This window comes from Streptomyces panaciradicis, assembly GCF_023516615.1.
GTDB lineage: Bacteria > Actinomycetota > Actinomycetes > Streptomycetales > Streptomycetaceae > Streptomyces > Streptomyces panaciradicis.
On sequence record NZ_JAMGBF010000051.1, the window covers coordinates 1 to 56,677 of the forward strand.

A 56,677-nucleotide genomic window follows, 5' to 3' on the forward strand; every position below is an offset into this window, starting at 1 on the left:
CCAGCGCCACGCCGGCCGCCACCAGCCACACCCCGGGCCGGCCGGCGGCCGGCACGTCCGGGTGCAGGCCGATCCGGGCCAGCGCGCCCTGTCCGGCCATCAGCCGGGTGAGCGGCCCCGACAGCAGCGGCGCGCACACCACTGCGGGCACGGCGAGGAACAGCGCCTCCAGCGCGGCGAACGCGGCGATCCGGGCGCGGGAGGCGCCGCGGGCCCGCAGTACCCGGGTCTCGCCGCTGCGTTCGGCGCTCAGCAGCCGGGCCACCAGCAGCAGGGCGCAGCCGGCGAGGAGGCCCAGTTGCAGGGCGACGATCAGCAGGGTGGAACGGGAGACGAGCAGGGAGCGTTCGACGCGGTCGAGGACGTCGGGCAGGCCGGTGGTCACGGCCGTGGAGCCGCCGAGCGCGGGTTGCCGGCGCAGCGCCGCGCCGCCCGCGCGGGCCGCGGCGCGCAGCTCGCCGATGCGGTCGGTGGTGAGCGTGGAGAAGTCGGCCGCCACCAGCCAGGAGGACTGCCCGGCGCTGACCTTGCCGCCGCTCAGGACGCCGGGGGCGGCGAGCAGGGGCCCGTACGTCGTGAAGTCGACGGTCGTGACGCCGCGGCCGCCGAGGTCGTCGAGCCGCCAGTAGGGCGCGTCGGCCGCCACCGGCCGGTACAGGCCGGTCAGCGTGACCCGTACCTTCGGGCCGCCGAGCCGGTCGGTGAGGGTGAGCCGGGCGCCGGGCCTCAGCCCCAGGCGGCGGGCCGCGGTCTGCGGCAGGGCCGCCTCGACACCGGCGGCCTGCCGGGGCATGCGGCCCTCGACGATCCGCACCTGTGTGGCGTCCAGCGCGGCGACGTAGGTGAGGTCGGGGTCGCCGGACCGCTCGGCGGGCGGCTGCAGCGAGCGGGGCAGCGCGTACGGGCCGGAGCGCACCAGCGTCCGCACGGTCACCGGCAGTCCGTCGAAGGTGCGGCGCGCGGCCTGCCGTACGGCGGTGTCGGCGGCGGCCCGCCGGTCCGCGGGCACCTCGGACCTGACGATCAGGGCGCTGTCGGCGGCCGTGCGCGGGTCGCGCAGGGAGTGGCGCAGGGCCGCGTCGCCGATCGCGCCCGCGTAGGCGGTGAGGGTGGCGAGGACCGCCGTGGTCAGCAGGACGGTGAGCAGGGCGGCGGCCAGCAGCAGGCGGTGGGCGCGGGCACGCAGCACGACGAACCGCGCGAGCGCACCGAACCCCGTCACCCCGACCCCCCGTGGCCGTCCGGACGACGTCCGGACCTTCCGGCGATGCTGTCAGAGGGGCGGGGTCCCGGGTAAGCGCTTGTAGATCGAACTTGACCGGATCGTGACCGGTTTCAGTCCGGAGTGTTGATCATCGAGGCGGCCGCGTAGGTCAGATACCGCCACAGCTCCTGCTCGTGCTCCTCGGACAGGCCGAGGTCGTCGACGGCGGTCCGCATGTGCCGCAGCCAGGCGTCGTGCGCCTCGCGGTTCACCACGAACGGCGCGTGCCGCATGCGCAGCCGCGGGTGGCCGCGGTGGTCGCTGTACGTCGTCGGGCCGCCCCAGTACTGGATCAGGAACAGCGTCAGGCGCTCCTCGGCCGGCCCGAGGTCCTCCTCGGGATACATGGGCCGCAGGACGGGGTCGTCCGCCACACCCTCGTAGAAGCGGTGGACGAGGCGGCGGAAGGTCTCCTCCCCGCCGACCTGCTCGTAGAAGGTCTGCGTCTCAAGCGTGCCGCGCCGGATCTCTTTCACGTGCTCCATGCTCTCAGACGCCGGGAACCAGGACTTGAGGCTTAGGTCCCCAGGCATCCGGGTGCACAGTGGACGTATGGGCGCGCACACCCTCGACGAGGAACTGGCGGACCTCGCCGTCACCGCGCGGGCGGCGCTGGTACGGGAGATCGAGCGCAGCGGGGCCTGGGAGGGCGACCCGGTGTGGCGGGAGGCGTTCCAGGCGGTTCCGCGCCATCTGTTCGTGCCGTACTACTACGTCGGCGTCCGGGGCGGGTACGAGCGGCGGTGGGGCGAGAGCCCGGACCGGGCCGCGCGGGAGAAGTGGATGCGCGGCGCCTACGCCGACGCCCCGCTGGCCACCCGGCTGCGCGACGGCGACCTGGTCTCCTCCAGCAGCCAGCCCTCGCTCATGGCGAGGATGCTGGCCGAACTGCGTGTGCGGGACGGCGACCGGGTCCTGGAGGTCGGCACCGGCACCGGCTACAACGCGGCCCTGCTCGCCCACCGGCTCGGCGACGACGACCTGGTCACCACGGTCGACCTCTACCCCGAGATCACGGAGACGGCCCGGCGGCACCTGGCCGCGGCCGGCCACCGCCCCGTCGTCGTCACCGGCGACGGCGCCCGCGGAGTCCCCGAACGCGCGCCCTTCGACCGGATCATGGCGACCTGCACGCTGTCCTCGGTGCCGCTCGCCTGGCTCGCCCAGTGCGCCCCGGGCGCCCGCGTGCTGACCCCGCTCGCCACCGGGCTGATCGCCCTGACCGTCGAGGACGCCGGCCACGCCGAGGGGCGCTTCCTGCACACCCCGGCCTACTTCGTGCCGCTGCGCGGCGAGAGCCGCCCCGAGCCGGAGCCGGCCCACCTCGGCAACGTCCCGGCCCCCGCCCGCGGCGACGACAACTTCCGCTTCCTGTCCGCCCTCACGCGCGGCACCCTCGACCCGCAGGAGGCGTACGTCCTGTGGGAGCGCGAGGGCAGGCCGCGGCGCGAGCGGTACGGCGTCACGGTCGACGGCGGCGGCGAGTGGGCCTGGCTGGACGACCCGGAGGGGCCGTACGCCTGGCCCCTGCCGGCCCGCTGACCGCTCAGCCCCGGCGGACGGTGATCGTCGTCCAGGCGCCCACGTGCACCCGGTCGCCGTCCTGCAGCGGTACCGGCACGAAGGGCTGGATCGGCTCCTCGGAGCCGTTGACCGTCGTGCCGTTCGTGGAGTTCTGGTCGACGACCGCCCAGCTGCCGTCCGGCTGCTGCACCAGCACCGCGTGCTGGTGCGAGACGCCCGGGTCCTCCGGCGGCACCGACAGGTCGATGTCCGGGGTGTCGCCGGTGGAGTGGCGGCGGCGGCCGATGGTGATCTGGTTGCCGGAGAGCGTGCGCTGCTGCTCGGGCGAGTACGCGGGCAGGTTCAGACCCGCGGCCTCCGGACCCGAGCGCTGCATCATCGCCATGAAGTACTCGCGGTCCGGCCCGATCGTCGCCGTCCAGGTCGCCGGGCCGGCCTGCGGCGGCGCCTGCTGGAAGCCCTGACCGGGCGGCGGGGCCTGGGTGGTGCCGGGCTGCGGGTAGCCGTAGCCGCCGCCGGGACCGCCCGGGGCGCCGGGGCCGGACGACGGCGGGGAGATCACCCAGTCGTCCTCGTTGCCGCCGAAGGACGGGCCGCCCTGCGGCGGGCGCTGCGTCTCGCGCGGGAACGCAGGCGGAGCGGGCGGGCCGGACGGGCCGGGCTGCTGGAACGCCTGCGGGATGCCGCCACCGGCACCGCCGGGACCGCCCGCGGTCGGCGCCGGGCCGGGCGGGACGGGGCGGGAGGTGTCGGGGCCGAAGTTCGAGGGACCGCCCGGCCGGGGGTCGTTGCCGTAGCCTGCGGGACCGCCGGGGCGGGGGTCGTTGCCGTAGCCGGAGGGGCCGCCCGGGCGCGGGTCGTTGCCGAAGCCCTGCGGGGGGCCGGGCCGGGAGTCGTTGCCGAAGGGGGTGGGGCCGGAGGGTTCGCCGCCGAACGGCGGGATCGGCTCGGCGGGCCGGTTCACCTGCGACGGGCGCGAGCCCTGGTACTCGTACGCGTCACCGCCGCCGTAGGACGGGCCGGGCGGCTGCTGGTAGCGCGCGTTCGGGCCGGGGGCCGGTGGGCGCGGGGCGGCCGGGGTGTACGAGGTCGCCGTGTTGGTGAGGAAGTTCCACCGGCACTCCTCGCAGAACGGCGCACCGCCCTCGCGGGGCGTGCGGCACTGCGGGCACAGCTCGGGCTCCGGGTCCGGCACGGCGGACAGATGCGGGGGGCGGCCGCCGGGCTGGGCGCCCTGCGGCGGCGGGAAGCCGTAGCCACCGCCCGCGGGGGGCGGCGGGGGCGGGGGCGGAGGTACGGCACCGGCCATGCGGTGACCGCAGACCTCGCACCAGTCGTCGGAACCCGACTGGTGTCCGTTCGGGCAGGTCGGCATGTCGGCGCGTCCCTCCTTCGTTCGTTTCAGGTCACTTCGCGTGGAGTCTTGACGGTCACTTCTTTACACGAACAGTCTTTGTCGACCGTGTCTCGAGAGTCATCTCGTCGGCCTCCGCGACCTTCGCCTTCAGTCGCACAGTACCTGTCGCCGCGTCGACGACGTCCACCACCTTCGCAAGCAGTTTCGCAGTATCCGCGTTCCCCGAGACGCTCGCGAGCTGAACGGCCCTGCCCAGTTTGGCCGTTGCTCCATCGAAATCTCCCGCTTTGCGCAGATCGAGCCCCTGCTGGATGGCCCGGGCCAGCTCGGCCTGGCCCGTGTAGTGGGCGACCTGCGGGTTGATCGACGTCGACGCCGTCATGTCGTCGGTCCACACGGCCCGGACGAGGCCCTGGGCGCCCAGGTTCTCCGCGGTGCCGTCGGGCCGCGGGACGACCAGGGAGACGCGGGCGGCGAGCATCTCCCGGCCGACGGCGGCCGGGGGCACCTCCACGCAGACGTGGTAGTCACGGGACTCGTCCCCCCAGGAGCCGGTGGGGTAGTCCCCGGCGCGCGGGCCGGCCTCGCTGCGGCGGTCGGTGAGCTCCTCCACGGTGGGGGCGACCTGCTTGACGAACTTGATGGTCGTGCCCACCGGCGTCCACAGCCTGAGGGCGACGTCGCCGACCTCCTTGCCCATCGCCGTCTCCATCATCCGCGTGAAGTCGGCGGCGAGGCCGGCCGGGTCGGCGACGATGTCGGCGGTGCCGAGCAAGGCCGAGGCGATGCCTGTGACCTCTTTCACTTCCCAGTCGGTGCCCACGCCGCGTGCGTCACAGGTGAACCGTCCGGCGCAGGAGTCCAGGGCGGCCCTGAGGTCCTCGGGCGACTCGTGCTCGTTGCGGCCGTCGGTGAGCAGGATGCCGTGCCGGATGGTGACGTCGGCGGAGGACAGCAGGCGGTCGGCCAGCCGCAGCCAGGTGCCGATCGCCGTGCCGCCGCCCGCGCTGAGCTTGCGCAGCGCCTGCTTGGCCTGCTCCCGGGTGGTGGCGTCGGCCACCGCGACGCGCCCGCCGCCGGGGTAGACCTCCTTGGCGACGTGTGTGCCGCCGATCACCGCGAAGTGCACCCCGTCGCGCAGGGTGTCGATCGCGGCCGCCGTCGCGTCGCGGGCGTTGCGCATCTTGGTCGGCGGGTAGTCCATCGAGCCGGAGCAGTCGACCATGAGCGCCACGGCCGCGGACGGGCCCTGGCCGGGCGAGTACAGCTGAGGCGCCGTGACCGCGCCGCCGACGGTGCCGCCGCCGGTGGCGGTCACCGTGACGATCGCGTTGACCTCGCGGCCGCCCTCGGGCAGGTACTCGTTCTGGTACACGTCCATCGAGAACTGCGGCACGTTCGACTTCGAGAAATTGGCCATGCCTGATCGAATCCCCCTCGCGCACCTCACAGCCGTGAGGCGATGACTGGAAGCGGACCGGTCCCCTCCGGTCCGCCGGGCCTCCCCGTGTGCGGCCTCAGGCCGATCCTGCCCCCTGGGACACGGCCGGGAACGGCACGACGGCCACTGTTACGTTGTCGTGGCCCCCGCCGTCCAGGGCGTGACCCACCAGCACCCGGGCGCTGTGCAGGGGGTGCCGGTCGGCGTCCGCGGGGACGGCCTCGGCCATCTCCTGCGCCGCCTCCGCGTAGTTCCACAGTCCGTCGGTGCACACCACCACCACGCCCGGCCGGTCCGGCTTGAAGGAGGCGGTGTGCGGGTCCAGTTCGTAGGCGTCCGCGCCGAGCCAGCCGGTGATCGCGTGGGCGCGCTCGTCGGCGTAGGCCTCGGCCTCGTTCATCAGGCCCGCGGCGACCATCTGCGCGGCCCAGGAGTCGTCCTCGGTGAGCCGGGCCGGGGGCGAGGAGCGGTCCACCGGGACCCAGTAGGCGCGGCTGTCGCCGACCCAGCCGACGACCAGCAGGCCGGAGGTGACGACGGCGCCGACGATCGTGCAGGCGGGCGCGTTCTGGTGCGGGGCGTGCTCGCGGGCCGTGGCGGGCTCGTCGGCCAGGGCGTTGACCGCGTGCGAGGCGGCGACGATCGCGTCGTGCAGGGCCTGCTGGGGGTGCGTGCCCCGGGGCAGGGCGGCGAGCACCGACTCGCTCGCGGCCCGGGCGGCGGCGAGGGAGGCGTCGTCGGGGCGGGTCGCGGAGGAGACGCCGTCGCACACGATCGCCACCGAGGCCGGGGTGCCGTCGGGCAGGGCGGTGTGGCCGATGCCGAAGGCGTCCTCGTTGCGGTGGTGGCGCAGCCCGCGGTCGCTGACCGCGGCCAGCGGGCCGCACTCCTGCTCCATGTGGTCGCGCTCTCGGGGCTGGGCGTGCCCGCAGTTCTCGCAGTAGCCGTCGCCGTCCACGCGGCCCGCCCGGCAGGCCACACACAGCTTGGGCTCCCCGCCGGGCGCGGAGAGGTCGGCGACGCGCGGGTCGGGCGCCTGCAACGGGTACTCCTCGGGCTCCGGCGGCCGGTCGAAGCGCACACCGGAGGCCGGGGAGACCGGCGAACCGGTCGGCGGCGCCTGCGGCGGCAGCGGGACACCGCCCGCCTCCGGGGCCGGCGGCCCGGCCGGTTCCGGCGCGACGGGCCGGTCCGTACCCTCGTGGGCCGCCACCGGGCTGTTCAGCGCGACCGTCGGGTGGTCGTCCGGCCGTGGCGGCAGTGCGGACAGGTCGTATCCGCACGCACCGCAGAAACGGTCACCCGACTCGAGCGGCCATTCGCAGCTCGGGCAGGCGGACAACTGGGGCATCTGCGACATCAACTACACCCACGTCCGGGGGCGGTAACGGTTGGCTCGTTCCACCAGGTCGATCCTCTCCTCGCCGCCCCGCGCCAGCCGGGCGAGCGTGCGGTACGAACGCTCCAGGCCGAAGCGGAGTCCCCGCTCGTCCAGCTCGCTGCCGAGCAGCGTCCGCCGCCCTTCGGGCGCGGAACCCCGGCCCCCGGAGAGTATCCAGTCCAGGGCGCACCCGAGGACCTCGGCCGACAACTGCTCCCGGCGCGCCGGGTCCAGGCCGTACGCGTCCAGCGCCTCGACCTGCCCGGCGGCGGCCGTCAGGTCCTCCAGGAACGGTACGTCCCCGGGCACCGCCGTGCGCCCGCGCAGCCGCGCCCGTACGGCGGCTACGCGCGCGGCCGTGTAGTGGATGGACGACTCCGGCACCGACTCCAGCGTGCCCACGGCACTTCGCCGGTCCCCGGCGGCGAGCTGGACGCGGGCCAGCCCGAAGGCGGCGCTCACATAGCTCGGGTCGGTCGACCACACCAGCCGGTAGTACTCGGCGGCGTTGTCCAGCTGGCCGAGCATCTCCGCGCACAGGCCCAGCGCCAGCTTCGGCGCCATCTCGCCGGGGAAGGCGTCGTAGATCGCGTCGAAGGCGAGCGCCGCGCCCTCCTGGTCGCCGGTGACCAGCGCGGCCACGCCGCGGTACCAGACCACCCGCCAGTCGTCCGGTTCCTCGTCCTCGAGGGTGGCCAGCGAGGTCAGGGCGGCCTCGGAGTCGCCGTTCTCCAGCCAGGCCCGGATCTGCCGCAGCCGGGTCTCGACGGACTGGGCGGGCGCCGCCGAGAGCGCCCCGAGCAGTTCGGCCGGCGCGGTCGTCATCAGGCCCGCCAGGAAACCGGCGTTGGGATCGGCGGGATCGACCCGCGGGATCGGCAGCGCGAGGGCGGCGGCGGGGGAGTCGACCGGCTTGACGATCCCCGGGGAAGGGTCGCCGGACCCGGGGAGCCGGGCCGGCGCCTTCCGCGGCAGCACCGCCCGCGCCCCGAGCCGGGACACCTCGCCGTGCAGCTTCGGGAACAACTCCGGGTCCGTGACCCGCAGTTCGGGTCCGAACAGGGTAGACAGCGCCGGCCGCGCCCGCCCCGTCTGCAGCGACACGACCTCCCGCAGCACCCCGGTCAGCTGCTCGCCCATCTCCTGCGCGGAGGCGAAGCGGCGGGCCGGGTCGGGGTCGGTGGCGCGGACCAGCAGGCGGTAGAAGGACTCGTACTCGCGGAAGACCTCGATGTTGTCCGGGTCCGGCAGGGAGTCCACGAAGACGTTCGTGTAGCCCTGGAAGTCGAAGGTCAGCACGGCCAGGGTGCGGGCGACCGTGTACAGGTCGCTCGCCACCGACGGGCCGACCTCCGCGACCTCCGGCGCCTGGTAGCCCACCGTGCCGTAGATGGCCGACTCGTCGTCGTCCATGCGGCGCACCGCGCCCATGTCGATGAGCTTGAGCTGGTCCTCGGTCTGGATGGCGTTGTCGACCTTGAAGTCGCAGTACAGCAGGTTGCGGCTGTGCAGATGGCCGAGCGCCTCCAGCGCCTCGATGCCGTAGGCGCACGCCTGCTCCACCGGCAGCGGGTCCCGCTTGCCGTCCGGGGTGCGGCGGTCGTTGGCGATCTCCTTCAGCGACTTGCCGCCGACGTACTCCATGACGATGTAGCCGTCCATGGAGCCGGTGCGCTGGTCGAGGTGCTCCACGAAGTTGTAGATCCGCACGATGTTGGCGTGCTCGATCTCGGCGAGGAAGCGCCGCTCGGAGATCGCCGCCGCCATCGCGTCCTGGTCACCGGTGTCCAGCAGGCCCTTGAGGACCACCCACCGGTCGGACACCGCCTTGTCCACCGCCAGGTAGACCCAGCCGAGCCCGCCGTGCGCCAGGCAGCCCGCGACCTCGTACTGACCGTGCACCACGTCGCCGGCCTTCAGCTTCGGCACGAACGAGTACGGGTGGCCGCACTTGGTGCAGAAGCCCTCCGTGCGGCCCGGCCGCTCCTCCCGCGAACGGCCCACCGGGGCACCGCAGTCCGAGCGCGAGCAGAACCGCTTGCGCTCGGGCACCTCGGGGTTCTCCAGGACCATCGCGCGCGGGTCGGGCCGCGGCACGTCCGGCACCTGCACCAGACCCGCGCCGAGCCGGCCGCGGCCACTGGTGCCGGAGCTGGAACCGGAGCTGCGCACCGACACCGAACGCGCCGAGGTAGCGCCCGACAGGGAGCGCGAGAGCCGCCCCGACACCGAGCGCCGGGACTTCGACGACTGCGACGACGTACGCGAGCTGCCCCGGCCGGTCGGGCGTGAACCGCCGCTGCCCGAGCCGTCGTTGTCGCCGGCCGAGCCCGTGGCGCCGCTCGCGGAGGACGGGCTGCCCGGCGCGACGACCGGCGCGAGACCGCAGGTGTCGCAGTACAGCTCGCCGCCGCCGACGTCCTCGTACGATCCCTCGCAGTCCGGCCGCTGGCAGGTCTGCTGTGCCTGGCTCATGACTCCCCCCTACGGTCTTCGGGACCTCCCTGCTCCGGCACCCGCGGGGCGCCGAGCAGTTCGGCGGCCGCCCGCTGGTAGCGCAGCACGGCCTGTTCGGCGACGCGCAGGTCGCAGGGCGCGCTCCACAGCATGCGGCGGGCCGCGTCGTACCGCTCGATCAGGAACGGGTCCTCGGCGAGCCCGTGCCGGGCGACCTTCGCCTTGTAGGCGTCGAGACGGCCGCGCAGCTCCGCGCGGACCGCCAGCGGCGCGGTGACCGCGGTCAGCGACTCGCGGGCGCGCAGCAGTTCGTCCTCCGCCTTCTGCTCCAGCGACTCCAGCAGCGGGGACAGGCGGTGCCACTGGGCGTGCCTGCGGTACTCGGCGGCCGTCGCCAGCTGCTCCTGCAGCGCGGTCGGCGGGCCGCTGACCACCGGCACCTCGGTCGCGGCGATCTTCGCGAGGACCTCGCCGCGCGCCGTGCGCGCCTCGGCGAGCGTGCGGTCGGCGCGGCTGAGCACGTCCCGCAGCCGGATCAGCCGCTGCTCGGCGTCCTGCCGGACGGTGAGCACGGCGTCGATCTCCCGGCGCACGTCCTCCAGGGCGCGCGCCTGACGGTCGTACACCGTCAGGTCCGGACGGCCGCCGCCGGGCGCCGAACTGCCCTGCGCCGGGACCCAGTAGGCGAGCGGGTCGGACACCACCTGCTCGCGCAGGGACGTCAGCGTGCGGGTGATGCGCTCCAGGTCGTCGCCGGCCGGGTGCTCGCCGGGGCGCACGCCGACGGAGTGGGCGAGCTTGCGGGTGCGCTGGAGTTCCGCGGCGAGTAAATCGATCCGGGCGGGCAGCGCCGACCACACCGCGTCGGCGGCGACGACCATGTCCAGGCTCGTCGCGTACAGGTCGTTCATCCGGTCCACCAGCGCCGACAGCGAGAACTGCTCGCTCAGCCGCCCCGAACCGCCCTGCAGGGTCGGCGCGTTGGCCACGGCGGTCGTGGAACCGGCCAGCGTGACGGACTCGCCGCGCAGCAGTTCCGTCAGCTCCACCAGGTCCTCGCGGCTGGACCAGCGGCGGCGGGCACGGATCTCCCGGGCGGAGCGCAACGCGTCGGAGTAGGCGTCGAAGTACGCCCACAGCAGCGTGATCGACGCCTCCGCGGACGCCCAGCGCTCCTTGGTGACACCGGTCAGCTCGGCACCTTCGAGGAGTCTGCGGCCCGCGTGGTCCTGCAGGGCCAGGAGCGAGGTCTCGATCGCCTCGTGCTCCGCGCCGAGCCGCGCCAGCGCACGGTCCACCTCGTCCCGGTCCATCACCGGCCCGGCGGGGTCCGTGACGCCCATCGATCACCTCTCGCTGCTGTCGTCATCCGTCAGTCGTCCGTCAGTCGATGATCGGTCACCGGTAGGTGGCTTCGGGAGGGGTCGCCGACGGCGACTTCTTGTTGTCCTGGTCTATCGTGGGGTGCAGCCACGTCTTGTACGAGTCGGCCCAGCCGCCGTCCTTGATGTAGTTCGCCAGGGTCCGGTTGACCTGGCGTACCAGATCCTCCGAGCCCTTCTTCATCGCCACGCCGTAGTACTCGTCGGTGAACAGGCCGCCCTTGAGCTCCACCGTCGGGTCCTGCGCGGCCTGGCTGGCGGCGAGCGCGCCGTCGGTGACGACCGCGTCGACCTCGCCGAGCTGCAACTTCACCAGGCAGTCGAGCTGGTTGGGCACGACCGTGCCGATGTCGGTGGACGCGGGGATCTTGTGGCCCTTGTCCGCCTTGAGGTTGTCGAGGGCCGTGGAGGTCGCCGCGGAGCACACCTTCTTGCCGGCGAGGGTCGCGTTGTATCCGGTGATCGTGGAGTTCTTGGGCGCGAGGACCTGCTGGCCCGTCTTGAAGTAGGGCGCCGAGAAGTCGACCTGGTCCAGGCGGTCGCAGGTGATCGTCATGGTGCGCACCACCATGTCGACCTCGCCGTCGTCGATGGCGTCTATCCGGCGGCTGGTGGGGATGGCCTTGAACGCGACCTTGTCCGCGTCGCCGAGCAGGTCGCGGGCGATCCGGTGGGCGAGGTCGATGTCGAAGCCCTCCAGCGCGCCGTTGGCGTTGTTGGGGTTGAGGTAGCCCCAGCGGTAGCTGTTGGTGTCCACGCCGACGACCAGACGCCCCCGGGTCTTGATGGCGTCGACGTTCTCCTGGGTGGCGCTGGTGCCGGACGGCGACAGGCTGTGGTCCTGCGGGGGCCTGCCGTCGGTGCACTTCTCGTCCGCCTTGGCCTGCACGCCGTGGGCGAGCCCCTGGCCCGCGTCGGCCGCGGCGGCGCCGCCCGGCTGGGTCCGGGGCAGCAGCAGGACGAAGGCCAGCGCCAGGGCGCACACGACCGCCATGGCACTCACTCCGCCCCAGCCGCGCAGGCCGGCCCGCAGACGCCGGGTCAGACTCCGTGCGTTCATCGTCACGCCCCCTCTCACCGGTACTCCGACAGCCTGCGGCCGATGCCCAGGACCGCGCCGGCCGCCCCCAGGACCGCCAGCACGGCGGCGCCGTACGGCAGTCCGTCCAGCGCGTCCCGGCCGCCGCTCGCGGCCTGCCGGAACTCGCGGTTCTCGTGGCCGAGCGCCGTCTGCAGCGCCGCGTCGACGTTGTCGAAGCACACGCTCGTGGGGTCCTTGCCGACGCCGATGACCTTGTCGCGAGCCTGCCGGTAGTCGCCCTGGTCGTTCTGCTTCTGGGCGACGGCGTGCCGGTCCTTCCACGCCCGCATGAAGCTGTCGGCGTCCTTCACCGGCTTCCTGCCCGCCGCGTCGTCGGCGAGGGAGCCGGCCTTGGTGAGGGAGCCGGCCAGCTTCGCGATCTGGGTGTCGTACCCGACGGCGTAGGTGTCCTTGGGCTTGTCGTCGACCAGGGTGGTGTCGGCGCCGCGGCGGATCAGGCTGAGGTTCTCGTCGCTGCGGGCCGTCAGCGACGCGATGCGGGCGTCGTGCAGGACGTTCAGCGAGCGGACGCCGTGGTCGTAGGAGTCGTTCAGGCCGGCGCGGGCGACGGTGTGGCCGACGACCAGCCAGAGCAGCACCACCACGGAGGCGGCCGAGGCCGTGACCAGGCCGTGGTTGAGGACCCGGTTGGTGCGCAGGTAGTTGCGCCGCTGGGACCAGCCCAGCGCGGCCAGGGCGGCGACACCGAGGCAGACCGCGGCCCACGGGAACGCCTTGGCGTCCGCGTAGTCGGAGTTCAGCCGCTGGTTCTCCCGCTGGTACAGCGCCTCGGCCTTCGGCAGCATCTGGTGCTGCATCGTCTCGTTCGCGGCGCGCAGATAGGCGCCGCCCACCGGGTAGCCCTGCCGGTTGTTGGCGCGGGCCGTCTCCACCAGGCCCTGGTACGCCGGAAGCAGCTTGTTGAGCTCGGCGATGGTCCGCGCAGACCGCGAACCGGCCTTGGAACTGGCGGCGGCCGTGACCAGCTTGGCCGCCGCGGTGTCGATGTCGCGCTGGTAGCGCTGCCGTACGGAGGGCTTCTCCTGCGGACCGGCGAGATAGCCGCTGGCCGCGGCCGTGTTGGCGTCGGCGAGGGAGGCGTAGATCTCGGCCGCGTCGGAGCTGAGCGGCTGGCTGCTGTTGAGGACGTCGTCCGCGGCGCTCGCCCGGTCCGTCATCTGCCAGGCGGCGACCGCGCCGAAGGCGACGACGAGGAGGGCGAGCAGCGCGCCGATGACGCGCAGCCGCCCCGGCTCTGTCGTGGCGGCCGCGCGCAGCCGGTCGGCGCCCTCGGCGAAGGCCGTGCGGCGCGCGGGGACGGGCTCCGGCGCGGGGGCCGGGCCGGGCGGCGCGGGGGACGCGGGCTGCGGTGGTACGGCGGGCAGGGTGGGCACGCCGGAACCCGGTGGCGCCGTACTGCTCTTCGGCGGTGTTGTCACTGTTGACCTCCCCCATGGTCATCCGTCGCCGCCAGTATCGCCGCCGGGACCGACATGCGCACCGGTCTTCACTGGATCTTGATCGGATCGCAGTGCTGTTGCCCCGGGGGCCCGGGGGCCGCCCCCCGGAGGACACGGCACCGGCGCGCGACTCGGAGTCCCGCACCACCCCCTGCCCATGAATACGCCGCCGGAATCAGTTCGGTTCCCACCAGGTCAGCGCTCGAAGTGGGCCCGTACCCGCTCGTGCGCCTCGGCTGTCGCTCCGGCCTTGTCCAGCCCCAGCAGTGCCGCCCCCAGCACCGGACTCGCCGTCACCACCCGGGGCACCGCCTTCGGGGCGCGCACGGCGAGCAGGTCGCGGATGCCGTCGTTCAACTGCGGGTGCCGGGCGGCCAGTACGCCGCCGCCCAGCAGGACCGGCGTCTCCTCCTCCAGCAGGTCGAGGCGGGTGAGGGCGACCGTCGCCATGGTGACGACCTCGTCCGCGAGCCGGTCGACGATCGCGCGGGCGACCGGATCGCCGTCGGCGGCGGTGGCGAAGAGGACCGGCGTCAGTTCGTGCCGGCGGGCGGGCGCCACCGTCTCCAGGTGCAGGGCCTCGATGAGGGCGAGCATGGAGGTGAGGCCGAAGTGGCCGGGCAGGGTGCGCGCGAGAGCCGTCGGCTCGCCCCGCCCGTCCTCGGCGCGCGCCGCGTGCCACAGCGCCTCCTCCGCCAGTCCCCAGCCGCCGCCCCAGTCGCCGGAGATGCGGCCGAGCGCCGGGAAGCGGGCGGTGCGGCCGTCGGGGCGCATGCCGACGCAGTTGATGCCGGCGCCGCAGACGACGGCGACCCCGCGCGGCTCGGTGACGCCGGCCCTGAGGATCGCGAAGGTGTCGTTGCGGACCTCCACCGACGCGCCCCAGCCGCGCGCGTGCAGCGCGGCCGCCAACTGCTCCTCCTCCACGGGGAAGTCGGCGTTGGCGAGGCAGGCGGAGACATGCTCGACGGACGCCACCCCGCAGGCGGTGAAGGCTCGGTCCACCGCCGCGGCGACGGCGTCCACGGCCGCGTCCACGCCGGTCACCGGCGGCCGGAACCCGCCGCCGCGAGCCGTGGCGAGGACGGTGCCGTCGGCCGCCACCACGGCGACGTCGGTCTTGCTGTTGCCCGCGTCGACGGCGAGGACACGTGCGGTCATGCCCACGCGAGATGCTCCCGGTTGTGTGCGATGAGTCGGTCGGTGAGGGCGTCGGCGTAGGCGTACTGGCCGACGAGCGGGTGGGCGAGCAGGGCCCGGAACACCCGGTCCCGGCCGCCCCGCAGGGCCGCCTCCAGCGCCAGGTCCTCGTAGGCCGTGACGTTCGCCGCGAGCCCCGCGAACAGCGGGTCGACGGCGGGGACGGGCAGCGGGGTGGGCCCCTTGGGGCCGACCGCCGCCTGCACCTCGATCACCGCGTCGTCGGGCAGGAAGGGCAGCGTGCCGCGGTTGAGGGTGTTCACCACCTGGTACGGCGACCCTCCTGCGCCGAGCAGTCCGGCCGCGAGGTCCACGGCCGCCTCCGAGTAGTAGGCGCCGCCCCGCTTGGCCAGCAGCGCCGGCTTCTCGGCCAGCTCCGGGTCGCCGTACATCGTCAGCAACTGCCGCTCCATCTCCGCCACTTCGGCGGCGCGGGAGGGTTTGGTGCGCAGTTCCTCCACGACCTCGTCGTGCGCGTAGTAGTAGCGCAGGTAGTAGGAGGGGACCACGCCGAGGCGGTCCAGGAGCGCGCGCGGCAGGTGCAGGTCGGCGGCGATGGCGTCGCCGTGCTCGGCCAGCAGCTTCGGCAGCGCGTTCTCGCCCTCGGGGCCGCCGAGCCGTACGCCGGTCTCCCAGGTGAGGTGGTTGAGGCCGACGTGCTCCAGGTGGATGTCGGCGGGCGTCACGCCGAGCAGGTTCGCGAACTTGCGCTGGAAGCCGATCGCCACGTTGCACAGGCCGACCGCCTTGTGGCCGGCCTGCAGCAGGGCGCGGGTGACGATGCCGACGGGGTTGGTGAAGTCGATGATCCAGGCGTCCGGGTTGGTGCGGCGGACCCGTTCGGCGATGTCGAGGACGACCGGGACCGTGCGCAGTGCCTTCGCCAGGCCGCCGGCGCCGGTGGTCTCCTGGCCCACGCAGCCGCACTCCAGCGGCCAGGTCTCGTCCTGCTGACGTGCCGCCTGTCCGCCGACCCGCAGCTGCAGCAGGACCGCGTCCGCGCCCTCGACGCCCGCGTCCAGGTCGGAGGTGGTGACGATGCGGCCGTCGTGCCCCTGCCGGGCGAAGATCCGGCGGGCGAGGCCGCCGACGAGTTCCAGGCGCTCGGCGGCCGGGTCGACCAGGACCAGTTCCTCGATGGGCAGGGTGTCGCGCAGGCGGGCGAACCCGTCGATGAGTTCGGGGGTGTAGGTCGACCCTCCGCCGACCACGGTGAGTTTCATGCGGTGTCTAACCCTTCACTCCGGTGAGCGTGACGCCCTCGACGAACGCCTTCTGGGCGAAGAAGAACACGAGGATCACGGGGGCCATGACCAGCACGGTCGCGGCCATGGTGAGGTTCCAGTCGGTGTGGTGCGCGCCCTTGAACGACTCCAGGCCGTAGGACAGGGTCCAGGCGCCGGGATTCTCCGACGCGTAGATCTGCGGGCCGAAGTAGTCGTTCCAGGCGTAGAAGAACTGGAAGAGGCCGACGGCCGCGATCCCCGGCTTGGCCATCGGGACGACGACCTTCAGCAGGGTGCGCAGATCGCCGCAGCCGTCCACCTTCGCGGCGTCGATGTACTCGTTCGGGATGGTCATCAGGAACTGGCGCAGCAGGAAGATGGAGAACGCGTCGCCGAACGCCATCGGGATGATCAGCGGCCACAGCGTGCCGGAGAGGTCCAGCTGCTTCGCCCAGAACAGGTACATCGGGATGATGATCACCTGGGGCGGCAGCATCATCATCGAGATGACCAGCATCAGCGACAGATTGCGGCCCCGGAAGCGGAACTTGGCGAGCGCGTACGCCACCGGGATCGAGGACACGACGGTGAGGACCGTGCCCAGGCCCGCGTAGACCAGCGTGTTCCGCCACCAGGTCAAAAAGCCCGGGGTGTCGAAGACCTTCCGGTAGTTGCCCCATTCCCAGGTGTGCGGGATCAGGTCCCGGCTCAGGGCCTGGGTGTCGCTCATCAGGGAGGTCAGGAACACGAACACGAAGGGCAGGACGAAGAACAGCGCGGCCGCGACGCCGAGGGAGTGCACGGCGATCCACTGCAGCAGCGACCTGCGGCGGGCGGTGCGTTCGGCGGGGGAGACCGGCGCCTTCAACCGCACCGGCCGCTCCAGGACTTGGGTCATGGTCAGTCACCTGCCAGGTTGAGACCGCCCCGGCGCCGCATCAGGAACGCGGTGAACACCATGGACAGGGCGAACAGGACGAGGGCGACGACACACGCGGAGCCGTAGTCGAAGCGCTGGAAGCCGAGGTTGTAGACGAGCTGGGGCAGGGTCAGGGTCGACTTGTCCGGGTAGCCGGGCTCGAACTGGGTGCCGGCGCCCTGGATCACGCCCGAGGCGACCTTTCCCGCGATCAGCGGCTGCGTGTAGTACTGCATGGTCTGGATCACGCCGGTGACGACGGCGAACATCACGATCGGCGCGATGTTGGGCAGGGTGACGAACCGGAACCGCTGCCAGGCGGAGGCCCCGTCCAGCTCGGCCGCCTCGTACTGCTCCTGCGGTACGTCGAGCAGCGCGGCCATGAAGATGACCATCAGGTCGCCGATGCCCCACAGGGCGAGCAGGGTGAGGGCCGGCTTGGACCAGGAGGGGTCGTTGAACCAGCCGGGGGCCGGGATGCCCGCCTTCTCCAGGATCGAGTTCACCGGGCCCGTACCGGGGTTGAGCAGGAAGGCGAACGCCATCGTCGCGGCCACCGGCGGGGCGAGGTAGGGCAGGTAGAACAGGGTGCGGAACACCCCGGTGCCCGTCTTGATCTTGGTGATGAGCATGCCGACGCCGAGGCCGAAGACGACCCGCAGGGTCACCATGACCAGCACCAGCCACAGGGTGTTGCGCAGGGCCGGCCAGAAGAAGGGGTAGTGCTCGAAGACGTAGGTCCAGTTCTTCGAGCCGCTCCACGTCGGCGGTCTGAAGCCGTCGTAGTGCATGAAGGAGAAGTAGACCGTGGAGATCAGCGGGTACGCGAAGAAGACCGCGAAGCCGATCAGCCAGGGCGACATGAAGGCGAGGGTGCGCAGCGCCGACCTGCGGCGCTTGGACGCCAGGGTGATCGCGGACATCTACTTGGCCTGCGCGATGTCCGTGTCGATCTGCGCGGCCGTCTTCTTCAGCGCCGCCTTGAGGTCGGTGACCTTGCCGCTCTCGTAGTCGTAGCCGAGCTGCTGGATCGTGGTGAGGTAGACGCCGCCGTTGATGGAGGCGGGGGAGGTGGTGGAGTTCGGGTTCGCGGCGATGTCCAGGAACGTCTTGAAGCGCGGGTCGTACTTCAGCTTCGGCGACTTCAGGGCCGCGAGCGTCGAGGGGACGTTGTGGATGCCGTTGGAGAAGCCCACCACCGCGTCGGTGTCCGTGGTGATGTACTTGACGAACTCCCAGGCCGCGTTCTGCTTGTGGCTGGTGGCGGCGATGCCGGCGATGGTGCCGGTGATGTAGCCCTTGCCGTACTGGGCGGCCTGGTCGTCCGGGACGGGCAGCGGGGCCACGCCGATGTCGAAGTTCGGCTTGGCGTCCAGGGCCATGCCCAGGCGCCATTCGCCGTCCAGCTGCATGGCGACCTGACCGGTGTGGAAGGGGTGCTTGGGGCCCCACTCGTCGCCGAGCTTGGAGCGGAAGGTCTCCAGCTTCTTGAAGCCGCCGAGCTCGTCCACCAGCTTCTTCTGCAGCCTGAAGCCGGCCTCGAAGGCGGGGTCGGTGGCGAGGTTCGACTTCCCGGCCTTGTTGAAGTAGGTCGGCGAGAACTGCCCGAAGTAGTGCTCGGTCGTCGTCTCCCAGCCGTGGTAGTCCGGCATGAACCCGAGCTGCTTGTAGCTGTCGCCCTGGGCGATCGTCAGCTTCTTGGCGTCGGCCTCGAACTCGGACCAGGTCTTCGGCGGGGTCTTGATGCCGGCCTTCGCGAACGCCGTCTTGTTGTAGTAGAGGCCGTAGGCGTCGCCCAGCAGCGGCGCCGTGCAGCGGTCGCCGTCGAACCGGGTGTACTCGTTCATCGCCTTCGGGAACGTCGTCTCGGGGTCGATGCCCGACTTCTCGAAGAACGGGTTCAGGTCGACCAGGGCGCCCGAGGAGCAGAACTTGCCGACGTTGTTGGTGGTGAAGGAGGAGATGACGTCCGGGGCCTTGTCGCCGCCCGTGCGCAGCGCCTGGTTGATCTTGTCGTCGGTCATGTTGCCGACGACGTTGACGTGGATGTTGGGGTGGGCCTTCTCGAAGCCGGCGACCAGCGACTTCACGGCCTTCACCTCGTTCGGCGCGCTCCAGGCGTGCCAGAAGTTGATGGTCGTGTCCTTGGAGGCGTCGTCGCTCGCACCCGAACCCGACTGGCCGGTGCAGGCGGTGGCGAGGAGGGCGAGGGAGGCGGAGGCGGCCAGCGCGACGGCCGCCTTCCGGGACACATCGGGTATGACTTTCCAGGACTTTTCGGGCATGGCGAGGTCTCCCAGAGGCGCAAGGGGCTAGGGCGAGGGGTGTGGGGTCGAGAGGTCAGCGCGAGGTGTCGAAGACCTCGTCGCGGGTGGTCGCGAGCGCGCTCTCCAGCGCGCCGCGCAGTACGGGGTGTTCGCGGACGTCGCCGACCACGAGCCGGGGCCGGGCGGCGGCCAGCTCCTCCAGTTCGGCCTGGACGAGGGCGCGCAGCACCTCGCCGCCGGCCGTCAGCGAGGCGCCGCTGAGGACGACGAGTTCGGGGTCGAGGACGGAGACGAGCGAGGCGAGACCGGTGGCCAGCCGGGTCGCGTACGTCTGGAGGAGCAGCCGGTGCGGGCCGGTGTCCTCGGCCGCCGCCCGCTCGACGAGCGCCGCCGCGGCCTCGGCGTACGGACCGGAGGGGATGTTCTCGATGCCGAGTTCGCGGGCGAGCTTCGGGACGGCCTGGGAGCCGGCCAGCTCCTGGTAGCCGCCGCTGTTGGCCCGGGTCACCTGCCGGACGAGCGGGACGCCGGGGACGGGGAGGAAGCCCACCTCGCCCGCGCCGCCGGTCCAGCCGCGGTGCAGCCGTCCGCCGAGGACGAGCGCGGCGCCGAGGCCCCCCTCGTTCCACAGCAGGACGAAGTCCTCGTGCCCGCGGGCCGCGCCGAGCCGCTGTTCGGCGACGGCGGCGAGGTTGACGTCGTTCTCGTACTCCACCGGCATCGGCAGCGCGGCGGCGAGTTCGTCGAGCAGGGCCGGGGTGTGCCAGCCCGGAAGGTGCGAGGCGTAGCGCAGCCGGCCGGTGTTGGGGTCGAAGGCGCCGGGGGTGCCGATGACGATCCGGTGGACGTCGCCCCGGGCGAGCCCCGCCGCCTTCACGGCGCCGTCGAGGGCGTCGGTGACCTGCCGGACGACGGGCTGGGCCGGACGGCGGCCGGGGGTGGGCAGTTCGTACGACCCGACGGTGCGGCCGGTGACGTCCGCGACGGCGGCCAGGATGCGCTCGGGGGTGACGTCGAGCCCGGCGGCGTACGCGGCGGCCGGGTTGACCTCGTACAGCTGGGCGTTGGGGCCGGGCCGGCCCTCGGTGGTGCCGGTGGCGAGCACGAGCCCGGCCGCCTCCAGGCGGGCCAGGAGCTGGGAGGCGGTCGGCTTGGACAGGCCGGTGAGCTTGCCGATCCGGGTGCGGGACAGCGGGCCGTGCTCCAGGAGGAGGTCCAGCGCGGCGCGGTCGTTCATGGCGCGCAGGACGCGCGGGGTGCCCGGCGTACCGGCGGTTCCTGCCATGGGGTCGACACCTGCCTCTCGACTGCTCAGCTTCTCAGTGACCTGGGACGCGCGTCCATCGGTGGATCATCAGGTGATCACTGTTAGGAAAGTTTCCTATTGGCTGGAAAGGAACGTAAGCCCGGGGCGAAGGGGGCGTCAAGAGAAACCGCCCCCGAGGCAACAGAGTCGTTACCTCGGGGGCGGTGGGGTTCCGTGGGGCTCGGCCGTGGCCGTCGCCCCGGCTGCTCGGGCGCTACTTGGGCGCCGACCGCTGCGCCCCTATCGGCGAGGCCGCCGCCGACTGGGCCGAGTCCGGGTTGGACAGGGCCGACGGGGCCGCGACCGCCGCCGTCGGGTCGGCGGCCTCCGCCTCGTCCTCGGCGGCCGTCGCGCCGCCCACGATGCGGATGTTCGCCGCGTCGAAGGCCCGCTTGATCCGCCAGCGCAGCTCCCGCTCGACCGCGAGGGACTTGCCGGGCATGGTCTTGGCGGAGACGCGCACGACCATCGAGTCCAGCAGGACGCTGTCCAGGCCGAGGACCTCGATCGGGCTCCACAGGAGCTCGTTCCAGGGCTCCTCCGCGCTCATCTTCTCGGCGACCTCGTCCAGGGTGGCCTTGAGCCGGTCCAGGTCCTCGTCCGCCTTCACGGTGACGTCGACGCCGGCCGTCGCCCAGCCCTGGGAGAGGTTGCCGATGCGCTTGACCTCGCCGTTGCGGACGTACCAGATCTCACCGCTCGCGCCGCGCAGCTTGGTCACCCGCAGACCGACCTCTATGACCTCGCCCGAGGCCACGCCCGCGTCGATCGTGTCGCCGACGCCGTACTGGTCCTCCAGGATCATGAAGACGCCGGAGAGGAAGTCGGTGACCAGGTTGCGGGCGCCGAAACCGATCGCGACACCCGCGACACCGGCGGAGGCCAGCAGCGGGGCCAGGTTGATCTGGAAGGCGCCCAGGACCATCAGCGCCGCGGTGCCCAGGATCACGAAGGACGCGACCGACCGCAGGACCGAGCCGATCGCCTGCGAACGCTGGCGGCGCCGTTCGTTGTTGACGAGCAGACCGCCCAGCGAGGTGCCGTCGACCGCCTCGGCGGTGCGGGTCATCCGGTCTATCAGCTTGGTGATCGCCCGCTGCACGGCCGCTCTGAGCACCGCCGCTATCACCAGGATGAGCAGGACCCGCAGGCCGATCGCGAGCCACGTCGACCAGTTCTGCTCGACCCAGCTGGCGGCGTTGGTCGCACTCTCCTGGGCGTCCTGGAGCGTGGGGACCGTCACGGCGGTCGACCCCGAGGGAGACGGGGACGGCGACGGCGACGAACCGGCGGCCATTAGGACGGCGGGCAAGGACACGGCGGGTACCTCCAGGTGCAGCGGTCCGCCGTCCGGCACGCGACGCGGTCAAGGTCACGAAAAGGTCACCGGACGGGCAGGCCCACCACACTATCGGGGCACCGTGTGCGAATCCTCGCCGTCTTCCGAGGAGACTCCGTGCGCCCCCCGTGTTGAGCAGGTGGGATAAACCGATCCCGGTCCGGGGGAAGAATGAGATGTGGTCGAAAACACTCCCAGCCCGTTACCGGGACATGGTGGCGCTTCCACCAGGCATGAGGGGACACTGACCACAGATCGTCCCGGCGCGAGCCACGCGCCGCCGACGCCCAAGGAGGCATCCGTGCCGCATGTCCTGGTCCTCAACGCGTCGTACGAGCCACTCGGCGTCGTACCGCTCCGCCGCGCGCTCATCCTCGTCCTGGAGAACAAGGCCGTCTCCCTCGAGGAATCCGGCGCCTTCATGCACAGCGCAACCGTCACAGTCCCCGCACCCAGCGTGGTCCGGCTCAAGCGATTCGTCCGGGTTCCCTATCGAGGGCCCGTTCCGCTCACCCGCCGTGCGCTCTTCGCGCGCGACGGAGGCCGGTGCATGTACTGCGGTGGCGTCGCAACCAGCGTCGACCACGTCATCCCGCGCAGCCGCGGGGGCAAGCACGTCTGGGACAACGTGGTGGCCTCGTGCCGCCGCTGCAACCACGTCAAGGCCGACCGGCATCTGTTCGAGATCGGGTGGCGGCTGCGCCACAAACCCGCCCCGCCCACCGGTCTGGCCTGGCGCATCATCGGGACCGGTCATAGGGACCCGCGCTGGCTGCCGTACCTTCAGCCGTTCGGCGCGGATGACGCCCTGGCCCGGATCGACGGCATCTCCGCCTGACGTCCGGGCCTTCGCACACCCCTGGTCGCACCGACCGCGGCAGCTGCGGCGTCCGGCCCGGGAGCCCCCCGTGCTCCCGGGCCGCGCCGTCACGCGCTCACGCGTAGCGCAACTCTGCGGGGCGGACGGAGCGGCGCAGCAGGGGCAGTGACGTGGCCGCGGCCAGCAGGCAGCACCCGTACACCGCGAGCGGCACCAGCAGCGCCGGGTACGGCACGACGGTGCGGTCCGCGGCGAGCGAGGCGTACCAGACGCCGATCATCATGCCGCCGGCGCCCGCCACCGCCACCCCCGGCAACAGCGGCAGCGCGGTCTCCAGCAGCAGCGCCCGGCCCAGCACCGCGCGCGGCACCCCCGCGGCGGTCTGTGCCGCCAGGCCCCGGCGCCGGGTGGCGAGTGACTCGGCGGTGCCGACGGCGAGGGCGGCCAGGACGATCAGGAAGCTGACCAGGACGGCGGCGCCCGCCAGGTCGGCCCCCGTCCTGTAGTACGACACGTCCATGGCCGAGTGGTGGGCGTGGACGGCGTTCACCTCCGCGATCAGGGCCTGCCGCACCCCCACGAAGCCTGTGCCGACGACCGTCACCAACAGCACCGCCGCATGGGTGCGGGCCGCCGCCCACGGGTCGTCGGACAACCGTTCCGCCGCGATCAGCACCGCCGGGTTCCGGGTCCGGGCGGCGAGCGCCGTACCCAGACGCCGGGAGGACCAGCCCGCCAGCGACACCGCCGTGGCCCCGACCAGCAGGCACAGGCCGAAGACGGTGAGCGGGCCGAGGGCGAAGCCGGCCAGGGGCAATCCGAAGGGGTCCCCGTTGACCGTGCTCACCGCGAGCAGCACCGCCGGCACCGCCAGCAGGCCGGTCGCCACCCGGAACACCCGGCCCGGACCGCGCGTCGGCCGCGTCCGGCGAATCCATCCCAGCGGCGACGCCACGACCCGGCGCAGCGACAGGGCGCTCACCACGGCTCCCGCCACCGGCACCAGCACGGCCACCTGGGCCATGCCGGCCCAGGCGAGGGCGTCGGGGTGGTGCCACACCCGGAGCAGGAACAGCACCGCGAACACGGTTGTCACCGCCGAACCGGCCAGACAGGCCAGTCCCGACTCCAGCGCGGCGATCCGCCGCACCTGGGCGGGGGTGGCACCGGCCAGCCGCAGCGCCGCAAGTCGCCGGTCGCGGTGCACCGCGCCGACGCGCGCGCACTGCCCGAGGAATCCCAGTACGGGCAGGAGCAGCAGCATCAACGCGATGATCACGCCGTCGCGCGTGCCGGGTTCGTCGAGCAGCCCGGGGCCGATCAGCACCTGGTTCGCCCCGTGCGTCTCCGCGATGGAGAGGCGGTACTGCCCGTCCATCGGCACCAGGACGGCGATCACCAGCCCGATGCCCGTCGCCAGGGCCGCGCCGAGCGCCGTGAGCGCGGCCCGCCACCACTCCCGGCGGTCCGAGCCGCGCGTGAGCAGCCACGCCAGCCGCAGATCCGCCCTCACGCCGTCACCCCCGCGACCGCCACGGCGCCGTCGGCCAGCCGGACCTCGCGGTCCGCGTACGCCGCCACCTGGTCGTCGTGCGTGACCAGCAGGACGGCCGTGCCCGCCTCGCGGGCGGTGTGCGCCAGGGCCGTCATGACCTGTTCGGTCGCCAGGGAGTCCAGGGCCCCCGTCGGCTCGTCCGCGAAGACCACCCGCGGGCCGGTGACCAGGGCGCGCGCCAGCGCCGTGCGCTGCGCCTGGCCACCGCTCATCTCGCCCGGGCGCAGCTCTCCCTGGCCGCGTACGCCGAACCGCTCCAGCCATGCGCCGGCCCGTGCGCGGGCGTCCCCGCGGGGGGTACCCGCCAGCATCAGCGGCAGCGCCACGTTGTCCAGCGCCGTCAGCTCCGGTATCAGCTGCCCGAACTGGAACACCACCCCGAAGTCCGACCGCCGCAGTTCGCTCAGCCGCTTCTCCGGCAGCTGGTCCAGACGCTGTCCGGCATACGTCACCACGCCCGCGTCCGGCCGGACGATCCCGGCGAGGCAGTGCAGCAGCGTGGACTTCCCGCTGCCGCTGGTACCGGTCACGGCGAGGATCTCGCCGGCGCCCAGCTCCACCGAGGCGCCGCGCAGCGCCCGGGTCATGCCGTGCGTCTTGGTCAGGTCGCGGGCCGCCAGAAGCGGCACCGCGCTGTCCCCGTTGCTCATGCTGCGTCGACCTCCGCGGTCAAAGTGGTGAGCCGGGCCGCCGTCGTGGTCATCCAGCGGAGGTCGGCATCGAGGTGGTTGAGGGCGTAGTCCGCCGAGAGCACGGTCGCCAGATCGGCGCCCTTGGCGGTCTTGACCGCCGTGAGCTCCCGCATCCGCTCCATGTGCGCGGCGCGCTGGGCCCGCAGATAGGCCTCCGCGTCGCCGCCCGACAGGATCGACACGACGACCTTCGCGAAGATCTCGTTGGTCACGAAGGGGGCGGGCGGGGCGATCTCCCCGGCCCAGTGCGCCAGTTCCCGCGCCCCGTCCTCCGTCGAGCGGTACGTCGTCCGCTCCGGCCCGCCGTCGGCGCCGGTGCCCTCCACCTCAGCGAGGCCGTCGCGGACCAGACGTTGCAGGGTCGTGTAGACCTGCCCGTAGGCCAGCGGACGGGCCTGTGGGAAACGTTCGTCGTGCCGTCGCTTCAGGTCGTAGCCATGGCTCGGCCCCGAGGCGAGCAGCCCCAGCAGGATGTGGCGGGTGCTCATGCCGATCATTATGCACTCGATACATGTACTGAGTGAATAGTGATCGCCAAGTCGGCTGAAGCGCTCGGGGCCGGCCGGGGTGATCGACGGGCAGTCGCCCGTGCCGAAGTGGCGCAGAATGTGACAAGAGGCACCTGGTTCCTTCCCGTACGTCTGCCATCGCGTCCACTGGGTAGGGCTGCGGTAATCCGATACGTCGTCGTACCCGACAAGGAGGCCCCTCGTGGCCGCACCGGCACACCCCCTCTCCAAACCCGTGGCGCACCTGCCCTCCCCGGCCCACGAACCGCGCTTCTGCGTGTTCAGCGCCGAGGGCGCCCGCGCCGACACCCCGCTCACCAGTGAGCCGCCGCTGCCCGACGCCGAGCCCCTCACCAGCGAACCCCCGCTCGCCGACGCGCCGCCCCTGACCAGTGAGTCGGCGGCCCTCGAACTGGAAGCCGTGAGGCCCTAGATGACGACGCAGGGGCCGGCCGAACCGCCCTCCCACGAGCTGTCCCGCCTCGCCGAGCTGCACGGCGTCGCCACCTCCTACAGCCCGTCCCCCGACCGCACGGTCGCCGCCTCTGCCACCGCCGTCACCCTCGCCCTCGCCGCGCTCGGCGTCGACGCGAGCACCGAGGAGGCGACCCGCACCGCACTCGCCGCCCGCGAACGCGAACTGGCCGCACGGCTGCTGCCGCCGACCGTGGTGCGCTGGGCCGACACCGAGTCACCCGCCCTCGCCGTCCTCCCGGCCGGCACCCGGCTGCACATCGAGACCGAGCAGGGCGAGACACGCTCGTCCGCCGACCGGCTCCCGCCCGGCGTCCACCGCCTGACGGCCACCGCGCCCGACGGCCGCACCGCCGAAGCCCACCTGGTCGTCGCCCCGCCCCGGCTGCCCACGCCCACGGCCCGCTCGTACGGCCTGCTCGTCCAGCTCTACTCCCTGCTCTCCCGGCGCTCCTGGGGCATGGGCGACCTCGGTGACCTCGCCGAGCTCACCGCCTGGGCCGGCCGCGCGCTCGACGCCGGCTTCGTCCAGGTCAACCCGCTGCACGCGGCCGTGCCCGGCGCCCCCACCGACCCCTCCCCCTACCGCCCCTCCTCCCGCCGCTTCCCCGACCCCGTGCACCTGCGCGTCGAGAACGTCCCCGAGTTCGCCCACGTCCAGGACCCCGAGCGGGTGCGGGGGCTGCTGGAGCGTGCCGGGCGGCTGCGGGAAGCGGTCCTGGACAAGGACGCGCTGATCGACCGGGACGCCGTCTGGGAACTCAAGCGCGAGGCACTGGAACTCGTTCACGCGGTGCCGCTCGGACCGGGGCGGCGCGCGGCCTACGCCGACTTCCTCGCCCGGGAGGGCCAGGCCCTGGAGGACCACGCCACCTGGTACGCCCTGGCCGAGGTCCACGGACCGGACTGGAGCAACTGGCCCGAGGGCCTGCGCGACCCGCGCTCGCCCGAGACCGCCCGCGCCCGCACCGAACTGATGGACCGGGTCGACTTCCACTGCCGTCTCGCCTGGCTCACCGACAGCCAGCTCACCGCCGCCCAGCGCACCGCCCGCGAGGCCGGGATGCCGATCGGAATCGTGCACGACCTGGCGGTCGGCGTGCACCCCGGCGGCGCCGACGCCTGGGCCCAGCAGGACCACTTCGCCGCCGGGATGTCGGTCGGCGCACCGCCCGACGCCTTCAACGCACGCGGCCAGGACTGGGGCCTGCCGCCCTGGCGCCCCGACCGCCTGGCCGAGTCCGGCTACCAGCCCTACCGGCGCCTGCTCCAGGCGCTCTTCCGCTACGCCGGCGCCCTGCGCATCGACCACGTCATGGGCCTGTTCCGCCTCTGGTGGGTGCCCCAGGGGCACCCGCCCACCGAGGGCACCTACGTCCGCTACGACGCCGAGGCCATGCTCGCCGTCCTGGTCCTCGAGGCCTCCCGCGCGGGCTCGGTCGTCATCGGCGAGGACCTGGGCACGGTCGAGCCCGGCGTGCGCGACCGGCTGCGCGAACGGGGCGTGCTCGGCACGTCCGTGCTGTGGTTCGAGCGCGACTGGGAGGGCGACGGCCGCCCCCTGCCGCCCGAGGCCTGGCGTGCCGACTGCCTCGCCACCGCCACCACCCACGACCTGCCGCCCACCGCCTCCCGCCTCACCGGCGACCACGTCGAACTCCGCGACCGCCTGGGGCTGTTGACCCGGCCCGTGGCGGAGGAGCGGGCCGAGGCCGCGGCCGACGCGGGGGAGTGGCTGGCCTACCTCGCCCGGCTCGGCCTGCTCGACGGCACGGGAGGCGCCCACGGCGCCTCGGAGGAGGAGGCCCGCATCCAGGCCGTCCACCGCTTCCTGCTGCGCACGCCCGCCCGGATGGTGGGCGTCTGGCTGCCGGACTGCGTCGGGGACCGCCGGCCGCAGAACCTGCCGGGCACCTGGGACCAGTACCCGAACTGGCGGCTGCCGATCGCGGACGCCGACGGCAGGCCGGTGACGCTGGAGGAGCTGGCGGCCAGCGGGCGCCTGCACGCCCTGCTGGAGGTGGTGCGGGACGCGGGTTCCGGCGGCCGCGGCCGGCAGGCGCCCGCCTGACCGGGCGGCCGCCCCGCCGCGTCCCCGCAGCGCCCTCGTACGGCACCCCGGACGCGCGGTCCCGAACGGCGTTGGATACTTTGGGCCCGTGGACAAGAAGAACGCCCTGCGCGCCGGCGCCCTGGCCTCCGGCACGACGCTGATGATGCTGCTCATGTCGTCCCCCGCGCTCGCGCTCACCCGCGACGACGGCGACGACCCCGGCAACGGCCTGAGCGTCATCGAGACGCTGGGCCTCTACGTGGCCCTCCCGATCGCCCTGTTCGCGATCATCGCGGGCCTGGTCATGGTGCTGGACCGGTCCCACGACCGGCAGGACCGGACCAGCTCCAACGTCGACGTCAAGGCCTGACCCGACGCCTTTCCCCGACGGCCTTCCTTCGAGGGCCTTCCCGGCGGCTTTTCCCGAGGGCGCCGACCTCGCCGTACGCACGCGCATCCGCTCCGCGTACGGCGAGGTCGGCGCCCTCGTGCGTTCAGGGGCTCGGCGCGGTCAGATACCGCTGCAGCGTCGGCGCCAGCCACGCCTCGATCTCCGTGCCGTGCAGCGCCACGGCCGGCGGGATCCGCAGGACGTAGCGGGTCAGCGCCAGCCCGAGCAGCTGCGTCGCGCACAGCGCGGCCCGCGTCGGCACCTGCTCCGGGTCCGGGCACACCTGGCGGGTGACCGGCAGCAGCTGGTCCCGGAAGATGCCCTGCATGCGGTCGGCCCCGGCCCGGCTGGCCGCCGCCACCCTCAGCAGGGCCGTGAGCTCCTCGTTCTCCTCCCACATGCGCAGAAAGTGCCGCGTCAGGACCCGGCCGACGTCGTGCCGGGGCAGTGAGGTGAGGTCCGGCAGCTCCAGGTCCACCGCGACGGCCGCCGCGAACAGGCCCTCCTTGGAGCCGTAGTACCGCATCACCATCGAGGGGTCGATCTTGGCGTCCCTGGCGATGGCGCGGATGGTCGCCCGGTCGTAGCCGTCGGAGGCGAAGCGCTCGCGGGCCGCGGCGAGGATCGCGCCACGGGTGGCGTCGGAGCGGCGCTGGGCGGCGTGGCCGGGCTCGGTGCCGGCTGCGGTGCCTGCTTCGGTGCCTGGCTCGGTGCTGCTGTCGCTGTCGCTGTCGCTGTCGCTGTCATGCATGCCAACGAGCGTAGGCCAACATGCGTAGGCCAACAAGTGTTGACTTGGTCGGGCGGGTGCTTCTACTGTCGTCAACAAGCGTTGGCAAACAGACGTTGGCAAACAAGGGTTGGCATCAGGAGGTTCCCATGAACGGCACCGCGTCCCACCGCTCCGTGCTCGTCGTCGGCGCCGGCCCCGCGGGGCTCCTGCTCGCCGGGGACCTCGCCGAGGCCGGTGTCCCCGTCACCCTCGTCGAGAAGCGCCCCCACAGGATCAGCAACCTCTCCCGGGCCTTCGTCCTGCACGCCCGCACCCTGGAGCAGCTCGACACCCGTGGCCTCGCCGACGAGCTGGAGCGGGCCGGGCGCCCCCTCGACCGCCTCCGCCTCTTCGGCCGCCTCACGGTGGAGCTCGACACCCTCCCCTCCCGCTTCAACCACCTCCTCGTCATCCCGCAGTACGAGGTGGAGAAGGCGCTGTACCGCCGGGCCGTCGAAGCGGGCGTCGACTTCCGCCACGAGACCGAGCTGACCGGGCTCGCCCAGGACGCGGACGGCGTGACGGCCGAGGTCCGCGGCCCCGGCGGCGCGACGGAGTCCCTGCGCGCGGCGTACGTCGTCGGCACCGACGGCATGCGCAGCGCCGTACGGGACGCGATCGGGCTGCCCTTCCCGGGCCGCTCGGTGATCCGGTCCGTCGTCCTCGCGGACGTGCGGCTGGCCGAGGAGCCCGAGACCCTGCTCACCGTCGACGCCGTCGGTGACGCCTTCGCCTTCCTCGCGCCCTTCGGCGACGGCTACTACCGCGTCATCGCCTGGAACCGCGCCCGAGATGTCGCCGACGGCGAACCCCTCGGCCTCGACGAGGTCAAGGAGGTCACCAGGCTCGCCCTCGGCCGCGACTACGGCATGCACGACGCCCGCTGGATGTCCCGCTTCCACAGCGACGAACGCCAGGCGCCCGCCTACCGCGTGGGCCGCGTCTTCCTCGCCGGGGACGCCGCGCACGTCCACACCCCGGCCGGCGGCCAGGGCATGAACACCGGCCTTCAGGACGCGGCCAACCTGAGCTGGAAGCTGGCCCAGGTGGTGGGCGGCCACGCGGACCCGGCGCTTCTCGACAGCTACCAGGCCGAGCGGCACCCCGTCGGCACGGCCGTCCTGCGCAGCAGCGGCGGCATCGTGCGCCTGGCGATGGCCAAGGGGCCGTGGGAGCTGGGGCTGCGCGCGGCACTGACCGCGTTCCTGAACGCCGTCGCCCCGGCCCGCCGCAGGGCGGCCCGCCAGATCACCGGGATCGGCTACCGGTACCCGGCGCCGCGGGGCGCCCACCGCCTCACCGGCGCCCGGGTCCCGGACGTGGCCCTGGAGAGCGGCCGCCTCTACGAGGCCCTGCGCGGCGGCCGGTTCGCCCTGATCACCCCCGAGCCCCACGCCGGCCTGAGCACCGACAGGGACCGGCTGACTGTGGAACGCTGGGCGAGCGGGCGCGGTACGACGCTGCTGGTGCGGCCCGACGGATACGTGGCCTGGGCGGCGGAGTCGGCGGACGCGGCGGCGATCGAGGACGCGCTCGCCCGGCACGTCGGCTGACGCCGAGCGGCGGCCCTCGGGGTCCTAGTGCTCCGTCTCCTGTGTCCCCGCCAGCAACTCTCGCAACAGGTCGGCCAGTTGGCCGGCCTGTTCGTCGTCCATCGGGGACAGTGCCGCCGTCTGGACGGCCAGGCCCGCGCCGACCGCCTGGTCGATGACCTCCAACCCCTTGTCGGTGAGCGTCACTTGGAGGGCCCGGCGGTCGTGTGGGTCGGGGGAGCGGCGCAGGAGTCCGGCGCGCTCCAGCTTGTCCAGGCGGCCGGTCATGCCGCCCGTGGTGAGCATCAGGGTCGCCGAGAGCTGGCGCGGCGAGAGGGTGTACGGCTCCCCGGAGCGGCGCAGGGTCGCCAGGACGTCGAACTCGCCGCGTGAGATGCCGTACGGGGCGTAGGCCTTCTCCATGCGGTCGCCCATGGTGCGCGAGAGCCGGTAGATCCGGCCGAAGACCTCCATCGCCCTGGTGTCGAGGTCGGGCCGCGCCCGCGCCCACTGCTCGATGATCGCGTCGACGGCGTCCTTGCGCTCTGCACTCATGTCCCGAGTATCCGCACCGGTCCGGTCGGCCGCAAGAAAGTAGCTTGACGGAAAGTTGCTTAGCGCTAAGCTAATGACAGCCAAGCTAATCGTGGAGGGGCCGACCGTGGAGAAACCCGAGCGCATACCCGGCCAGTGGGCGCTGCCCGTCGCCGCCGCCGTCAACGGCGTCGGCACCGGCATGTACGTACCGTTCACGCTGGTCTTCTTCCATCACGTCACCGGCCTGTCCTTCACCGTCGTCGGCCTGGTGCTCACCGTGACCGGGCTCGCCGGGATGGCCGCGCTGCCGCCGGCCGGGGCGGCCGTCGACCGGTTCGGCGCGCGGCGCGTGCAGCTGGCGCTGTACGGGGTGCGGGCCGTCGGCTTCGCCCTGTACCCCTTCGCCGGCTCTCTTCCCGCCTTCGCCGCGGTCGCCCTGGTCACCGCCGCGGCCGACCGCGCCTTCCCCGCCGTACAGTCCTCGCTGCTGGGCGAGGTGGCGCGGGGTGCCGGCCGGGACCGGCTGCAGGCGGCCAACCGGGCGATGCAGAACGGCGGCTACGGCGCCGGCGCCCTGCTCGCCACGCTCGTCATCGCACTCGCCGGCACCACCGGCTACACCTACGCGGCCTGGGGCAACGCGCTGTCCTTCGCCCTCGCCGCGCTGCTGCTGCGCCCCCTGCGGCCGCTGCCCGCGACCGGCCGCGCGGCGGAGCCCAGGGCCGGGGCCGGATACCGGCTGGTGCTCGCCGACCGGCCCTTCCTGGTGGTCACCGGCGCCAACTTCCTGAACGCGCTCAGCTATTCGGCGCTGTCGGTGCTCTTCCCGCTGTTCGTCGTGGAATGGCTGCACGGGCCCGCGGTGCTCACCGGCGCCGCGTTCACGCTCAACACCGTGCTGTGCGCGGTGGCCGGGGTGTTCGTCGGCGGGCGGGTGCGCCGGACCGGGGCACGGCGCACCCGGGCGGCGGCGCTGGGCGGCGCCCTGTTCGCGGCCGCGTTCCTCGCGCAGATCGCGCTGGGCACCCTGCGGCCGGGCTCCACGGCGGTGCTGGGCGGGGGCCTGGTCGCCGTGGTCCTCGTCTACACCCTCGGTGAGCTGATCCACAGCCCCGCCGCCGAGGTCCTCGCCGTGGCGGCGGCCCCCGAGGCCGTGCGCGGCCGGTACCTGGCGGCCTACCAGATGTCCTGGTCGCTGGCGAAGGCGGTCGCGCCGTCGCTGTTCACGGCACTGCTCGCGGTGGACGGCCGGGCGCCCTGGGCGCTCCTCGTCCTCACCTCGGCCGCCGCCGCGGCCCTCCTGATCCGCACGGAACGGCACCTGCCGGCCGACGCGGTACGCCCCACGACGACCACGATCGTCCACACGGCCACCGCGCCCACCACGACCGGAACCACGCGGCTCGCCTCCCGCACGGCGGGAGTCGGCACCGCGCCGAGCGCCTCCCGCCAGCCGGAAGCGGCCCCGCCGAGCCCCTCCCTCACAGCGGCAGCCAAGAGAGCGCCGCTCGCCTCCCGCCCCGCCGCAGCCGGGCCCACCCCGCTCACCTCCCGCCCCGCCGAAGGAAGCCGGTCATGAAGCGTTCCGCAATCGTTCTGGGTACCGCGCTCGCTCCCGTGTCCTGGGGGACCACCTATGCCGTCACCACGGAGTTCCTGCCGGCCGACCGGCCTTTGTTCACCGCGCTCGCCCGTGCCCTTCCCGCGGGGCTGGTGCTGCTGGCCGTCGGGCGGGTGCTGCCGCGGGGGGCCTGGTGGTGGCGGTCGGCCGTGCTCGGCGCGCTGAACATCGGCGCGTTCTTCCCGCTGCTGTTCCTGTCGGCGTACCGCCTGCCCGGCGGCATGGCGGCCGTCGTGGGCTCGGCCGGGCCGCTGTTCGTGGTCGGGCTGTCGGCGCTGCTGCTGGGTCAGCGGCCGACGGGGCGGGCCCTGCTCGCCGGGTTCGTGGCGGCGTTCGGCGTCAGTCTCGTCGTCCTGAGGGCGGCCGGGGCGCTCGACCCCGTCGGCGTCCTGGCCGCCGTCGGCTCGACCGCGTCGATGTCCACCGGCACGGTGCTCACCAAGAAGTGGGGGCGTCCCGACGGGGTGGGCCCGCTCGCCCTGACCGGCTGGCAGCTGACGGCCGGAGGGCTGCTCATCGCCCCGCTCGCCCTCCTCGTCGAGGGCGCCCCGCCCGCCCTGGACGCCCGCGCGATCGGCGGCTACATCTACCTCGCCCTGGCCAACACGGCCGTCGCCTACTGGCTGTGGTTCCGCGGCATCGGCCGCCTGACCGCCACCCAGGTCACCTTCCTCGGCCCGCTCTCCCCGCTCACCGCCGCGATCGTCGGCTGGGCGGCCCTCGGCCAGACCCTCACGCCGGTCCAGCTGGCCGGCATGGCCCTGGCGTTCGGGGCGACGGTGGCGGGGCAGCTCGGGGCCGGCCGGCGGGCGTCCCGCGTCGCCGCGGGAGACACCGTGACGGAGGCACCCAGCCCCGCGCCCGCGCCCTCGCCTACGCGCTGAAGTAGTGCCCCTCCTCCAGGTCCTCCAGCAGGCCCGGGCCCGTCGGCTCCCAGGACAGCCACTTCCGGGTCAGCGTGTTCGACGCCGGTACGTCGAGGGGGACGATGTGACCGAGCCAGCCGAAGTGGGCCTCCGCCTCCTCGGCGGCGACGGAGCGCACCGGCAGGTCCAGGTGGCGGCCGATGGCGTCGGCGATCTCGCGGAACGGGACACCCTCCTCGCCCACGGCGTGCAGGCGGCTGCCCGCCGGCGCCGACTCCAGGGCGAGCCGGACCAGACGGCCGGCGTCCGAACGGTGCACGGCGGGCCAGAGGTTGGCGCCGTCACCGACGTGCCCGGAGAAGCCCTTCTCCCGGGCGAGGGCCACCAGCATCGCGATGAAGCCGTGGTCGCCCCGGCCGTGCACGGTCGGCGGGAACCGTACGGCGGCGGACCGCACCCCGCGGTCCGCCAGCGCCACGGCCGCGTCCTCGCTCCGCGCCCGGACCGCTCCGAACGACTCCGGCGGGGCGGTGTCCTCCTCGGTGTTGACCCGGCCCGGCGGCAGCAGCGCGGTGCCCGAGGCCATCACGAAGGGCCGGTCCGAGCCCTCCAGCGCCGCCCCGATCGCCTCGACGGCCCGCAGGTCGGCCGCGCACGCGGCGGCGAAGTCGAAGGTGCCGGAGAAGTCGTGGATGAAGGCGAGATGGGCGACGCCGTCGGCGGCGGCCGCCCCCGCGGCGAGGGAGGCCGGGTCGGCGAGGTCCCCGCGGTGCACGCCGGCCCCGGCCGCCCGCAGCGCCTCGGCCGAGGCGTCGGAGCGGGCGAGACCGGTGACCTCGTGACCGGCGTCGAGGAGTTCGCGGACCACGGCGGAACCGATGAAACCGGTGGCGCCCGTGACGAATACGCGCATGACGGAGTGCCCTTCGAAAGGGGTGGGTGGGTGTGCCTCCATCCTCGGGAGGAGCCGCGGGCCGCGTCCAAAGCCTGTTTCGCATGGCGCAATACGGCTGAGGCATCACCGCAGGTGAGTAGGCTGAACGCATGGCCGACCTCGACCTCCGTCTGGTCCGTTACTTCACCGCCGTCGCCGAGCACCGCCACTTCGGGCGGGCCGCGGCGGCCCTGCACATCACCCAGCCCTCCCTGAGCCGGCAGATCGTCGGCCTGGAGGCGCAGGTCGGCGCCCGGCTGCTGGACCGCACCCCGCGCGGCACCCGGCTCACCGAGGCCGGAGAGGCGTTCCTGCCCCGCGCGAGGGCGCTGCTGCGCTCCGCCGAGCAGGCCGCGGCCGAGGCCCGCGCCGCCGCCGAGCCGAGCAGATTCACCGTCGGTTTCACCAGCGGCCTCATGGTCACCGCGGCCGTGCGCGAGATGCGGCGCCGGCATCCGGAGGCGGATGTGCGCAGCCGGCACCTGGGCTGGGACGAGGGGCGGGCGGCGCTGCTCGGGCACCGGGTGGACGTCGTGGTGACCCGGCTGCCCTTCGCCACCGACCAGCTGGAGGTGACGGTCCTCTACGACGAGCCGAGGGCCGTGGTCGTCCCCGTCGGTCACCGGCTGGCCGGCAAGGAGTCCGTGACCGTCGACGACATCGCGGACGAGCCGATGCCCCGGATCACCGGCGCCGACCCCGCCTGGGCTGCCTTCTGGCGGCTGGAGCCGCGACCGGACGGCCGCCCGGTGCCCGAAGGCCCCGAGATCCAGGACCTGGAGGACAAGTTCGAGGTCGTCGCCGCCGGGGAGGCCCTGGTCGTCACGGCGTACCCGACCGGCATCCGGCTGCGCCCCGACCTGACCGCCGTCCCGCTGCACGGCGTGGAGCCCAGCCAGGTCGCCCTCGCCACCCGGGCCGGCGACCGCGGCCGTCTGGTGACCGCGTTCCGCAAGGTCGCCCGCACCCACCTCACGGGGCCGGCCGAACCGGCGTGACCGAGGGGTCCCCGCGGCCCCGTACCGCGATAGCGTCACTCCGTCCCCACGTGACGCAACGCGCCCAGCCCGGAGGTGCCCGTGGTCGCCGACGTCTGTGCCAGCTGCGGCAAGCCGCTGCCCGCTCGGGCGGGCCGTACCGGCCGCAGTTCCGTGTACTGCTCGGCCGCGTGCCGGCAGAAGGCCTACCGGGAGCGGCGGCAGAACGCGGCCGACGCCGGGGCCGGTGTGCAGGGCCTGATCGACGACATCGGGCGCCGGGTGACGGACCTGGTGCCGCAGCCGGCGTCCGTCCTGTACTCCGGGGTGACCGAGCTGTCGGCGTCCGTCGCCCGGCTCCGCCGCGTCGCCCGGGTCGCCCGCGACACCGCGAACGATTCCGTCACGCAGGCGACCGTGACGCAACAAGGCACGGGAAACGTCACGCCGACCGCCCCCGGGGAAAACGTCACGCCGGAACCCGTGACGCAACCCTCCGCCGCCCGCTCCGCCCTCACCGAGGCCGACTTCGCCGCCCTCACCGAGTCCCACCGCCGCGAGATCCACGTCCACTGCTACCGCATGACCGGCTCCTACGACGACGCCGAGGACCTCGTGCAGGAGACGTTCCTGCGGGCCTGGCGGGCCCGGGACGCCTTCGAGGGGCGGGCCGGCGCCCGCACCTGGCTGTACCGCATCGCCACCAACGCCTGCCTGGACTTCCAGCGCCGCACCGCCCGCCGCCCCCAGCGCTACGAGCCGATCCCCGGCATGAACCACGGCACCGGCGAACCCCCCGCCCGCCTCACCTGGCTCCAGCCCTACCCCGACGACGAACTGCCCTCCGCCGAGGAACAGCCCGAGGCCGCCGCCGTCTCCCGGGAGACCCTGGAACTGGTCTTCCTCGCCGCGATCCAGCACCTGCCGCCCCGCCAGCGCGCCGTGCTGATCCTGCGGGACGTGCTCGGCCTGTCCGCCGCCGAGACCGCCGACGCCCTCGGCCTGACCGTCGCCTCCGCCAACAGCGCCCTGCAGCGCGCCCGCCCCACCCTCCGCGACCACCTGCCCGGCCGGCGCGCCGACTGGCGCACCGCGGAGCCCACGGACGCCCAGCGCACCGTCCTGCACCGGTACATGAGCGCCGCCCAGACCCTCGACTTCACCGCGATGACCGACCTGCTCAGCAAGGACGTCACGCTGACGATGCCGCCCAACCCGTTCTGGTTCACCGGCCGGGACGCGCTCGTGGAGTTCCTGCGGCCCACCCTCGACCCCGCGTCCCCCCTGTTCTTCGGCCACTGGCGGCACCTGCCCGCCCGCGCCAACGGCCAGCTCGCGGCGGGCGGTTACGTCCGCAGGCCCGGCACGAACGTCTACCGCGCCCAGGTCCTCGACGTCCTGCGCTTCGACGCCGACGACCGGATCGTGGAGATCACCTCCTTCGAACCGCACCTGTTCCCGGCCTTCGGCCTGCCGCTGCGCCTGTGACCCGGCCCCACCGATGAGCGGGCGAGGTCCCGTGCGTCTGTATGTCCGACCGACACGGAACGCACTTCCTCAGGAGATCACCATGCTGCTCACCGACAAGACCGCGATCATCTACGGCGCCGGCGGCTCGATCGGCGGTGCGGTCGCCCGCGCCTTCGCGGCCGAGGGCGCCCGCCTGCACCTGGTGGGCCGTACCCGCGAGACGCTGGAGGCGGTGGCCGCCGACCTCGAGGACGCCGAGGTCGCCGTGGTGGACGCGCTCGACGAGCAGGCCGTCGAGGAGCACCTCGCGCGCGTCGGTGACGTCGACGTCTCCTTCAACCTCGTCACCCGCGGCGACGTGCAGGGCGCCCCACTCACCGAGATGCCCGTGGACGACTTCCTGCGGCCGGTGACCGACGGCCTGCGCGCCAACTTCCTCACCGCCCGCGCCGCCGGCCGCCGCATGGCCGAGCGCGGCTCCGGCGTGATCCTCACCCTGAACAGCGGCTCCGCGCACGGCAGTCCGATGATGGGCGGGACCGGGCCCGCCGACGCCGCGATCGACACGCTCGTACGCAACCTGGCGATCGAGCTGGGGCCGCGCGGGGTGCGGGCCGTGGGCATGTGGGCGGCCGGGGTGCCGGAGACGTTCACCGTCGAGAAGCTGTCCGCGGTCAACCCCGCCATCGACGCCGCCGCCGTCCAGGGCATCGTCGAGGGCCTCGCCCAGATGCGCATGACCCGCCGCAACCCCACCCTCGCCGAGGTCGCCGCCACCGCCGTCTTCCTCGCCTCCGACCACGCGGCCGGCCTCACCGGCACCTTCGTCAACGTCACCGGCGGCATGGTGGCCCGCTGAGGGCACGGACGCGAAAGGGCGCCCGGCGGATCGCCGGGCGCCCTTCGTCGTCGTAGCGCTTCGCCTCGTAGCGCTTCGCGTCGTACCCGCGGACTAGACGGCCGCGTCCGCCGCCTGCGCCTTCAGCGCGCGTTCCACGCCCGAGCGGGACTCCGAGACCAGGCGGCGCAGGGCCGCGTTCGGCTCCGCGTCGGCCATCCAGGCGTCCGTGCGGTCCAGGATCTCCTGCGAGACCTGGAACGCCGGGTACAGGCCCACGGCGATCTGCTGGGCCATCTCGTGCGAACGCGACCCCCAGATGTCCTTGACCACCTCGAAGTACTTCTCCGTGTACGGCGCCAGCAGCTCGCGCTGGTCGGCCTGCACGAAGCCGCCGATGACCGCCTCCTGCACGGCGTTCGGCAGCTTGTCGGACTCCACGACCGACGCCCAGGCCTCCGCCTTCGCCTCGGCCGTCGGACGGGCGGCGCGGGCGCTGGCCGCGTGCCGCTCACCGGCGGCCGTCCGGTCCCGCTCGTACTCGGCGGCGATCTCCGCCTCGTCGAACCGGCCGACCGCCGCGAGCCGCTGCACGAACGCCCAGCGCAGGTCGGTGTCGACGGTCAGCCCCTCGACCGTCTGCGAACCGTCGAGCAGCGCCTCCAGCAGGTCCAGCTGCTCCGGCGTGCGGGCCGTGGCCGCGAACGCGCGCGCCCAGGCCAGCTGGTGGTCGCTGCCCGGCTCCGCGGAGCGCAGATGCGCGAGCGTGGCGTCGGTCCAGCGGGTCAGCAGGGCCTCACGGGCGGTCGGGTCGGCGTACATCTCGATCGCCAGCTTCACCTGGCGGTGCAGCGACTGCACGACACCGATGTCGGACTCCTTGCCGATGCCCGACAGGACGAGGGACAGGTAGTCGCGGGTGGCGAGTTCGGCGTCCCGGGTCATGTCCCAGGCCGACGCCCAGCACAGGGCGCGCGGCAGCGAGGACTCGAAGTCGCCGAGGTGCTCGGTGACGAACGCCAGCGAGTGCTCGTCGAGACGGACCTTGGCGTACGACAGGTCGTCGTCGTTGAGCAGCACCACGGCCGGACGGCGCTTGCCGGCCAGCTGCGGTACGGCGGTCAGCTCGCCGTCGACGTCCAGCTCGATCCGCTCCTCGCGGACCAGCTTGCCGCTCGCCTCGTCGAGCTCGTACAGGCCGACGGCGATGCGGTGCGGCCGCAGCGTCGGCTCGCCCTTGGCGCCCGCCGGGAGCGCCGGGGCCTCCTGGCGGATGGCGAAGGAGGTGACGACGCCGTCGGGGCCGGTCTCGATCTCCGGGCGCAGGACGTTGATGCCGGCCGTCTGCAGCCACTTCTCCGACCAGGTGCCCAGGTCACGGCCGGAGGTCTCCTCCAGCGCGCCGAGCAGGTCGGACAGGCGCGTGTTGCCGAACGCGTGCCGCTTGAAGTACGCCTGCACACCGCGGAAGAACTCGTCCATGCCGACGTAGGCGACCAGCTGCTTGAGGACGCTGGCGCCCTTGGCGTACGTGATGCCGTCGAAGTTGACGAGCACGTCGTCGAGGTCGCGGATCTCGGCCATGATCGGGTGGGTGGAGGGCAGCTGGTCCTGCCGGTAGGCCCACGTCTTCATGGAGTTGGCGAACGTCGTCCACGAGTGCGGCCAGCGCGAGGCGGGGTGGTGCGCCTGGCAGGCGATGGAGGTGTAGGTGGCGAACGACTCGTTCAGCCACAGGTCGTTCCACCACTCCATGGTGACGAGGTCGCCGAACCACATGTGCGCCAGCTCGTGCAGGATCGTCTCCGCGCGCACCTCGTAGGCGGCGTCGGTCACCTTGGACCGGAAGACGTACTGGTCGCGGATGGTCACCGCGCCCGCGTTCTCCATCGCGCCCGCGTTGAACTCCGGCACGAACAGCTGGTCGTACTTCTTGAACGGGTAGGCGTAGTCGAACTTCTCCTGGAACCACTCGAAGCCCTGCCGCGTGACCTCGAAGATCGCGTCGGAGTCCAGGAACTCGGCGAGCGAGGGCCGGCAGTAGATGCCCAGCGGCACCGACTGGCCGTCCCTCTCGTACACGCTGTGCACGGAGTGGTACGGGCCGACGATCAGTGCCGTGATGTACGTCGAGATCCGCGGCGTCGGCTCGAACACCCAGACGTCGTCCTTGGGCTCGGGCGTCGGCGAGTTGGAGATGACGGTCCAGCCGGCCGGCGCCTTCACCGTGAACTGGAAGGTGGCCTTGAGGTCCGGCTGCTCGAAGGAGGCGAACACCCGGCGCGCGTCGGGCACCTCGAACTGGGTGTAGAGGTACGCCTGTTCGTCGACGGGGTCGACGAAGCGGTGCAGGCCCTCGCCGGTGTTGGTGTACGCGCAGTCGGCGACCACGCGCAGGATGTTGCGGCCCTCCAGCAGGCCGGGCAGGGCGATGCGGGAGTCCGCGAACACCTCGGCCGGGTCGAGCGCGTCGCCGTTCAGGGTGACCTCGTGGACCGTCGGGGCCACCAGGTCGATGAAGGACTCCGCCCCGTTCTCTGCGACGTCGAAGCGCACCGTCGTCACGGACCGGTACGTACCGCCCTCTTGCGCGCCGGAGAGGTCGAGGTCGATCTCGTACGACTCGACGGTGAGCAGCTTCGCCCGCTGCTGAGCCTCTTCGCGAGTCAGGTTTGTGCCAGGCACGCGGTCATCTCCTCGGTATGTGTCGGTTCGGCGGTCCGGCCATCCTTCCACGCCGGTGGAGGGAAGGCGATGTCCAATAACCGCCGGTGAGCGCGGCGGCCGCGCGCGACCGTGAACACATGACGACCTACACCGCACGACCCGTCGAACCGTCCGTCCTCAAGGAGCTGCGCACCGCCGACGACGCGGGCCGCCCGATGACCGCGTTCACCGACGACGAGGGCGGCGCGCCCCTGCGCTGCTGTCTGCGCCGCAGCGCGCCCGGGGAGCGGATCGCCCTGGTGTCGTACGCGCCGCTGCGCCGCTGGGCGGCCGCGACGGGCGCCGCCCCCGGGGCCTACGACGAGCAGGGGCCCGTCTTCGTCCACGCCGAGGAGTGCCCGGGCCCCGACCTCGACGGCCACCCCTTCGCGAACGCGCACCGCGTCCTGCGCCGCTACTCCGCCGAGGGCCGCATCCTGGGCGGGGAACTGGTCGACGCCCCGGACGACGACGCCTTCCGGACAGCATTCGACGACCCGGCCGTGGCGCTCGTCCACGTCCGGGCCGTCGAGTACGGCTGCTTCCTCTACGAGGTCAGGAGGCCCTAGCTCTTGAGCTCGGCCGCCACCAGTTCCGCGATCTGCACCGCGTTCAGGGCCGCGCCCTTGCGGAGGTTGTCGTTGGAGATGAACAGGGCGAGGCCGTTGTCGACGGTCTCGTCCGCGCGGATGCGGCCGACGAAGGACGGGTCCTGGCCGGCGGCCTGCAGCGGGGTGGGGATGTCGGAGAGCGCGACGCCCGGGGCGCCGGCGAGCAGCTCGGTGGCGCGCTCGGGGCTGATCGGGCGGGCGAAGCGGGCGTTGACCTGCAGGGAGTGGCCCGAGAAGACGGGGACGCGGACGCAGGTGCCGGAGACCTTCAGCTCGGGGATCTCCAGGATCTTGCGGGACTCGTTGCGGAGCTTCTGCTCCTCGTCGGTCTCGTTCAGGCCGTCGTCGACGAGGTTGCCGGCGAAGGGCAGGACGTTGAAGGCGATGGGCCGCTTGTAGACGCCCGGCTCGGGGAAGTCGACCGCTCCGCCGTCGTGGGTGAGCTTGTCGGCGTCGGCCACGACCTTCTGCGTCTGGCCGTGCAGCTCGGCCACGCCCGCGAGGCCCGAGCCGGACACCGCCTGGTAGGTGGCGACGACCAGCGCCTCCAGGCCCGCCTCGGCGTGCAGCGGCTTCAGGACCGGCATCGCGGCCATCGTCGTGCAGTTCGGGTTGGCGATGATGCCCTTGGGGCGGTCGGCGATCGCGTGCGGGTTCACCTCGGAGACGACCAGCGGGACCTCGGGGTCCTTGCGCCAGGCGGAGGAGTTGTCGATCACGACCGCGCCCTGCGAGGCGACCTTTTCGGCCAGCGCCTTCGAGGTCGCGCCGCCCGCGGAGAACAGCACGATGTCCAGGCCGGTGTAGTCCGCGGCCGCCGCGTCCTCCACCGTGACGCCGTCCAGGACCGTCCCCGCCGAACGGGCCGAGGCGAACAGGCGCAGCTCGGTGACCGGGAAGTTCCGTTCCGTGAGGATCCTGCGCATGACCGTGCCGACCTGACCGGTGGCTCCGACGATTCCGACCCTCACGGTGACTCCTTCTGGATGTTCTCGGTGTCTGCGGCTTTTCCATCATGCGGCCGACCCGGTGCCACCTGTCCAATTCTTTGCACGCCATGCCCGAGGAGCGGGACGGCACGGACCGGTCTGCGGCTGCCAAACTCCCGCCACGCCCCTTCTGAGCTGCAGAAGTTCGCCCTACGATCGCCCTTCGCCGCAAGCCGTGCAGCTCCGGGCGCGGGTGTGACGTACGCCTCTACACGTGGCGCCAACCTCCGGCGAACGTTTCCGGGCCGTCCCGCGTCGTAGAGGAAACGCGGTGAGGGGGTGGCTTGTGCTGCGCAGGAAGGCCCGCCGGGTCCAGGAGGACGATCACGGTGATCCCCTGGACGCGGCTCAGGAACGCCGGGTGCGGGCGGTGCTCGCGCTGGGCGGGGTGCCGCAGGCGGACCTGCCGGACGGGGTACAGCAGGTACGCCTGCGGCTGCTGGAGCGGGCGGCGAAGGGCTACGAGGCGCCGCGCGACGTCTCCGCGTGGGCGGCGGTCGTCGCCTCCAACCTCGCCATGGACTGGCACCGGGCCAAGAAGCGCCAGGAGCGGCTGGGGGAGCGGCTGTCCTCCCTGCGCCAGCACGAGCAGCCCTCCGGCGAGGACACCAGCGTGCTGTCCCTGGCCGTCGCCCAGGGGCTGGACGAACTGCCCGACGCCCAGCGTCAGGTCCTCGTCCTGCGCTTCTACGCCGACCTGCCCGTCCGCTCGATCGCCCAGGAGCTCGGCGTCCCGGAGGGCACGGTCAAGAGCCGGCTGCACACGGCGGTCCGGGCCCTGCGCGCCCGCCTGCACGAGGACGAGGTGGTGTGAGATGACCGCCGAACACGAGACCCACGGACCCGGCGACGGCACGGACGCGCTGATGGCCGCGATCACCGGCGAGCGGCCCCCGGACGGCGCCGACGCCGCCTTCCTCGCCGAGCACCGGCGGGCCGAGGCCGATGTGGCCCTGCTGCGCGAGCAGCTCGGGCTGATCGGGGACGCGCTGGCGGCGCGGCCGCGGCCGGACCGGCAGCCTTCGGCGGTACGGGCGCCCCGCGCCCGGCGCCCGGTGCGCAGGTTCGCCTTCGCGGGCCTCGCCGTCGCCGCCGTCACGGGCGTGCTCTCGGGCATGGTCTGGCTGCTCGGACAGGCCGGCGGCGGCATGGGCGCCGACTCGAAGAGCGCGTCCGGCGCCAAGGCCGCCGACTCGGCCGCGCCCCGCTCGCCGTTCTCCAGCCCCGGCTACCTGGCCTGCGCGGGCCTGGTCGCCGAGGGCGAGGTGACCCGGGTGGAACAGGCGCCGGGCGAGGCCGGGCACGAGCGGATCACCCTGCACGTGACCCGGTCGTACAAGCCCGCGAAGGGGAAGGGGGAGGTGAGCCTGCTGGTCGACGGGGAGACCGTCCCCAAGGACCTGCACAAGGGCGACCGCGTCCTGGTCGGCGTGCCGCCGCAGGCCACCACCCCGGACTACGTCCTCGTCGGGGAGAAGGACATCGCCCGGGAGCGCCCCGGGCTGCTCGGGGCCCTGCCGGAGTCGGCCGGCCTCACCTGCTGACGGGCGGGGACGGCGAGGGGCGGGCGCCCGTACGGACGCCCGCCCCCACCTGTGCCGTTCCGGTTACTGCGTGACCTTCTCGATCTTCACGCTGCCGGTGCCCGCGACCGTGCCGCGGGCGTTGACCAGCTGCACCTGGCCGAAGAACGCACGGCCCTCCGGGGCGGCGGCCGCCGCGCTGACCGTGCCCGAGACGGTCGCCGAGGCGCCCGTGCCGAGCTTCACCGGCGCCGACTCGTCGACGGTGACGGTGCCCAGGGATGGGGAGAAGAAGACGTCCTGGTAGTCGTAGGCGGTGGAGCCGGCCGGGACGGAGTAGCCCGCGACCTCGACGGTGTACGTGCCGGCGGCCGGCGAGGCGATGGAGACCGCCTCCTCCGAGTCGCCGTCGGCGGACTGGCCGACGACCGTGCCCGCGGCGTTCCTCACCGTCAGGTCGAGGTCGGCGGAGGCGTCGGAGACCTTGCCGATGGCCACGTCGAGGGACTTGGCGCCCGCCGGTACCTCGACCGTCGTGGTCTGCGTCTCGCCCTGCTTGATGGTCGGGCGTGCCGACTTGGCGGAGCCCAGCGGACCGCCGGCCAGGTGGCCGTCGATCGCGGCGAGCGTGTTCGTCACCTTCCAGGAGACGGGGGCCGGCGTGCCGACCTTCGCCTCGGGCACGGTCACCGTCGCCGGGTCGAAGGCGGCGCCGTAGACGGCGACGTCCAGCTTGTACGGGTTGTCGAGCAGCGGCGAGGTGCGGCGCGACTCGACCTCGATCTCCCAGACGCCGGCCTGCGGGTCCGCGTACGCGCGCACGTCGGGCTTGCAGCCGTTGCCGTCCAGGTAGTTGTTGTAGCAGTACGGCGTGCTGGTGTTGTCGACCGGGACGCCGTAGGGGTGGATCGCGATGAACCGGGTCTGGCTCTTGTCCTTCAGCCCGCCGATCGCGACCTCCAGCGACTTGGCGCCCTCGGGCACGGTCACGAAGTACGACTGGGTGCTGTTGCGCTGCACGGTGTTCGCGGCGGAGAAGGTGTACTTCACCGGCGTCGAGACCACGACGGTGGCCAGGATCTGCTTGTCGACGCCCTCGGTCCGCGGGTCGTCGACCTCCAGGATCGCGCTCTTGAGACCGGCGGAGCGCGGCTTGGCCTGCACCTTGACGGTCACCGGCTGGTTCAGCGGCAGCCGCACCTCGTCGTCGCCGACGATCCGGAAGGTGTCACCGGCGTTGTTGGCGAGGTGCAGCTCGTGGCGGATCGCCTTGTCCGGGCCGGAGGTCCGGGTGACGGTGATGTCGTACGTCTTCTTCTCGCCGGCCTTCAGGCCGCCCTCGCGGTCGTAGAGGCCGGTGCCGAAGCCGGGCGTCTTCAGGGCGTAGTCGATCGCGGTGTCGACCGGCGCCTTGACGGTGTAGTCGTGGGCGGTGGCGCCGTGCCGGATGGCGTCCCAGGCGTCGACGATGTCGATGCGGCCCGCGCCTTCCTCGTACGCCTGAACGCCCTTGATGTGACCGGCCGTCGAGGTCAGCGCCGTGCGCAGGTCGGCGGGGGTCAGGGCGAGGCCCTTCTGCTTGGCGGCGCTCAGCAGCAGCGCGGTGGCGCCGGTGGCCTGCGGGGACGCCATCGAGGTGCCCTGCAGCATGGAGTAGCCGGCCGGCAGCGTGTAGCCCGCCTCGGCGACCGGGGAGCCCGGCAGCCAGGTCTGGGTGGTGTTGATGGCGGCGCCGGGGGCGACCAGGGTGGGCGTGAAGCCGCCGTCCTCGCGCGGGCCGCGGGAGGAGAAGGGCATCATCGCGTACTTCTTCTCCACGGCCGAGCCGTAGTTGGCGGCCCAGGTCTCCTTGGAGATGGCGGCGCCGACGGAGATCACCTTGTCGGCCAGGCCCGGGTCGCCGATGGTGTTGGCGCCGGGGCCGGAGTTGCCGGCCGAGATCACCAGCTGCACGCCGTAGGTGTCGATGAGCCGCGTGTACAGCTCGGAGCGGGCGTTGTTGCCGTCGTTGAGCGCCGGCAGGCCGCCGATCGACATGTTGACGATGTCGACGCCGCGGTTGACGACGAGGTCGATCATGCCCTCGGTGAGCGCGACGTTGGTGCAGCCGCCGCTCCAGGTGCAGGCACGGGAGGAGACGATCTTCGCGCCGGGGGCGGCGCCGTTCATCCGGCCGCCGAACAGGCCGTTGGCGGCGGTGATGCCGGCGACGTGGGTGCCGTGCTCGGACTCGATGACGCCGATGTTGACGTAGTCGGCCTTGGAGCCGGAGGAGTTGTAGACGACGTCCTTGCGGATCTCCACGACGAACGGGATGCGCTCGACGACGTCCGTGGACGGGTCGTCGGTGCCGAAGTAGCCGATCTGGAAGCCGTCCTTGTACGGCTTCATCGGCACGTCGTCGGTGAAGTCCAGGTTGTCGTTCGTATCGACCCGCACGGTGCCGGAGGCCGCGTCGTAGAGCACGCCCCACGCGTCGGTCGTGTCGCCGTCGCGGTTCAGGTCGCCCTTCATGTCGCCACCGGTCGTGGCGGACTCGTACATGTAGTTGAACTTGTACGAGCCCTCGGGCGCCTTGAAGGTCTTGCCGCCCAAGGTGAACACCGGGCCGGAGACCGCGGCGGTCATCCGCCGCCAGGTGCCGTCGCCGTCGGTCACCGGGTCCGTCGCCGTCACCCAGTCGACGATCTTCCGTTCGCCGGTGGTGGTCTTCTGCAGCGCCGGGTGGCCGAGGTCGACGCCCGAGTCGAGGATGCCGATGGTGACGCCGCGGCCGTCCGCCTTCGGGTGGTCCTTCACGAAGTCGACGGCACCCGTCTCGAAGGACGGGTTGTACGGGTTGCGGGCCGGGGTCTTCTTGCCCGGGGCCGGGTAAGTCGTGTCGTGCGAGGCGGACTTGGCGCCGCCGGTCACGGCGGGGTCGTCCAGCGGTATCTCGTTGCGCAGGTCGATGCCGTGCACGGAGGGGAGCTTCGCGGCGGCGGCGATGGCCGAGTCGGCCTTGCCGGTCGGGACGGTGGCGCGGACGTAGCCGAGCTTGTCGTACGTCCTTCCGACCGTGCCGCCCTCGACCGCGTCGAGCTCCTTGGCGACCTGCTCGGTCTGCCCGGGCGCGGTGGCGATCATCATCGTGACGTTCTTGGCGCCGTCGGCCTTGGCGTCGGCGAGCAGGTCCGCGTCGTCGGAACCGAGCTTCTTCTGCGCGGACTTGACGGTGCCGTCCGCGGGCGCGGTGGCGGCGGGCGGGCCGTCGGCGGAGAAGGCCAGGGGTATGGGCCCGGCCGCGGAGAGCGCGGCGGCGAGACCGGCGACCACGGCTGTGCGGGCCACGCGTCTCTGGGGGGTGAGGGTCATCGGCATCCCTTGTACGGAAAGGAACGTGCGAACGACCGCAAAGCTTTACGCAAGGGACAGTTGTTTGGCAGATGTTGACCGAAACGAGATGGATGTATGGGGAAAACCCCCGATGCCCTTTACTGGCATAGGCGATCAAATCGGTTGAACCGCCCGGACCTTCACGCTTCCTTCGAGCGCGCGTAATGCCGGGACGCCTTGGCCCGGTTGCCGCAGGCCGCCATCGAGCACCAGCGTCGCGTGCCGTTGCGCGAGGTGTCGAAGAAGTGCAGGACGCACGCGTCGTGCGCGCAACCGCGGATCCGGTCGGGTGCGGTGGCCAGCAGCTCCAGGTAGTTCCGGGCGGCGAGCCAGGCGGGCCCCCAGGCCGGGTCGGCGAACTCGGCCAGCTCGCCCGGGCCTTCGGGGGTGAGTGTGGCCCGGATCCTGCCGTGCGCGAGGACCGCGTCCACGGCCTGCGCGCCCTCCTCCAGTGACCCGTCGACGGCCTTCTTCAGTGCGTCGCGGGCCCGCAGCAGGTGCCGCAGGGTCGTGGCGTCGGCGGTGAAGCGGTCGTCCAGGGCGTTGGCCGCGAGCCACACCGCGAGCCCGTCGGTGCCGGTGAGCAGGTCCTGAAGCACGCCCTCCCGGTTCCACCGCGTGTTGAGCAGGTCGAGCGCGAGGGGCTCGCCGGTGAGAGGGCGCGGGTCGCGGGCGGGGGGCATGGGGGCTCCTTCCTGGCTAACCGCTCAAGGGTACGTGACCGGTTGCACTCTCGTCCTATAACCCCTAACCTCATGTACGAGGGTTAGATCCGAGAAGGTCCGTCACAAGGAGAGACATGACGACGCTGCGCACCGGCCACATCGGCCTGAACGTCACCGACCTCGACCGTTCGCTCGCCTTCTACCGCGACGTGCTGGGCTTCGTCCTCGTCGCCGAGGGCAAGGAGGACGGCAGGCGGTACGCCTTCCTCGGCGACGGCGAGAACCTGCTCCTCACGCTCTGGCAGCAGGCGGACCAGGCGTACGACGGCGCCCGTGCCGGCCTGCACCACCTCGCGTTCCAGGCGGACTCGGTCGAGCGGGTCAGGGAGTACGAGGCGGCGCTGAAGGCGTACGGCGCCGACTTCGCGTACGAGGGCGTGGTGGCCCACCGCGAGGGCGCCGCGTCGGGCGGCATCTTCTTCCACGACCCCGACGGCACCCGGCTGGAGATCTCGGTGCCCAGCGGGGCCGAGGGCGCGCCCGTGCCGGTCGAATCGGCTCCGACCTGCGGTTTCTTCTAGGCGACGGGGGTGCTCATGGACGTGTATCACGAGGGTGCGCGGGCGCTGCAGGAGCGGCTCGGCGTGCGCGACACCGCCGACCACGTGGGCCGGATGGTGGGGGAGGGCGTCAAGCCGGTGGCGGCGGCCTTCCTGGAGTCGCAGCCGCTGCTGGTCCTGGGCGCGGCGGACCCGGCCACGGGCCGCGTCTGGGCCTCCGCGCTGACGGGCGCCCCCGGGTTCGTCCGGGCGACGGACCCGCACCGGATGTCGGTGACCGGCGCGGTGCGGGAGGGCGACCCGCTGGCGCGGGCGTCCGCGACCGCGGGCACGCCCGTGGGCACCATCGCCCTGGACCCGCGCACCCGCCGCCGCATGCGCCTCAACGGCCGGCTGCGACCGACGGCGCGGGGGTTCGCGGTCACGGCGGAGAAGGTCTTCGCCAACTGCCCCAAGTACATCCAGCGCCGGCAGTCGTACGAGGTGGTGGACGGACGCACGCCGGACAGTCCCCGCGTCGGCACGGAACTGACCGACGGCCAGCGGGAGTTCGTCGCGGCGGCGGACACCTTCTTCCTGGCCACGGCCGGCCCGGGAGGCGTGGAGGTCAGCCATCGCGGCGGCAACCCCGGGTTCGTGCGGCCGGTCTCCCCGCGTGAACTGACCTGGCGGGACTACCCGGGCAACAACATGTTCCTCACCCTCGGCAACATCGAGGCCGACCCCCGTGCCGGACTGCTCCTCCTCGACTGGACGACGGGCACCACCCTGCAACTGACGGGCGAGGCGCGGACGGTGTTCGGGCCCGACGGGGAACGCGCGGTGCGCTTCACCGTGAGTGAGGCCGTCGAGACGCGGTCCGCGCTCCCCCTGCGCTGGTCCGCGCCGGAATACTCACCTGCCAATCCGCCGCTGCCGGGCTAACTTCCCGGTGTGCGACAGAAATTGAGGGTGGCGGCCTACGCCGTGTGCGTCCGCGACGACCGACTCCTGCTGGCCCGCGGCACCGGCTTCGACGGCCGGCCCGAGTGGACCCTGCCGGGCGGCGGCATGGAGCACGGGGAGGACCCCTACGACACCGTCCTGCGGGAGGTCGAAGAGGAGACCGGCTACCTGATCGAGGTCACCGGCCTCCTCGGCGTCCACACCAACCGCTTCCGCGTCCCCCGCCGCCTCGGCCGCACCGTCGACCGCCAGGGCCTGCGCCTGGTCTACGAGGGCCGCGTCACCGGCGGCGACCTGCGCCACGAGATCGGCGGCTCCACCGACATGGCGGCCTGGCATCCGATGACCGACGTGAGCGGGCTGAACCGGGTCCGGCTGGTGGACGTCGCACTGACGCTGTGGCGGGAGCGGCCGGTCACCGGACACGTGACGCCGGGCACTCCCTGAAGGCCGCGGAACACCTCCCCTACCCCGGAAGATGAACACGGAGCGACCGGTCCCCGGCCGGGCGACGAGCACCCGTGAACGCGCGGGGTGCCCGTAGATCCACGTACGGTGATCGGCGTTGCGCGTTGCGGTCTCGTTCACGCGCAGGTCATCCCCGGTGCCAAGCATCCAGAGCGAGCGGGTCGTTCGCGCGAGCGAAAACCCGCGACCACTGCCGACGCGTCCGCACTCGGGGAGATCGCGCCATGTCGCGCACACGCTCTGTCGCCACCAGCACGCCGGCGGTCAACCGCCGTACCGTCCTCGCCGCCACCGGCGCGGCAGCCGTCTCCGCGGGCGTCGGGTTCGCCCTGCGGCCGACCGACAGCCAGGCCGCCGCCGCCACCGAGCCCCACCAGGCGGTCGTGGCGCAGTCCCGCCGGGCCGCGGCCGCCCCCCTCGCGCCCTACACCAAGGGCACCACCCTCGCGACCGTCGCCGCCCCGCGCACCAGCACGCCGTACCGCCGCCTCGGCGACGGGCCCGGCTGGAGCCGCGTGGTGCGCGGCGAGCTCGCCGCCGCCAAGTCCGGCCGCGCCGGCCGCCGTACCGCGCTCGCCGCCTTCGTGCAGCTCACCGACCTGCACCTGATCGATGCCCAGCACCCGATGCGGCTGGAGTACCTGCGCTCCACCGACCCGCACGCCTGGCGCCCGCACGAGGCGCTGACCGTGCAGGGCGCCGTCTCCCTCGTGGAGCGGATCAACGCGCTGCGCGGCGCCCCGGTCACCGGCTCGCCGCTGCACTTCGCCATGACCACCGGCGACAACACCGACAACAACTCCCAGACCGAACTGGAGTGGTTCCTCACCATCATGAGCGGCGGCCGGATCACCCCCAACTCGGGTGACCCGCGCCACTACGAGGGCGTCCAGAACAGCGGTCTGAAGCTGTACTGGCAGCCCGACTCCACGGTCCGCGACGGCGACAAGCAGCTCGGCTTCCCGCACCTCGCCGGCTTCCTCGCCGCCGCCACCCGCGAGGTGCGGAGCCCCGGCCTGAACCTGCCGTGGTACTCCACCGTCGGCAACCACGACGCCATGCCGCTGGGCTGCTACGGCCACGGCGACTCCTGGCTTGCCGAGTACGCCGTCGGCGGCAAGAAGCTCATGTCGCTGTCCGCGTCCGAGGCGAAGAAGCTCCAGGACCACATCAAGAGCGGCAACGACCCCCAGGGCCACGCCTTCCGGGACCTGCTGAAGGCGCACGCCCGCGACATGCGTTCGGTCACGGCGGACGACCGGCGCGCCCCCTACACCCCGGCCGACTACCTCAAGGCCCACCTCGACCCCGCCCACCGCGGCCTGGGACCGGTCGGCCACGGCTACTCCTCCGCCAACCTCGCGGCCGGCACCCAGTACTACACCTTCCGCATCGCCGACGACGTCATCGGCATCAGCATCGACACCACCGACCCCGGCGGCCACTACGAAGGGTCCATCGGGACGGCCCAGTTGAACTGGCTGGACAGGCAACTGCGGGACAACAAGGACTCGTACGCGATCGTCTTCAGCCACCACACCAGCAAGACGATGACCAACACCGGCCACGCCGACCCCTCCCGGCCGAACGAGCGCCGCCACAACGGCCAGGAGGTCCTCGCCCTCCTCGGCCGTCACGCCAACGTGCTGGCCTGGGTCAACGGCCACATCCACCGCAACGACATCACCCCGCACGCGACCTCGGGCGGACGCTCCTTCTGGGAGATCTCCACCGCCTCGCACGTCGACTACCCGCAGCTCGCCCGCGTGATCGAGATCGCCGACAACAAGGACGGCACGCTCTCGCTGTTCACCACGCTGGTGGAGTCCGCCGCCCCGCACCGCACCGACTTCTCCGACCTCACCCAGACCGGCCTGGCGGCTCTCTACCGCGAGCTGTCCTACAACGCCCCCGGCGCCAACAAGACGCTCGGCGGCGGCGCTGGCGACCGCAACACCGAACTCGTCCTCAAGAAGGGCTGACACCCACCGGCATACGAGGAGGGGCCGCCCGGCGGTCGCCGGCGGCCCCTCCTCTCCCCTCCTGATACCGGCCCCGGTCCGTCACTACCGGGGCAGCACCACGACATAGGCGGCCGGGTCCCGGTCGCCGGAGGCCATCAGCGCCGTGCGGACCACCGCCGCCTGCTGCTCCATCGTGTCCCGCAGCTTGCGCGGGGTGATGTGGACGACCGTGATGCCGAGCCGCTCCAGGGTCTCCCGCTTACGGGCGTACTCCGACCACATCGCGTCCTCGTCCTGGCGCGGGGCGCGGGTGTCCAGCTCCACGGCCACCGCCTGCTCCGGCCAGTACGCGTCCAGGCCGCCCAGATGCGGGCCGCCGGGCAGGCGCAGGTCGACGTTCCACACCGGGTCGGGCAGGCCGTGCTCCCGGACCATGCGGTACAGGCGGTCCTCCGCGATCGCGCGCCCCTCCGCGAGCAGCGAGTCCACCGCGTCCACCACGTGCGGCCGGCTCAGCAGCTTGGCGTTGTTCAACTCCCGCACCACCGAAGCCGGTTCGCAGTGCCCGCCGCGCACCGCCTCGGTCAGCAGCCGGCGCACCACGCCCGCGTCCGACAGCTCGGACACCGCGTCGGCCAGCGCGCGCGGCACCGGGGCGACGGGAACTCCCGTCACCGCCTCGGGAGTCGGCAGGGCCGGTGTGCGCACGATCCGCGCGCAGCCCGTCGAGCGCAGCCGGCGCAGCCGGGGCACCAGGACGTCGATCCTCTCGATCGACGGCAGCGGGGGCGCGGACGTGAAGCCGTGCAGGGTCAGGGCCGCCAGCCCCGTGATCATCGCCTCCGGGTACACCGAGCGGCGCGGGTCGTCCGCCGCCGGCTGGGCGGGCACCCCGGGGGCCGACTCCCGCGCCGCGTAGGTCAGCACCGCGTGCAGCCGCTCCTCGCCGGTCGGCGGGCCCGGGTGGAGCAGGAAGACGCCCGGGAGGAACTGCTGCCAGGCGCCGCCGGGGCGGCACCGCTCGTTGATCTCCGCCGACGTCACGCCCTGGGCGCGCAGTTGGGCCGTGGTCAGGACGCGGCGGTGCACTTCGGTCAGGTGGCGGAGGGTGTGGGGGGAAGCCGGGGGGAGCGGCGTGTTGTGGTTCATGGCGAGGAGGTTCCCGCGCCTGGCGCCCCCCGTAACCGCTGTTACACGCCCGTCGACAAATACGGACAAGGCCGCACTAAAGGACGGGTGTTCGGATGCCGAGTAGGGACGGAAAACCCCTGGTCCGTTCGGGTGTGGACCAGGGGTTACGGCTGTGATTGCCTGAATTCCGTAACGGTGACCGAGCGGGCAAGCTCAGGCCAACGATCAGCCTTCGTCCGCCGCCGCGTCGCACGCCTGTCCGCGCAGCGCCCGCGCCAGGTCGTCCCGCGCCTCCAGCACCAGCCGGCGCAGGGCGGGCGCGGACTCCTCGTGGGCGGCGAGCCAGGCGTCCGTCGCGTCCAGCGTGGCCTGCGAGTCCTGCAGCGCCGGGAACAGACCCCGGACCACGTCCATGCCGATCTGGATCGACCGCTCCTGCCACACCCGCTCGATGACCTCGAAGTACTTCGACGCGTACGGCGCGGTCAGCTCCCGCTGCGAGGGCTGGCCGAAGCCCGTGATCGTCGCCTCCACCAGCGCGTTGGACAGCGCGTCGGACTCCACCACCTGGGCCCACGCCTGCGCCTTCACCGCCTCCGAGGGTCGCGCCGCCAGGCAGCGCACCTGGTGCCGCTTGCCCGACGCGGTGTCGTCGCGGGCCAGTTCGGCGGCGAGGACCGTCTCGTCGGCGGCGCCGTGCGCCGCCAGCGGCTCCAGGAACGCCCAGCGCAGCTCCTGGTCGACCTCCAGCCCGTCGATCGTCTCGGTGCCCTCCAGCAGGCCCCGCAGCAGCCGCAGATCGTCCGGCGCCGATGCCACCGTCGCCAGGAACCGCGCCCACGCCAGCTGCTGCTCGCCGCCCGGACCGGCCGCCCGCAGCTCGCGCAGCGCGCCCTCGGCCAGCAGCAGCCCGCCCCTCTCCCGCCACGCCGGAGCCGCGTAGTGGACCAGCGCGGAGTTCGCCCAGGCGTGCAGCATCTGCAGTACGCCGATGTCCGACTCGCGCCCCGAGAAGCGCAGCACGATCCCGATGAACTCGCGGGCCGGCAGCAGCGCGTCCCGGGTCATGTTCCACAGTGCCGACCAGCACAGGGCGCGGGCCAGCGGGTCCGTCATCGCACCCAGGTGCTCGCGCAGGGTGGCCAGCGAGGTCTCGTCGAAGCGGGTCTTGCAGTACGTCAGGTCGTCGTCGTTGACCAGCACCAGCTCCGGCGCCTCGGCGCCCGCCAGTTGCGACACGACCGTACGCGCGCCGTCGACGTCCACCTCGGCGCGCGCGTACCGCTCCAGCGCGCCCTCGGAGGTGCGCCGGTACAGGCCCACGGCCACCCGGTGCGGCCGCAGCTCGGGGTGCGACTCCGCCGCCTCCTGGACCACGGCGAGCTCGTCGACCCTGCCCTCGGCGTCCAGCAGCACCTGCGGCGTCAGCGAGTTGACCCCGGCCGCCTGCAGCCACGAGCGCGCCCACGCACCCATGTCCCGGCCGCTGGTCTCGCCCAGCACCGACAGCAGGTCGCCCAGGCGCGTGTTGCCGTACGCGTGCCGCTTGAAGTAGCGCCGGGCGCCCTCCAGGAACGCGTCCTGGCCGACGTACGCCACCAGCTGCTTGAGCACCGAGGCGCCCTTGGCGTAGGTGATGCCGTCGAAGTTGAGCTTCGCGTCCTGCAGGTCGCGGATGTCGGCGGTGATCGGGTGCGTGGAGGGCAGCTGGTCCGCGCGGTAGGCCCACGCCTTGCGGCGGTTGGCGAAGGTGATCCAGGCGTCCTTGAACCGGGTCGCGCCGACGTTGGCGAAGGTGCCCATGAAGTCCGCGAAGGACTCCTTCAGCCACAGGTCGTCCCACCACACCATGGTGACCAGGTCGCCGAACCACATGTGCGCCATCTCGTGCAGGATCACGTTGGCCCGGGCCTCGTAGGAGGACCGGGTCACCTTGCCGCGGAAGATGTACTCCTCGCGGAAGGTCACCAGCCCCGGGTTCTCCATCGCGCCGAGGTTGTACTCGGGCACGAACGCCTGGTCGTACTTCCCGAAGGGGTACGGGTAGTCGAAGTGCTCGTGGAAGAAGTCCAGGCCCTGCTTGGTGACGAGGAAGACGTCGTCGGCGTCGAAGTAGGGGGCCAGCCCCTTGCGGCACATCGCGCCGAGCGGGATGTCGAGGCGGGTGCCGTCGGGCAGCGTGCGCGCGTAGGAGTCCGTGACGTAGTGGTACGGCCCCGCCACCACGCAGGTGATGTACGTCGAGATCGGCTTCGTCTCCGCGAACCGCCAGATCCCGTCGGCGAGTTCGCCGGCTCCGTTGCTCCACACCGTCCAGCCCTCGGGCGCCCGCACCTCGAAGCGGAACGGGGCCTTGAGGTCGGGCTGCTCGAAGTTCGCGAAGACACGGCGCGCGTCGGCCGGCTCGTACTGGGTGTAGAGGTAGACCTCGCCGTCCTCGGGGTCGACGAAGCGGTGCATGCCCTCGCCGGTGCGCGAGTAGGCGCACTGCGCGTCCACGATCAGCTCGTTCTCCGCGGCCAGGTCCTCCAGCAGGATGCGGGAGCCGTCGAAGACCTGACCGGCGTCGAGGTCCTTGCCGTTGAGTGAGACGGAGGTCACACCCGGCGCGATCAGGTCGGCGAAGGTGGCGGCTCCGGGCTCGTTGCAGCGGAACCGGATGGTGGTGACCGAGCGGAAGGTGCGCGGCTCCGCGTCCGTCCCGCCCACGGCCGACCGCAGGTCCAGGGACACCTCGTACCCGTCGACGGACAGCAGGGCGGCCCGCTCCCGGGCCTCGTCACGGGTCAGATTCTCACCGGGCACGGGCGGTACTCCCTCGACAGGTGTTCGGTATGTGGACACGGTTTCCTGCTGATCCTGCCATGCGGCCTCGGCGGCGGGCACCCGGCAAGGCCGGGAATGGGGACGGCCCCGCCCGGCGTTGATGGTTGAAACGAACACTTTCCTAGGAGAGCCATGCCCGAGACCGCGAGCACCTCCGCGAAGACCCCCGTCGACTTCTGGTTCGACCCGCTGTGCCCCTGGGCCTGGATGACGTCCCGGTGGGTGCTGGAGGTGGAGAAGGTCCGCGACATAGAGGTCCGCTGGCACATCATGAGCCTGGCCGTGCTCAACGAGGACAAGCTCGACCAGCTGCCCGAGGAGTACCGGGACATGCTGGCCACCAAGGCGTGGAAGCCGGTGCGCGTGGTGACCGCCGCCTGGCAGAAGCACGGCGCGGACGTCCTCGGCCCGCTGTACACCGCGCTCGGCACCCGCATCCACAACAACGGCGAGGGCCCGACCCTCGAGGCGATCGCCGGCGCCCTCGCCGACGTCGGCCTGCCCGCCGACCTCATCGACTACGCCGACCAGGAGGGCTTCGAGTTCGACGCCGAACTGCGCGCCTCCCACAAGGAGGGCATCGAGAAGGTCGGCCAGGAGGTCGGCACCCCCGTCATCGCGGTCCCCGGCGCCGACGGCGAGCAGATCGCCTTCTTCGGCCCGGTCGTCACCCCGGCCCCCAAGGGCGAGGAGGCCGCCCGCCTCTGGGACGGCACCCTCGCCGTCGCCTCGGTCCCCGGCTTCTACGAGATCAAGCGCACCCGCACGAAGGGCCCGGACTTCAGCAACCTGTAGGACGCCGGGCGCTAGCTCTTGTCGGGCTCGGGGAACTTGGCGCCGTCCCCCCAGTCCCCGCGCCGCTGGTAGCGGCGGCAGCCCTCACGGGTGCAGACCATGTAGGAGCCCAGGCGGAGGTGGTTCGCTATCCGCCCGCGGACGTACTCCCGCTCCGCGGGAGTGAGCGGGCGGAAGTCCTCGTAGGTCCCGCAGTCGTGGCATCGCCAGGACTCCATGCGTCCCCCTCCGGTTCCCGATGAAGGCTCGGTGACCGCCTCCGGCCCTGTGAGCGTAGGTTCTCGCAGGGCCGGTAGGGTACGCCCGGAATCAGTCCCTTCGCGCCCGTTTCCGGGCCTGCGCCAGCCTCTCCAGGTGGTCTTCGAACTCCTTCGCGTAGTACGCCGCCCGGGACGGGTCCGGTTCCACCACCGTCGTCGGTTCGGTCCACGTCGTGGTGTCGAGGGTCACCCCGTAGCGCGCGGCCGCCGCCAG

General features: G+C 72.9%; 49 protein-coding genes (1 of these 49 cut by a window edge). 19 read left to right on the forward strand and 30 right to left on the reverse strand.

Annotation, left to right across the window (positions count from 1 at the left end; translation table 11 throughout):
- The coding region (locus tag M8J74_RS19280) for an FtsX-like permease family protein (protein ID WP_308406071.1) at nt 1-1,222 on the reverse strand (1,222 nt) is incomplete at its 3' end.
- A 113-nt stretch (nt 1,223-1,335) separates the two neighbouring features.
- Nucleotides 1,336-1,749 (reverse strand): globin, encoded by a 414-nt coding sequence (locus M8J74_RS19285; protein ID WP_058925234.1) that lies wholly within the window; start codon nt 1,747-1,749, stop codon nt 1,336-1,338.
- A gap of 67 nt (nt 1,750-1,816) precedes the next feature.
- On the opposite strand from M8J74_RS19285, the gene M8J74_RS19290 reads away from it, so the two are divergent.
- Entirely contained in the window at nt 1,817-2,806 is a 990-nt protein-coding gene (locus M8J74_RS19290; RefSeq protein ID WP_249837615.1) for a methyltransferase domain-containing protein, read from the forward strand.
- Between the two features lie 4 nt (nt 2,807-2,810).
- Here M8J74_RS19290 and M8J74_RS19295 read toward each other — a convergent pair whose 3' ends face one another.
- The 14 genes from M8J74_RS19295 to M8J74_RS19360 all read right to left on the reverse strand — a co-directional run bounded on the left by M8J74_RS19295 (nt 2,811) and on the right by M8J74_RS19360 (nt 21,583).
- Nucleotides 2,811-4,163: an FHA domain-containing protein gene (locus M8J74_RS19295; protein ID WP_249837616.1), complete on the reverse strand. Its 1,353-nt coding sequence runs from the start codon at nt 4,161-4,163 to the stop codon at nt 2,811-2,813.
- 55 nt (nt 4,164-4,218) lie between these two features.
- Nucleotides 4,219-5,565 (reverse strand): vWA domain-containing protein, encoded by a 1,347-nt coding sequence (locus M8J74_RS19300; protein ID WP_058925238.1) that lies wholly within the window; start codon nt 5,563-5,565, stop codon nt 4,219-4,221.
- Between the two features lie 97 nt (nt 5,566-5,662).
- Entirely contained in the window at nt 5,663-6,946 is a 1,284-nt protein-coding gene (locus M8J74_RS19305; protein ID WP_249837617.1) for a PP2C family protein-serine/threonine phosphatase, read from the reverse strand.
- A 3-nt stretch (nt 6,947-6,949) separates the two neighbouring features.
- Complete coding sequence (locus M8J74_RS19310) at nt 6,950-9,442, reverse strand: serine/threonine-protein kinase (protein ID WP_249837618.1); 2,493 nt, start codon at nt 9,440-9,442, stop codon at nt 6,950-6,952.
- The gene (locus M8J74_RS19315) at nt 9,439-10,767 is read right to left on the reverse strand and encodes a coiled-coil domain-containing protein (RefSeq protein ID WP_058925240.1); all 1,329 of its coding nucleotides are present in this window, start codon (nt 10,765-10,767) and stop codon (nt 9,439-9,441) included. The genes M8J74_RS19310 and M8J74_RS19315 overlap by 4 nt, the downstream gene beginning before the upstream one ends.
- A gap of 55 nt (nt 10,768-10,822) precedes the next feature.
- Nucleotides 10,823-11,866, reverse strand: coding sequence for a glutamate ABC transporter substrate-binding protein (locus tag M8J74_RS19320; RefSeq protein ID WP_249837619.1), 1,044 nt, complete (start codon nt 11,864-11,866; stop codon nt 10,823-10,825).
- Between the two features lie 14 nt (nt 11,867-11,880).
- Nucleotides 11,881-13,326: a GlnX family signal transduction membrane protein gene (locus tag M8J74_RS19325; protein WP_249837620.1), complete on the reverse strand. Its 1,446-nt coding sequence runs from the start codon at nt 13,324-13,326 to the stop codon at nt 11,881-11,883.
- A 216-nt stretch (nt 13,327-13,542) separates the two neighbouring features.
- Nucleotides 13,543-14,514 (reverse strand): N-acetylglucosamine kinase, encoded by a 972-nt coding sequence (locus M8J74_RS19330; RefSeq protein WP_249837621.1) that lies wholly within the window; start codon nt 14,512-14,514, stop codon nt 13,543-13,545.
- Entirely contained in the window at nt 14,505-15,770 is a 1,266-nt protein-coding gene (locus tag M8J74_RS19335; protein WP_249837622.1) for a 6-phospho-beta-glucosidase, read from the reverse strand. The genes M8J74_RS19330 and M8J74_RS19335 overlap by 10 nt, the downstream gene beginning before the upstream one ends.
- Nucleotides 15,771-15,777: 7 nt before the next feature.
- Complete coding sequence (locus M8J74_RS19340; protein WP_249837623.1) at nt 15,778-16,671, reverse strand: carbohydrate ABC transporter permease; 894 nt, start codon at nt 16,669-16,671, stop codon at nt 15,778-15,780.
- Between the two features lie 2 nt (nt 16,672-16,673).
- Complete coding sequence (locus M8J74_RS19345; protein ID WP_249837624.1) at nt 16,674-17,615, reverse strand: carbohydrate ABC transporter permease; 942 nt, start codon at nt 17,613-17,615, stop codon at nt 16,674-16,676.
- Complete coding sequence (locus M8J74_RS19350; RefSeq protein ID WP_249837625.1) at nt 17,616-18,977, reverse strand: ABC transporter substrate-binding protein; 1,362 nt, start codon at nt 18,975-18,977, stop codon at nt 17,616-17,618. It lies immediately after the preceding gene.
- A gap of 55 nt (nt 18,978-19,032) precedes the next feature.
- The gene (locus M8J74_RS19355; protein WP_249837626.1) at nt 19,033-20,244 is read right to left on the reverse strand and encodes an ROK family transcriptional regulator; all 1,212 of its coding nucleotides are present in this window, start codon (nt 20,242-20,244) and stop codon (nt 19,033-19,035) included.
- Nucleotides 20,245-20,479: 235 nt separating this feature from the next.
- Nucleotides 20,480-21,583 (reverse strand): mechanosensitive ion channel family protein, encoded by a 1,104-nt coding sequence (locus M8J74_RS19360; protein WP_505016705.1) that lies wholly within the window; start codon nt 21,581-21,583, stop codon nt 20,480-20,482.
- A 322-nt stretch (nt 21,584-21,905) separates the two neighbouring features.
- On the opposite strand from M8J74_RS19360, the gene M8J74_RS19365 reads away from it, so the two are divergent.
- Nucleotides 21,906-22,442, forward strand: a complete 537-nt coding sequence (locus M8J74_RS19365; RefSeq protein WP_058925247.1) for an HNH endonuclease — start codon at nt 21,906-21,908, stop codon at nt 22,440-22,442.
- A 97-nt stretch (nt 22,443-22,539) separates the two neighbouring features.
- Here the strand turns inward: M8J74_RS19365 and M8J74_RS19370 are convergent, their stop codons facing one another.
- The 3 genes from M8J74_RS19370 to M8J74_RS19380 are packed head-to-tail and all read right to left on the reverse strand — an operon-like array spanning nt 22,540 to nt 25,159.
- Entirely contained in the window at nt 22,540-23,937 is a 1,398-nt protein-coding gene (locus tag M8J74_RS19370; protein ID WP_249837627.1) for an FtsX-like permease family protein, read from the reverse strand.
- Complete coding sequence (locus tag M8J74_RS19375) at nt 23,934-24,629, reverse strand: ABC transporter ATP-binding protein (RefSeq protein WP_249837628.1); 696 nt, start codon at nt 24,627-24,629, stop codon at nt 23,934-23,936. Before M8J74_RS19375 ends, M8J74_RS19370 begins: the two co-directional genes overlap by 4 nt.
- Nucleotides 24,626-25,159: a PadR family transcriptional regulator gene (locus M8J74_RS19380; protein ID WP_249837629.1), complete on the reverse strand. Its 534-nt coding sequence runs from the start codon at nt 25,157-25,159 to the stop codon at nt 24,626-24,628. The genes M8J74_RS19375 and M8J74_RS19380 overlap by 4 nt, the downstream gene beginning before the upstream one ends.
- Before the next feature lie 223 nt (nt 25,160-25,382).
- Here M8J74_RS19380 and M8J74_RS19385 point away from each other — a divergent pair, with 223 nt between their 5' ends.
- The 3 genes from M8J74_RS19385 to M8J74_RS19395 all read left to right on the forward strand — a co-directional run bounded on the left by M8J74_RS19385 (nt 25,383) and on the right by M8J74_RS19395 (nt 28,077).
- Nucleotides 25,383-25,613, forward strand: coding sequence for a hypothetical protein (locus tag M8J74_RS19385; protein ID WP_058925250.1), 231 nt, complete (start codon nt 25,383-25,385; stop codon nt 25,611-25,613).
- Nucleotides 25,614-27,725: a 4-alpha-glucanotransferase gene (gene malQ, locus M8J74_RS19390; protein ID WP_249837630.1), complete on the forward strand. Its 2,112-nt coding sequence runs from the start codon at nt 25,614-25,616 to the stop codon at nt 27,723-27,725. It begins immediately after the preceding gene.
- A gap of 88 nt (nt 27,726-27,813) precedes the next feature.
- Nucleotides 27,814-28,077: a hypothetical protein gene (locus tag M8J74_RS19395; RefSeq protein ID WP_249837631.1), complete on the forward strand. Its 264-nt coding sequence runs from the start codon at nt 27,814-27,816 to the stop codon at nt 28,075-28,077.
- A 124-nt stretch (nt 28,078-28,201) separates the two neighbouring features.
- On the opposite strand, the gene M8J74_RS19400 is transcribed toward M8J74_RS19395, so the two are convergent.
- The gene (locus M8J74_RS19400) at nt 28,202-28,849 is read right to left on the reverse strand and encodes a TetR/AcrR family transcriptional regulator (protein ID WP_249837632.1); all 648 of its coding nucleotides are present in this window, start codon (nt 28,847-28,849) and stop codon (nt 28,202-28,204) included.
- A 128-nt stretch (nt 28,850-28,977) separates the two neighbouring features.
- On the opposite strand from M8J74_RS19400, the gene M8J74_RS19405 reads away from it, so the two are divergent.
- Complete coding sequence (locus M8J74_RS19405; protein WP_249837633.1) at nt 28,978-30,423, forward strand: FAD-dependent monooxygenase; 1,446 nt, start codon at nt 28,978-28,980, stop codon at nt 30,421-30,423.
- Between the two features lie 24 nt (nt 30,424-30,447).
- On the opposite strand, the gene M8J74_RS19410 is transcribed toward M8J74_RS19405, so the two are convergent.
- Nucleotides 30,448-30,957, reverse strand: coding sequence for a MarR family winged helix-turn-helix transcriptional regulator (locus M8J74_RS19410; protein WP_249837634.1), 510 nt, complete (start codon nt 30,955-30,957; stop codon nt 30,448-30,450).
- 73 nt (nt 30,958-31,030) lie between these two features.
- On the opposite strand from M8J74_RS19410, the gene M8J74_RS19415 reads away from it, so the two are divergent.
- Both M8J74_RS19415 and M8J74_RS19420 read left to right on the forward strand, forming a co-directional pair.
- Nucleotides 31,031-32,518 carry an MFS transporter gene (locus tag M8J74_RS19415; RefSeq protein ID WP_249837635.1) on the forward strand — a complete coding sequence of 496 codons (1,488 nt, stop codon included), beginning with the start codon at nt 31,031-31,033 and terminating at the stop codon, nt 32,516-32,518.
- Nucleotides 32,515-33,444: an EamA family transporter gene (locus M8J74_RS19420; RefSeq protein WP_249837636.1), complete on the forward strand. Its 930-nt coding sequence runs from the start codon at nt 32,515-32,517 to the stop codon at nt 33,442-33,444. Before M8J74_RS19415 ends, M8J74_RS19420 begins: the two co-directional genes overlap by 4 nt.
- Here M8J74_RS19420 and M8J74_RS19425 read toward each other — a convergent pair.
- Nucleotides 33,434-34,339: an SDR family oxidoreductase gene (locus tag M8J74_RS19425; RefSeq protein ID WP_249837637.1), complete on the reverse strand. Its 906-nt coding sequence runs from the start codon at nt 34,337-34,339 to the stop codon at nt 33,434-33,436. The two genes, M8J74_RS19420 and M8J74_RS19425, sit on opposite strands and share 11 nt — an antisense overlap.
- 131 nt (nt 34,340-34,470) lie before the next feature.
- Between M8J74_RS19425 and M8J74_RS19430 the strand changes: the two genes are divergently transcribed.
- The 3 genes from M8J74_RS19430 to M8J74_RS19440 all read left to right on the forward strand — a co-directional run bounded on the left by M8J74_RS19430 (nt 34,471) and on the right by M8J74_RS19440 (nt 37,666).
- Nucleotides 34,471-35,358, forward strand: a complete 888-nt coding sequence (locus M8J74_RS19430) for a LysR family transcriptional regulator (RefSeq protein WP_249837638.1) — start codon at nt 34,471-34,473, stop codon at nt 35,356-35,358.
- 81 nt (nt 35,359-35,439) lie between these two features.
- A complete protein-coding gene (locus M8J74_RS19435; RefSeq protein ID WP_249837639.1) occupies nt 35,440-36,825 on the forward strand; it encodes a sigma-70 family RNA polymerase sigma factor in 1,386 nt (461 codons plus the stop codon).
- Between the two features lie 82 nt (nt 36,826-36,907).
- Entirely contained in the window at nt 36,908-37,666 is a 759-nt protein-coding gene (locus tag M8J74_RS19440) for an SDR family NAD(P)-dependent oxidoreductase (protein ID WP_249837640.1), read from the forward strand.
- Between the two features lie 93 nt (nt 37,667-37,759).
- Here the strand turns inward: M8J74_RS19440 and pepN (M8J74_RS19445) are convergent, their stop codons facing one another.
- On the reverse strand, nt 37,760-40,330 hold the full coding sequence (gene pepN / locus M8J74_RS19445) for an aminopeptidase N (protein ID WP_249837641.1): 2,571 nt from the start codon (nt 40,328-40,330) through the stop codon (nt 37,760-37,762).
- Nucleotides 40,331-40,449: 119 nt separating this feature from the next.
- On the opposite strand from pepN (M8J74_RS19445), the gene M8J74_RS19450 reads away from it, so the two are divergent.
- Nucleotides 40,450-40,920 (forward strand): DUF1203 domain-containing protein, encoded by a 471-nt coding sequence (locus tag M8J74_RS19450; protein ID WP_249837642.1) that lies wholly within the window; start codon nt 40,450-40,452, stop codon nt 40,918-40,920.
- Here M8J74_RS19450 and M8J74_RS19455 read toward each other — a convergent pair.
- Entirely contained in the window at nt 40,917-41,933 is a 1,017-nt protein-coding gene (locus M8J74_RS19455; RefSeq protein WP_249837643.1) for an aspartate-semialdehyde dehydrogenase, read from the reverse strand. The genes M8J74_RS19450 and M8J74_RS19455 overlap by 4 nt on opposite strands.
- Nucleotides 41,934-42,237: 304 nt before the next feature.
- On the opposite strand from M8J74_RS19455, the gene M8J74_RS19460 reads away from it, so the two are divergent.
- Together M8J74_RS19460 and M8J74_RS19465 are read left to right on the forward strand one after the other, a co-directional pair.
- Nucleotides 42,238-42,765, forward strand: coding sequence for an RNA polymerase sigma factor (locus M8J74_RS19460; RefSeq protein WP_058925264.1), 528 nt, complete (start codon nt 42,238-42,240; stop codon nt 42,763-42,765).
- A gap of 1 nt (nt 42,766) precedes the next feature.
- Nucleotides 42,767-43,495, forward strand: a complete 729-nt coding sequence (locus tag M8J74_RS19465; RefSeq protein ID WP_249837644.1) for a hypothetical protein — start codon at nt 42,767-42,769, stop codon at nt 43,493-43,495.
- A 63-nt stretch (nt 43,496-43,558) separates the two neighbouring features.
- Here M8J74_RS19465 and M8J74_RS19470 read toward each other — a convergent pair whose 3' ends face one another.
- Nucleotides 43,559-46,828, reverse strand: coding sequence for a S8 family serine peptidase (locus tag M8J74_RS19470; RefSeq protein ID WP_249837645.1), 3,270 nt, complete (start codon nt 46,826-46,828; stop codon nt 43,559-43,561).
- Nucleotides 46,829-46,989: 161 nt separating this feature from the next.
- Nucleotides 46,990-47,532, reverse strand: a complete 543-nt coding sequence (locus tag M8J74_RS19475; RefSeq protein ID WP_249837646.1) for a CGNR zinc finger domain-containing protein — start codon at nt 47,530-47,532, stop codon at nt 46,990-46,992.
- 116 nt (nt 47,533-47,648) lie between these two features.
- Between M8J74_RS19475 and M8J74_RS19480 the strand changes: the two genes are divergently transcribed.
- The 4 genes from M8J74_RS19480 (at nt 47,649) to M8J74_RS19495 (ending at nt 51,469) form a co-directional block, all read left to right on the forward strand.
- Nucleotides 47,649-48,095 (forward strand): VOC family protein, encoded by a 447-nt coding sequence (locus tag M8J74_RS19480; RefSeq protein ID WP_249837647.1) that lies wholly within the window; start codon nt 47,649-47,651, stop codon nt 48,093-48,095.
- A 15-nt stretch (nt 48,096-48,110) separates the two neighbouring features.
- Nucleotides 48,111-48,998 (forward strand): pyridoxamine 5'-phosphate oxidase family protein, encoded by an 888-nt coding sequence (locus M8J74_RS19485; RefSeq protein WP_249837648.1) that lies wholly within the window; start codon nt 48,111-48,113, stop codon nt 48,996-48,998.
- Between the two features lie 9 nt (nt 48,999-49,007).
- The gene (locus tag M8J74_RS19490) at nt 49,008-49,466 is read left to right on the forward strand and encodes an NUDIX hydrolase (protein ID WP_249837649.1); all 459 of its coding nucleotides are present in this window, start codon (nt 49,008-49,010) and stop codon (nt 49,464-49,466) included.
- 245 nt (nt 49,467-49,711) lie between these two features.
- Entirely contained in the window at nt 49,712-51,469 is a 1,758-nt protein-coding gene (locus M8J74_RS19495; RefSeq protein WP_249837650.1) for a TIGR03767 family metallophosphoesterase, read from the forward strand.
- 84 nt (nt 51,470-51,553) lie between these two features.
- On the opposite strand, the gene M8J74_RS19500 is transcribed toward M8J74_RS19495, so the two are convergent.
- A complete protein-coding gene (locus tag M8J74_RS19500) occupies nt 51,554-52,600 on the reverse strand; it encodes a hypothetical protein (protein ID WP_249837651.1) in 1,047 nt (348 codons plus the stop codon).
- 207 nt (nt 52,601-52,807) lie between these two features.
- On the reverse strand, nt 52,808-55,387 hold the full coding sequence (gene pepN / locus M8J74_RS19505; protein ID WP_249837652.1) for an aminopeptidase N: 2,580 nt from the start codon (nt 55,385-55,387) through the stop codon (nt 52,808-52,810).
- Nucleotides 55,388-55,540: 153 nt separating this feature from the next.
- Here pepN (M8J74_RS19505) and M8J74_RS19510 point away from each other — a divergent pair, with 153 nt between their 5' ends.
- A complete protein-coding gene (locus M8J74_RS19510; protein ID WP_249837653.1) occupies nt 55,541-56,203 on the forward strand; it encodes a mycothiol-dependent nitroreductase Rv2466c family protein in 663 nt (220 codons plus the stop codon).
- A gap of 11 nt (nt 56,204-56,214) precedes the next feature.
- On the opposite strand, the gene M8J74_RS19515 is transcribed toward M8J74_RS19510, so the two are convergent.
- Nucleotides 56,215-56,421 carry a hypothetical protein gene (locus M8J74_RS19515; RefSeq protein ID WP_249837654.1) on the reverse strand — a complete coding sequence of 69 codons (207 nt, stop codon included), beginning with the start codon at nt 56,419-56,421 and terminating at the stop codon, nt 56,215-56,217.
- Between the two features lie 91 nt (nt 56,422-56,512).
- Nucleotides 56,513-56,677: the final stretch of an FGGY-family carbohydrate kinase gene (locus tag M8J74_RS19520; RefSeq protein WP_249837655.1), read on the reverse strand. 1,263 nt of this gene lie beyond the right edge of the window; the window shows 165 of its 1,428 coding nt (coding positions 1,264-1,428); its start codon lies off the right edge, out of view; it ends in the stop codon at nt 56,513-56,515.

Excerpts from the sequence above, each read along its gene's own strand:
- M8J74_RS19285 (WP_058925234.1), bottom strand. The coding sequence starts at position 1,749 with ATGGAGCACGTGAAAGAGATCCGGCGCGGCACGCTTGAGACGCAGACC.
- M8J74_RS19290 (WP_249837615.1), top strand. The coding sequence starts at position 1,817 with ATGGGCGCGCACACCCTCGACGAGGAACTGGCGGACCTCGCCGTCACC.
- M8J74_RS19295 (WP_249837616.1), bottom strand. The coding sequence starts at position 4,163 with ATGCCGACCTGCCCGAACGGACACCAGTCGGGTTCCGACGACTGGTGC.
- M8J74_RS19300 (WP_058925238.1), bottom strand. The coding sequence starts at position 5,565 with ATGGCCAATTTCTCGAAGTCGAACGTGCCGCAGTTCTCGATGGACGTG.
- M8J74_RS19305 (WP_249837617.1), bottom strand. The coding sequence starts at position 6,946 with ATGTCGCAGATGCCCCAGTTGTCCGCCTGCCCGAGCTGCGAATGGCCG.
- M8J74_RS19310 (WP_249837618.1), bottom strand. The coding sequence starts at position 9,442 with ATGAGCCAGGCACAGCAGACCTGCCAGCGGCCGGACTGCGAGGGATCG.
- M8J74_RS19315 (WP_058925240.1), bottom strand. The coding sequence starts at position 10,767 with ATGGGCGTCACGGACCCCGCCGGGCCGGTGATGGACCGGGACGAGGTG.
- M8J74_RS19320 (WP_249837619.1), bottom strand. The coding sequence starts at position 11,866 with ATGAACGCACGGAGTCTGACCCGGCGTCTGCGGGCCGGCCTGCGCGGC.
- M8J74_RS19335 (WP_249837622.1), bottom strand. The coding sequence starts at position 15,770 with ATGAAACTCACCGTGGTCGGCGGAGGGTCGACCTACACCCCCGAACTC.
- M8J74_RS19340 (WP_249837623.1), bottom strand. The coding sequence starts at position 16,671 with ATGACCCAAGTCCTGGAGCGGCCGGTGCGGTTGAAGGCGCCGGTCTCC.
- M8J74_RS19345 (WP_249837624.1), bottom strand. The coding sequence starts at position 17,615 with ATGTCCGCGATCACCCTGGCGTCCAAGCGCCGCAGGTCGGCGCTGCGC.
- M8J74_RS19350 (WP_249837625.1), bottom strand. The coding sequence starts at position 18,977 with ATGCCCGAAAAGTCCTGGAAAGTCATACCCGATGTGTCCCGGAAGGCG.
- M8J74_RS19355 (WP_249837626.1), bottom strand. The coding sequence starts at position 20,244 with ATGGCAGGAACCGCCGGTACGCCGGGCACCCCGCGCGTCCTGCGCGCC.
- M8J74_RS19375 (WP_249837628.1), bottom strand. The coding sequence starts at position 24,629 with ATGAGCAACGGGGACAGCGCGGTGCCGCTTCTGGCGGCCCGCGACCTG.
- M8J74_RS19380 (WP_249837629.1), bottom strand. The coding sequence starts at position 25,159 with ATGAGCACCCGCCACATCCTGCTGGGGCTGCTCGCCTCGGGGCCGAGC.
- malQ (WP_249837630.1), top strand. The coding sequence starts at position 25,614 with ATGACGACGCAGGGGCCGGCCGAACCGCCCTCCCACGAGCTGTCCCGC.
- M8J74_RS19400 (WP_249837632.1), bottom strand. The coding sequence starts at position 28,849 with ATGCATGACAGCGACAGCGACAGCGACAGCGACAGCAGCACCGAGCCA.
- M8J74_RS19405 (WP_249837633.1), top strand. The coding sequence starts at position 28,978 with ATGAACGGCACCGCGTCCCACCGCTCCGTGCTCGTCGTCGGCGCCGGC.
- M8J74_RS19410 (WP_249837634.1), bottom strand. The coding sequence starts at position 30,957 with ATGAGTGCAGAGCGCAAGGACGCCGTCGACGCGATCATCGAGCAGTGG.
- M8J74_RS19415 (WP_249837635.1), top strand. The coding sequence starts at position 31,031 with ATGACAGCCAAGCTAATCGTGGAGGGGCCGACCGTGGAGAAACCCGAG.
- M8J74_RS19420 (WP_249837636.1), top strand. The coding sequence starts at position 32,515 with ATGAAGCGTTCCGCAATCGTTCTGGGTACCGCGCTCGCTCCCGTGTCC.
- M8J74_RS19425 (WP_249837637.1), bottom strand. The coding sequence starts at position 34,339 with ATGCGCGTATTCGTCACGGGCGCCACCGGTTTCATCGGTTCCGCCGTG.
- M8J74_RS19430 (WP_249837638.1), top strand. The coding sequence starts at position 34,471 with ATGGCCGACCTCGACCTCCGTCTGGTCCGTTACTTCACCGCCGTCGCC.
- M8J74_RS19440 (WP_249837640.1), top strand. The coding sequence starts at position 36,908 with ATGCTGCTCACCGACAAGACCGCGATCATCTACGGCGCCGGCGGCTCG.
- M8J74_RS19450 (WP_249837642.1), top strand. The coding sequence starts at position 40,450 with ATGACGACCTACACCGCACGACCCGTCGAACCGTCCGTCCTCAAGGAG.
- M8J74_RS19465 (WP_249837644.1), top strand. The coding sequence starts at position 42,767 with ATGACCGCCGAACACGAGACCCACGGACCCGGCGACGGCACGGACGCG.
- M8J74_RS19470 (WP_249837645.1), bottom strand. The coding sequence starts at position 46,828 with ATGACCCTCACCCCCCAGAGACGCGTGGCCCGCACAGCCGTGGTCGCC.
- M8J74_RS19475 (WP_249837646.1), bottom strand. The coding sequence starts at position 47,532 with ATGCCCCCCGCCCGCGACCCGCGCCCTCTCACCGGCGAGCCCCTCGCG.
- M8J74_RS19480 (WP_249837647.1), top strand. The coding sequence starts at position 47,649 with ATGACGACGCTGCGCACCGGCCACATCGGCCTGAACGTCACCGACCTC.
- M8J74_RS19485 (WP_249837648.1), top strand. The coding sequence starts at position 48,111 with ATGGACGTGTATCACGAGGGTGCGCGGGCGCTGCAGGAGCGGCTCGGC.
- M8J74_RS19495 (WP_249837650.1), top strand. The coding sequence starts at position 49,712 with ATGTCGCGCACACGCTCTGTCGCCACCAGCACGCCGGCGGTCAACCGC.
- M8J74_RS19500 (WP_249837651.1), bottom strand. The coding sequence starts at position 52,600 with ATGAACCACAACACGCCGCTCCCCCCGGCTTCCCCCCACACCCTCCGC.
- M8J74_RS19510 (WP_249837653.1), top strand. The coding sequence starts at position 55,541 with ATGCCCGAGACCGCGAGCACCTCCGCGAAGACCCCCGTCGACTTCTGG.
- M8J74_RS19515 (WP_249837654.1), bottom strand. The coding sequence starts at position 56,421 with ATGGAGTCCTGGCGATGCCACGACTGCGGGACCTACGAGGACTTCCGC.